Here is a 41,901-nt window from a genome sequence, read left to right as displayed (position 1 = left end):
AGGACCTTGCCGAGCTCGACGCCCCACTGGTCGAAGGAGTCGATGTTCCAGATCGCGCCCTGCACGAACACCTTGTGCTCGTAGAGGGCGATCAGCTGGCCGAGGACCGAGGGGGTCAACTCGGCGGCCAGGACGGTCGTGGTGGGGTGGTTGCCGCGGAACGTGCGGTGCGGCACCTGCTCCTCGGGAACCCCCTCCGCCCGCACCTCGTCGGCGGTCCTGCCGAACGCGAGAGCCTGGCCCTGGGCGAAGAGGTTCGCCATCAACAGGTCGTGCTGGGCTGCGAGTTCGGGACCCAGGTCGTCGACCGGGTTGACGAAGCCGATCAGGTCGGCCGGGATCGTCTTCGTGCCCTGGTGGAGCAACTGGTAGTAGGCGTGCTGCCCGTTGGTGCCGGGCGTGCCCCACACCACCGGGCCGGTCTGCCATTCCACCGGGTGCCCGTCGCGGTCCACGGACTTGCCGTTGGACTCCATGTCGAGCTGCTGGAGGTACGCGGTGAACTTCGACAGGTAGTGCGAGTACGGCAGCACCGCATGCGCCTGCGCGCCGAAGAAGTCGCCGTACCAGACGCCCAACAGGCCGAGTAGCAAAGGCGCGTTGGCCTCGGCGGGTGCGGACCTGAAGTGCTCGTCGACGATCCTGAAACCGTCGAGCATCTCCCGGAAGCGGTCCGGGCCGATCGCGATCATCAGGGACAGGCCGATGGCGGAGTCGTACGAGTAGCGGCCGCCGACCCAGTCCCAGAACTCGAACATGTTGGCCGTGTCGATGCCGAAGTCCGCGACCTTCCGGGCGTTCGTCGACAGCGCCACGAAGTGCTTGGCCACGGCGTGCGGGTCGCCGCCGAGCCCGGCGAGCAGCCAGGTCCGTGCCGAGGTCGCGTTGGTGATGGTCTCGATGGTGGTGAAGGTCTTCGAGGCGACGACGAACAGCGTCTCGGCCGGATCCAGGTCGCGCACGGCCTCGTGCAGGTCGGCCCCGTCGACGTTCGACACGAAGCGGACCGTCAGATCGCGGTCGGTGAAGGCGCGCAGTGCCTCGTAGGCCATGGCCGGGCCCAGGTCGGAGCCGCCGATGCCGATGTTGACGACAGTGCGGATGCGCCTGCCGGTGTGCCCGGTCCACTTGCCGGAGCGGACCTGTTCGGAGAAGTCGGCCATCCTGTCGAGGACCGCGTGCACCTTCGGCACGACGTTCTCGCCGTCGACCTCGACGACCGCGTCACGCGGGGCGCGCAGCGCGGTGTGCAGGACCGCCCGCTGCTCGGTGACGTTGATCCGCTCACCGCGGAACATCGCGTCACGCAGGCCGAACACGTCGGTGGCGGTGGCGAGTTCCTGGAGCAGCGCGAGTGTCTCGTCGGTGATCAGGTGCTTCGAGTAGTCGATGAGCAGGTCGCCCACACGCACGGTGTAACGCCCGGCGCGCTCCGGGTCCGCGGCGAACAGCTCGCGCAGCCGTGGATGGAGGAGCGGGCCGGCGCGGTGGTCCTCCAGCGCGGTCCACTCGGGCCGGCGGGTGAGCTTCGGTGTGTCAGGCACGGCTCTCCCTCTCGGATTCGTCGCCGCGCAGGGCGACGGCGTACATCTCGTCCGCGTCGAGGCGGCGCAGTTCCTCGGCGATCAGCTCGGAGGTGCTGCGGACCTTCAGCGCGAGGGTGCGCGAGGGCTGGCCGGGCAGGGAGAGCGTCGCGAGCGGGCCCTCGGGCCGGTCGATGACGATCTCGCCGTTCGCGGTGCCGAGCCGGACGGCGGTGACCACGGGCCCGGCGGTGACGACCCGCTCGACCGAGACGCCCAGGCGGGCCTCCAGCCAGCGGGCCAGCAACTCGGCGCTCGGGTTCTCCGCCTCGCTCTCGACCGCGGCCGAGGTGATGTCCGTACGGGCCTGGTCGAGGGCGGCGGCCAGCATGGAGCGCCACGGGGTCAGCCGGGTCCAGGCCAGGTCGGTGTCGCCCGGCGCGTACGCGGCGGCGCGCGCCTCCAGGGCCGCCAGCGGGGTCTCCACGGCGTACATGTCGGTGATCCGGCGCTGGGCGAGCGCGCCGAGGGGGTCCTTGGCCGGAACCTCGGGCGCGTCCACCGGCCACCAGACGACGACCGGCGCGTCCGCCAGCAGCAGCGGCAGGACCACCGAGTCGGCGTGGTCGGACACCTCGCCGTACAGCCTCAGGATGACCGTCTCACCGGTACCGGCGTCGGCGCCCACCCGCACCTCGGCGTCGAGGCGCGAGTTCGTCCGGTCGCGCGGGGTGCGGGCGTGCCGCTTGATGACGACCAGGGTGCGCGCGGGGTGCTCGTGCGAGGCCTCCTCGGCCGCCTTGATCGAGTCGTACGCGTTCTCCTCGTCCGTCACGATGACCATCGTCAGGACCATGCCCACGGCTGGCGTGCCGATGGCGCGGCGGCCTTCCACGAGGGCCTTGTTGATCTTGCTTGCCGTGGTGTCGGTCAGGTCGATCTTCATGGCCTGCGCCAGCTCCGTCCGTCTCGTGCGAGCATCTCGTCGGCTTCCTCGGGACCCCAGCTGCCCGAGGCGTACTGCGCCGGCCTGCCGTGCGTGTCCCAGTAGCCCTCGATCGGGTCGAGGATCTTCCAGGACTCTTCCACCTCCTGGTGACGGGGGAAGAGATTGGCGTCGCCGAGCAGCACATCCAGGATCAGGCGTTCGTACGCCTCCGGGCTGGACTCGGTGAACGACTCGCCGTACGCGAAGTCCATCGACACGTCCCGGATCTCCATCGACGTACCCGGCACCTTCGATCCGAAGCGCACCGTCATGCCCTCGTCGGGCTGGACACGGATGACGATCGCGTTGGCGCCGAGTTCCTCGGTGGCGGTGGAGTCGAACGGGGAGTGCGGGGCCCGCTGGAAGACGACGGCGATCTCGGTGACGCGGCGGCCCAGGCGCTTGCCGGTGCGCAGGTAGAAGGGGACGCCCGCCCAGCGGCGGTTGTCGACCTCCAGCTTGACCGCCGCGTACGTGTCGGTCGTCGACTCGGGGTCGATGCCGTCCTCCTCGAGGTAGCCGCACACCTTCGCGCCGCCCTGCCAGCCGGTCGCGTACTGGCCGCGCACGGTGTGCTCGCCCAGGTTCTCCGGGAGCTTCACGGACTTGAGGACCTTGAGCTTCTCGGTGAGCAGCGAGTCGGCGTCGAAGGCGATGGGCTCCTCCATCGCGGTCAGCGCCATCAGCTGGAGCAGGTGGTTCTGGATGACGTCACGGGCCGACCCGATGCCGTCGTAGTAGCCCGCGCGGCCGCCGATGCCGATGTCCTCGGCCATCGTGATCTGTACGTGGTCGACGTACGACCGGTGCCAGATGGGCTCGTACATCTGGTTGGCGAAGCGGAGCGCCAGGATGTTCTGGACGGTCTCCTTGCCGAGGTAGTGGTCGATGCGGAAGACCTGCTCGGGGTCGAACACGTCGTGCAGGACCTTGTTCAGTTCCCGCGCGCTCCTGAGGTCGTGGCCGAACGGCTTCTCGATGACGGCCCGCCGCCAGGAACCCTCCGGCGCGTTCGCCAGCCCGTGCTTCTTGAGCTGCTGGACGACCTTCGGGAAGAACTTGGGCGGTACGGAGAGATAGAAGGCGTAGTTGCCGCTGGTACCCCGGGAGGCGTCCAACTCCTCGACCGCGGACCGCAGTTGCTTGAACGCCTGGTCGTCGTCGAAGTCGCCGGGGATGAACCGCATGCCCTCGGCGAGCTGCTGCCAGACCTCCTCACGGAACTCGGTCCGCGCGTGCTCGCGCACCGAGTCGTGCACGATCTGCGCGAAGTCCTCGTCCTCCCAGTCGCGCCGGGCGAAGCCCACGAGGGAGAAGCCCGGCGGGAGCAGTCCACGGTTGGCCAGGTCGTACACGGCCGGCATGAGCTTCTTGCGCGACAGGTCGCCCGTCACTCCGAAGATGACCAGGCCGGAGGGGCCGGCGATCTTGGGCAGGCGCCGGTCGCGCGGGTCACGGAGGGGGTTGTCCCAGTCGGACGCGAGGTCCAGGACCTCGTGGAGGGACGCGGGCCTCAGGTCGGCCGCGGTCGCGTCCGGGGCGGCGCCGGACGCCGTCGCCGGGGACTCCTCGGGAAGTTTCTCGCTCATTTTCCGTCCACTCCCTTGCTGCTCAGCGAGGCCGCGACCGAGTCCAGCAGCTCGCCCCAGGCGGCCTTGAACTTCGCAACACCCTCGTCCTCCAGCTGCCGCACGACCTCGTCGTACCCGATGCCCTGCTTCTCGACGGCGTCGAGGTCCGCGCGGGCCTGTGCGTAACCGCCGCGCACCGTGTCGCCGCGGATCTCGCCGTGGTCGGCGGTGGCGTTCAGGGTGGCCTCCGGCATCGTGTTGACCGTGCCGGGCGCGACGAGCTCGTCGACGTACAGCGTGTCCTTGTAGGCCGGGTCCTTGACGCCCGTCGAGGCCCACAGCGGGCGCTGCTTGTTGGCGCGGGCCCCGCCGAGGGCGGTCCAGCGGTCGCTCCCGCGTGCCGAACCGTCGGCGGTGCCGAACCGGCTCTCGTACGCCTCGTACGCGAGCCGCGCGTTGGCCAGCGCCGCCCTGCCCCGCAGACCGAGGGCCTCGTCCGTGCCGACCTTCGCCAGCCGCTTGTCGATCTCGCTGTCGACGCGGGAGACGAAGAAGGAGGCGACGGAGTGGATGGTGGCGAGGTCGAGCCCGGTGGCCTGTGCCTTCTCCAGGCCTGCCAGGTAGGCGTCCATGACCTCGCGGTAGCGCTCCAGCGAGAAGATCAGCGTGACGTTGACGCTGATGCCCAGGCCGATGACCTCGGTGATCGCGGGCAGCCCTGCCCGGGTCGCCGGAATCTTGATCATCACGTTCGGGCGGTCGACCAGCCAGGAGAGCTGCTTGGCCTCGGCCACCGTCGCCCTCGTGTCGTCGGCCAGGCGCGGGTCGACCTCGATGGAGACCCGGCCGTCCCGGCCGCCCGTCGCGTCGTACACCGGACGCAGGAGGTCGGCGGCGGCGCGCACATCGGCCGTGGTCATCATCCGTACGGCCTCGTCGACCGTGACGCGGCGGGCGGCGAGGTCGGCGAGCTGCTCCTCGTACCCTTCGCCGGACCCGATCGCGGCCTGGAAGATGGAGGGGTTGGTGGTCACGCCGACGACGTGCCGGGTCCCGACGAGCTCGGCGAGGTTGCCGGACGTGATGCGCTCGCGGGACAGGTCGTCCAGCCAGATGGACACGCCCTCGTGGGAGAGGGCCTTGAGGGTTTCCGCGGTTGCGGTTGCTTCGGTCACAGTGATCATCTTCCTTCGTGCGGTCGGATCAACCGCGGAGGGCCGCGAGGGATTCCCGCGCTGCCGCGGCCACGTTCTCGGCCGTGAAGCCGTACTCCGCGAACAGCGTCCCGGCATCCGCGGAGGCGCCGAAGTGCTCCAGTGAGACGACGCGTCCGTGGTCACCGACGTACCGGTACCAGGTGAGACCGATGCCGGCCTCGACCGCCACGCGGGCCTTCACGGATGCCGGCAGGACGCTCTCCCGGTACTCGGCGGACTGCTCCTCGAACCACTCCACGGACGGCATCGACACCACTCGGGTGCCCACTGACCCGGCTTCCAACTGCTCGCGCGCGGCGACGGCGAGCTGCACCTCGGAACCCGTGGCGATCAGGATCACGTCGGGCGTCCCGGTGGAGGCCTCGCGCAGGACGTATCCGCCCTTCGCCGCGTTCTCGTTGGCTTCGTACGTCGGTACGCCCTGACGGGTGAGGGCCAGGCCGTGCGGCGCCGGGTTCGTGGCGTGCCGCCGGGTGATCTCCGCCCAGGCGGTCGCGGTCTCGTTGGCGTCCGCCGGGCGCACGATGTTCAGGCCCGGGATGGCGCGCAGGGAGGCGAGGTGTTCGACCGGCTGGTGCGTCGGGCCGTCCTCGCCGAGTCCGACGGAGTCGTGCGTCCACACGTAGGTCACCGGGAGCTGCATGAGGGCGGACAGGCGTACGGCGTTGCGCATGTAGTCGGAGAACACCAGGAAGGTGCCGCCGTAGATGCGGGTGTTGCCGTGCAGTGCGATGCCGTTCATCTCCGCGGCCATGGAGTGCTCGCGGATGCCGAAGTGGATGGTGCGGCCGTACGGGTCCGCCTCCGGCAGCGGGTTGCCCTTCGGGAGGAACGAACTCGTCTTGTCGATGGTCGTGTTGTTCGAGCCCGCGAGGTCGGCCGAACCGCCCCACAGCTCGGGAAGCACACCGCCGAGAGCCTGGAGGACCTTGCCGGACGCCGCGCGGGTCGCCACCGACGTGCCGGCCTCGAACGTCGGCAGCGCGGCCTCCCAGTCCTCGGGCAGCTGTCCCGCCACGATCCGGTCGAAGAGCTTCGAGCGTTCGGGCCGAGCGGTGCGCCACTCGGCGAGCCGCTTGTTCCAGTCGGCGTGCGCCTCGGCGCCGCGGTCGAGGGCGCGCCGGGCGTGGCGCAGGACCTCGTCGGGGACCTCGAAGGTCCGCTCGGGGTCGAAGCCCAGCAGGCGCTTGGTGGCCGCGATCTCGTCCGCGCCGAGCGCCGAACCGTGCGAGGCCTCGGTGTTCTGCGCGTTCGGGGCGGGCCAGGCGATGATCGTGCGCATCGCGACGATCGAGGGGCGGCCGGTCTCGGCCCTGGCGGCGGTGAGGGCCTCGTGCAGCGCGGGCACGTCGATGTCGCCGCCCAGGGCGGGCTCGATCCGCTGCACGTGCCAGCCGTACGCCTCGTACCGCTTCAGCACGTCCTCGGAGAACGCCGTGGCGGTGTCGCCCTCGATCGAGATGTGGTTGTCGTCGTAGAGGAAGACGAGGTTGCCGAGCTTCTGGTGGCCCGCGAGGGAGGACGCCTCGGCGGAGATGCCCTCCTCCAGGTCGCCGTCGGAGACGATCGCCCAGATCGTGTGGTCGAAGGGCGACTCGCCCTCGGGCGCGTCCGGGTCGAACAGGCCACGCTCGTAGCGGGCGGCCATCGCCATGCCCACCGCGTTGGCGGCGCCCTGGCCCAGCGGGCCCGTGGTGGTCTCGACCCCGGCCGTGTGGCCGTACTCGGGGTGCCCCGGCGTCTTCGAACCGTGGGTGCGGAACGCCTTCAGGTCGTCCAGTTCCAGCTCGTAGCCGGAGAGGAAGAGCTGGGTGTAGAGGGTCAGGGAGGTGTGGCCGGGGGAGAGGACGAAGCGGTCACGGCCGGTCCACTCGGGGTCCGCGGGGTCGTGACGCATCACCTTCTGAAAGAGGGTGTACGCGGCCGGGGCCAGCGCCATCGCGGTGCCGGGATGGCCGTTGCCGACCTTCTGCACGGCGTCCGCCGCCAGCAGACGGGCCGTGTCGACGGCTCGCCGGTCCAGCTCGGTCCACTCGAAGCTGTCAGGTGCCTGCGCGCTCATCTTCAAGAAATCCTTACTGCTGGCCCGGTAACTGCTCTCGTGCGTTCAACCTTAAAAGTCTGACTTTTACCGGGGAAGGTCCTCCTGTGCCAGCCTTTGGTGAAAGTGGGACAACGACTGCGGGACCGAGTCGACACGAGAAGGACATGACGGACACAAGCACCCCGTACGACGACGGCCGGGCCGTCATCAGAACCTTTCCCTTCCCCGTCGACCTGAGCGTTCTCGGCGTGGGCATGCAGGTGGGCCCGATGGAGCCGGGCGGCGGCTGGCATCCGGGCGAGCGGATCGAGAGCGTCCACCGCATCGACTTCCATGTGGTCCTGCTCTTCCGGGGCGGTGCTCCCGTCAGGCACATGGTCGACTTCGACGAGTACGAGGCCGGGGACGGCGAGGTCCTGTGGATCCGGCCCGGTCAGGTGCACCGCTTCTTCTCGGCGGCCGACTACCGGGGCACGGCCCTGATCATGCAGCCGGGCTTCCTGCCCCGCGCCACCGTCGAAGCGACCGGCCTCTACCGCTACGACCTGCCCCCGCTGCTGCGCCCCGACCCGGCGCAACTCGCCGCGCTGGAGAACTCCCTGGCCCAGCTGGAGCGCGAGTACGTCGACACGGGCACCCTGCCGCTCAGCCTGCACACCGCGGTACTGCGGCACACCCTGACCGCGTTCCTGCTGCGTCTGGCCCATCTCGCGGCCGGTGCCGCCGGCACCGCGCACGGGCAGACGGACAGCACCTTCACCCGATTCCGCGAGGCCGTGGAGAAGGGCTTCGCCACCAACCACAGCGTCAGCGCCTACGCCGACGCCCTCGGATACTCCCGGCGCACCCTCGTCCGTGCGGTCCGTGCCGCGACGGGCGAGACCCCCAAGGGTTTCATCGACAAGCGGGTCGTCCTGGAGGCGAAGCGGCTGCTGGCCCACACGGACCTGCCGATCGGCCGGATCGGTGTCGTCGTCGGCTTTCCCGACGCGGCGAACTTCTCCAAGTTCTTCACCCAGCACACGGGGACGACGCCGGTGGCGTTCCGGGCGGAGCTGCGCTGAGACGCCCGTGGAGGGGCGGCCCCGACGGCCCGCCCCTCCACGTCCGAACCTGCTGCCTCAACCTCCTTCTCAGCGAGCGAAGCTGAACCAGTTCACGTTCACGAAGTCCGCGGGCTGGCCGCTCGTGAAGGTCAGATACACGTCGTGCGTGCCGGTGACGTTGCTGATGTTCGTCGGGACGGTCCGCCAGCTCTGCCACCCGCCGGTGTTGGCGAGCGCGAAGGTGCCGACCGGGGCGCTCGTACGGCTGTCGAGGCGGACCTCGACCAGGCCACTGGCGCCGCCCCCGACACCGCTCGCGACCCGGGCGCTGAACTGCCTGGCCGCCGTGGAGCCGAAATTGACGCCCTTGTAGAGGGCCCAGTCGCCGTTCGCGAGGGAGCCGATGTTCTGGCCGCCGCCCGAGTCGGTGGTGGACTCGGTGCTGGTACCGCTCTGGCCGTCGTACGACTCCGCCTGGATCGCGCTGTACGCGTCACGGTTGCCGGTCGGAGGAGGTGTGGTGCCGCCGCCGGACTGCAGCACCTGGACGTAGTCGACCACCAGCGGGTGCCCGGGGACCGTGGCCCCGTCCGGGCCGCCGCCGAAGGCGTCCACGAAACCGCCGCCCATCGCCACGTTCAGGATGATGAAGAAGCCGTGGTTCGTGGCGTTCGACCAGGTCGTCGCGTCGACCTGGTTCGCGCGGACCGTGTGGTAGTTGACGCCGTCGACGTAGAAGCGGATCTCCTCCGGGCTCGTCGACCGGTCCCACTCCATGCCGTACGTGTGGAAGCCGGCCTGACAGGTCGCGCCCGGGCAGGTGGTGGAGCCGCCGAGACCGGTCGTCTCGTTGCACGGGCCGCCCGGGTTCGTGCCGCAGTGCATCGTCGCCCACACGGTGTTCAGGCCCTGGACGTTCTCCAGGATGTCCAGCTCGCCGACGCTCGGCCAGTTGTGGTAGTTGCCGCGGTAGGGCGCGCCCAGCATCCAGAACGCCGGCCAGTAGCCGCGCGCGGCCGCGCCCGTCACGTTCGGCATCTGGATGCGGGACTGGACGCGCAGCTTGCCCCCGGCGGGCGGCTGGAAGTCGGTGCGGTTGGTCTCGATGCGGCCCGAGGTCCAGTTGCCCGCCGCGTCGCGCCGGGGGGTGATGCGGAGGTTGCCGCTGCCGTCCAGGGCCACGTTGTTCGTGCTGGACGTCATGTTCTCGATCTCGCCCGTGCCCCAGTTGGCGGGGCCGCCCGGGTAGCCGTGACCGGTCGCGTACTGCCAGTTCGAGGTGTTGACGCCGGTGCCCGAGGGGCCGTTGAAGTCGTCGACGAAGACCTGTGTCCAGCCGCTGGGCGGCGCGGGCGCGTCCGCCTGCGCCGAGGCCCCGGCCGCCGCGAGGCTCAGGACGCTGACCAGTGCGATGAGTGTGCGTCGGAGTGGACCACGTCTGACAGGTGTGCCTGAAGTTTCCCTCATGGGTGCCTCTTCGGGTACGGAGTGGGGGTGCAGGGGTGGTTGAGAGCGCTCTCATCGCAGCTGCGCGGGCCAATGTGCTCTTCGGCGCCCGGGTCGTCAAGAGGTAAAGCAGAGAAAGCCGTGCAGAGGGCGGGGAGTTCACGCAATGAAGGGGCGGACCGCCGTGTCCCCGTTCGGGTCCTCGACCGGTGGCACGGTCCGGGGCCTGTTCGGTCACGTATCGGAGAAGGGGAGCGGTCCCCGGCCGCGGCCCGGGAAGTGTGGGGGCATGGCTGGACGCGGGGGACGCGCGGGATGTCTGATCAACGGTTGTCTGGGCGTGCTGATGCTCGCGCTCGTGATCGTCGTGGGTGTGATGGTGTCCGTCTGGAACACCGGAAGGGAGGCCAGGGCCGAGGCGCGGGACCAGGTCACCGGGGCCGCCGAGGGCGCGCGGGACCGTCTGGCGAAGGCCGCCGCCGACGGCGTGCTGCTGGACACGGAGATCCAGCGGGCGGTGGTCGGCGTCGAGAAGTCGACGGAGTCGATCGAGCGGCGTGGCGGGCGGGTGACGATCACGACCCGGTTCGTCGGCGTGGTGCCCGGAATGCTGATCGGCGGGGCCCATGACGAAGGCTGCTACCGGTTCGAGGTCGTCCCGGCCGCGAACCCGCCGAAGGTCGAGGTGCGCGAACTGCCGTACGAGGCATGTTCGTTCCCGCCGGGTAAGCCCTCCCCTCCGAGGCCTGCGGACGTGGCCGACGACATCGCCGTCGAGGTGCGCACGGCCCTGGCCGACGGCGGGGTCGAGCGCGTTCGGACCGCCGAGGTCTGGAAGACCCGGGGCGTCGAGGTCCAGGAGACCGAGACCAGCGGCGGTCAGCATGTCGCTCACGTCTGGCTGCGCGGCGGCACAGGGCCGGAGGGCCGGGACTGCTACGAGTTCCGGGCGAGGGAGGATTCCGGCACGGTCGACGTCAAGAAGCTGAAGCCGGACGGCTGTTACCGCCTGGAGCGTGAGCGTTACGCCGCGGAGGAGAAGGCTCATCGTGCCGAACTCGACAAGAGCGCCCGGAAGATCGAGCGTCAACTGGAGAAGGCGGCGGCAGACGGCCGGCTGACCGACGCGGAGCTGCCGCGGGCTCTCTCCCTCCCCGCGAAGGACGACATGAGCGGTGAGTGGGTCACCGGCCCGGACGTCGCGCCCGAGAAGGTGGAGCGCTCGTCCACCGCCGTGGTCGTCGTCGCACGGGTGACCGCGCCGAACGCCTCGTGGTGCTACGAGTTCCGTGCCCGACTCCCCGCAGGGGCGGTCACACGCCACTACCTCAGTGACGGCTGCCCGTTTCAGCCCCAGTAGCCCCAGTAGCCCCAGTAGCCCCAGTAGCCCCAGTAGCCCCAGCCGCAGCAGCTCCAACTCCAGCGACAGCGACAGCGACATCGGCAGCGACATCGGCAGTGATGACGGCGAAGGCCCGGTCCGAGAAGGCCGGGGCCAACGCGCAGTGCCTCAGGGATAGTTCAGCGATGCTCGGCGAGTTCGCGGCGGGGCGCCGGAGCCTCCTCGCTCAGGCCGAACCGGTCGTGCGTCCGCCGCAGCCGCCCCGGTGCCCATTGCTGGAGGGCAGGGTCCTCACCGGTGAGAGGGATGTCCGAGGGCCGGTCCGTGGGGCCACCGGTGGGCCCGGGGCGTCACGACGGCTGCGGCTGCCATCCGAGCGCCCGGGAGATCCCGCGCGCGGCGAGCCGGACGGCGGGGATCAACGCCGGTGTGTGCGCGTCGCGTTCGGGTACCACCACCGAGACGGCCGCGGTCACCGAGCCGTCCGCCCCGCGCACGGGTGCGGCCACCGACAGTGCGTCCTCGGTGATCTGACGACTGCTCACCGCCACGCCGGAGCGCCGGACTTCGGCCAGGACCCGACGGAGCGCGGCCGGGTCCGTGAGGGTGTGCGGCGTGAAACCCGCGAGGGGCCCGCCGCAGTACGCCTCCTGGAACGCCCACTCGCAGTGGGCGAGCAGCGCGAGCCCCACCCCGGTCGCGTGCAGCGGCCAGCGCGCGCCCACCTGGATCTTCACACCGACGGCCGAACGGCCGGAGATCCACTCGATGTAGACGACCTCGGCGCCGTCACGGACGGCCAACTGCACGTTCTCGTGGGTGGCTTCGTAGAGGTCCTCCAGATAGGGCAGCGCGACCTGCCGCAGCGCGAGGCCCCGCGGGGAGAGCGCCGCGATCTCCCACAGCCGCAGGCCCACGTGGTAGATCCCGGTCGTGTCGCGCTCCAGTGCGCCCCAGTCGCTGAGCGCGCCCACGAGCCGGTGCGCGGTGGTGAGCGAGAGCCCGGCGCGGCGGCTGATGTCCGTGAGGGAGAGCGCCGGGTGGTCGTGGTCGAAGGCGGCGAGCACGGCCAGGAGGCGGCCGGGCGCGGACGGCGCGGTCATGAGCCGGGCGGGGTCATGAGTCGAGTTCGGTCTCGGCGACCCGCTGCAGCAGCGAGTGCAGCATGTCCCGCTCGGCGGGGCCGAGGGGCCGGAGCAGGTCGTTCGTCACGCGCAGCCCCGCCTGGTCGGTGTCGCGCAGGAACGCGCGGCCGTCCTCGGTCAGCACCACGGTGCGGCTGCGGCGGTCGTCGGGGGAGGGGCGGCGCTCGGCGAACCCGAGCTTCTCCAGGTCGTCTACCAGGCCGACGATCGCGCTCGGGTCGTAACCGAGCCGCGAGCTCAGCTCCCGCTGGAGCGCGCCCTCGGAGGTGGCGAGGAAGCGCAGCAGGGCGTAGTGCCGCAGCCGCAGGCCCGACTCCTGGAGGAACGTGTTGAACAGCTGCCCGGAGCGCAGGCCGAGCCGGTACAGCAGGTAGCCGGTGTCCGCGTGCAGTGCGCGCATCCACGGCTCCTGGTCGTCGATGGAGGCGGCGGGGCCCACGGCGTGGTCTGGGGCGTGCGGCTGGCGGGCGATGGCGGGCTCCCTGGTCCTGGCCCCGGGAGGGGGCGGTGCTGCGTGCTTCCTCGGACATCCTCCGTACGGCATGGCGCCCGTACGGGACCAGCATGGCGCACAGATCGAACAGCAACAACTATTGACGTCAACAATTATTGTCCTTAGCTTCGATCTCGTAGCCGCAGCTCGGCTCTGGCAGCCGCGCCGACCCAAGCGTTGAAGGGACCCCCTCGTGCCCAGCATCGATCTCACCGGCAAGGTCGCCGTCGTCACGGGCTCCGGCCGTGGCCTCGGCCTGGCCTACGCGCACGCCCTCGCCGCCGCAGGCGCCTCCGTGGTCGTCAACGACGTCGACGAGGCCGTGGCCGAGCAGGCCGTCAAGGCGATCACCGAGGCGGGCGGCACCGCCGTGGCCGAGGTGGTCGCGGTCGGTACCACCGAGGCCGCGGACCGGCTGGTGGGCCGCGCGGTGGAGGAGTTCGGCCGCCTCGACGTCCTGGTCACCAACGCGGGCATCCTCCGCGACAAGGTCCTGTGGAAGATGACCGACGAGGACTTCGACGCGGTGATCACCACGCACCTCAAGGGCACCTTCACCTGCGCCCGCGCCGCCGCCGTACGCATGCGCGAGCAGGGCGAGGGCGGCACGCTGATCCTGGTCGGCTCGCCGGCCGGGCAGCGCGGCAACTTCGGACAGACGAACTACGCCGCCGCCAAGGCCGGCATCGCCGCCATGGCCCGTACGTGGTCGATGGAACTGGGCCGCGCGAGCATCACCGTCAACGCGATCGTGCCGGTCGCCGCGACCGCCATGACCGAAACCATCCCCGCCTTCGCGCCCTACATCGAGGCCATGCGCGGCGGCGAGCCCCTGCCGGACTTCCTCCGCAAGGGTGAGGGCTTCGGCTCCCCCGAGGACTGCGCCGCGCTGGTCCCGTTCCTGGCCTCCGAGGCCGCCCGCGGCGTGAGCGGCCAGGCCATCGGCATCGGCGGCGACAAGGTGACCCTGTGGTCGCACCCTCAGGAGATCAGGGCGGCGTACGCTGACGGTGGCTGGACCCCCGACACCCTCGCCGACGTCTGGCCCACCTCGCTGGGCGCCGAGCCGCAGAGCGTCGGCATCCCCGCGCCGAAGTTCCCGGAGGCGTGAACCATGGCGAACCTCAACGTCGAGGAACTCGTCGCGATCGACGTCCACACCCATGCCGAGGTCTCCTCCAAGGGCGCCTCCTCCCTGGACGACGACCTGCACGAGGCCTCCAGCGCCTACTTCAAGGTCGAGGGCAAGCGGAAGCCCACCCTGGAGGAGACGGCCGCCTACTACCGTGAGCGGAAGATGGCCGCCGTGATCTTCACGGTCGACGCCGAGTCCGCGACCGGCACCGAGCCCGTCCCGAACGAGGAGGTCGCCGAGGCGGCCGCCGCCAACCCGGACGTACTGATCCCCTTCGCGTCCATCGACCCCTTCCGGGGGAAGGCGGGCGTGAAGCGAGCCCGCCGCCTGGTCGAGGAGTACGGGGTGAAGGGCTTCAAGTTCCACCCCAGCATCCAGGGCTTCTTCCCCAACGACAGGTCGGTCGCGTACGACCTGTACGAGGTGATCGAGGAGACCGGCACCATCGCCCTCTTCCACACCGGGCAGACGGGCATCGGCGCGGGTGTCCCCGGCGGCGGCGGGATCAGGCTGAAGTACTCCAACCCGCTGCACGTGGACGACGTCGCCGCGGACTTCCCGCACCTGAAGATCATCCTGGCGCATCCGTCCTTCCCCTGGCAGGACGAGGCCCTCGCGGTCGCCACCCACAAGCCGGGCGTCCACATCGACCTGTCCGGCTGGTCGCCGAAGTACTTTCCGCCGCAGCTCGTGCAGTACGCCAACACCCTGCTCAAGGACAAGGTGCTGTTCGGCTCCGATTACCCGGTCCTCACCCCGGACCGCTGGCTCGCCGACTTCGCGAAACTCCCCATCAAGGACGAGGTCCGGCCGAAGATCCTCAAGGAGAACGCGGCCCGGCTGCTCGGGCTCACCAAGGCATAGGGGCACCCCATGTGCAACGAAGGACAGGGGCACGGACATGCGCAATGAGGGACTGGGGTCGTGGCCGGCCCGCCGGGCCCGCAAGACCCCGCACCGCACCGCCCTGATCCACCACGACACGACGCTCACCTACGGCGGGCTGTACGAGCGCACCACCCGGCTCGCCCACGCCCTGCGCACCTCCGGAGTGCGCCGCGGCGACCGGATCGCCTACCTCGGCACCAACCATCCCTCGTACCTGGAGACCCTGTTCGCGGCCGGCACCCTCGGCGCGGTCTTCGTCCCGCTCAACACCCGCCTCGCGGGGCCCGAGATCGCCTACCAGCTGGGCGACTCCGGCGCCAAGGCCCTCGTGTACGGCCCGTCGTTCGCGGGCCTCGTCGCGGGACTGCCGGGCAACAGCGATGTGCGTACGTACGTCGAAGTGGGCGCCGAGTACGACCGGTTGCTCGCCTCGGCCTCCGACGAGGCGATCGACGAGCCCGTCACCGCCGACGACACCTGCATCATCATGTACACCTCGGGGACCACGGGCCGCCCCAAGGGCGCCATGCTCACCCACGGCAACCTGACGTGGAACTCGGTCAACGTCCTGGTCGACCAGGACGTGATCGCCGACGAGCGCGCCCTGGTGTCCGCGCCGCTGTTCCACACCGCCGGGCTGAACATGCTCACCCTGCCGGTCCTCCTCAAGGGCGGCACCTGCGTCCTCGTCGAGGCCTTCGACCCGGCGGCCACCTTCGACCTGATCGAACGGCACCGGATCACCTTCATGTTCGGGGTGCCCACCATGTTCGAGCAGGTGGCCCGCCATCCGCGCTGGGCCGACGCCGACCTGTCCTCCCTGCGGATGCTCAGCTGCGGCGGCTCGCCCGTGCCGACCCCGCTCATCGCCGCCTACCAGGAGCGGGGCCTCACCTTCCTCCAGGGCTACGGCATGACCGAGGCCTCGCCGGGGGTGCTCTTCCTGGACGCCGAGCACGCGGTCGGCAAGGCGGGGTCGGCGGGCGTGCCGCACTTCTTCAGCGACGTGCGCGTCGTACGGCCCGACCTCACCCCTGCCGACGTCGGCGAGACCGGCGAGGTCGTCGTACGAGGGCCCCACGTCATGCCCGGCTACTGGGGGCTCCCCGACGAGACCGCCGCCGTCTTCAGTGACGGCTGGTTCCGCAGCGGGGACGCAGCCAAGGTCGACGAGGACGGCTACGTCACCATCGTCGACCGCATCAAGGACATGATCATCTCGGGCGGCGAGAACATCTACCCCGCCGAGATCGAGGACCAGCTCCTCGCCCACCCCGACATCGTCGAGTGCGCGGTCATCGGTGTGCCCGACGAGAAGTGGGGAGAGGTGCCGCGCGCGGTCGTCGTACCGCGCGAGGACGTCGAGCTCGACCCCGACGAGGTGCTCGCGTCCCTCGCCGGACGCCTCGCCAAGTACAAGATCCCGAAGTCGGTGGTGCTCGCGGAGGAACTCCCGCGCACCGCCTCCGGGAAGCTCCTCAAGGCCCGTGTCCGCAAGCGGTACGGCACCGACTCCAATAGCTAGGGAAGCCATATGAGCATCACCGTGAACGGCATCGACGAACTCAAGAAGCTCGCGGGCAGCGACCTCGGCACCAGTGAGTGGATCGACGTCACCCAGGAGCGCGTCAACACGTTCGCCGACGCCACGGGCGACCACCAGTGGATCCACGTGGACGAGGAGAAGGCCAAGGAGGGCCCGTTCGGCGCGCCCATCGCCCACGGCTATCTCACCCTCTCCCTCTTCATCCCGCTCTTCACCGAACTGCTGGACGTCCAGGGCGTCACCACGAAGGTCAACTACGGCCTCAACAAGGTGCGTTTCCCCGCGCCCGTGAAGGCCGGCTCCCGCATCCGCCTCGTCGCGAAGCTCACGGACGTCGAGGACGTACCGGGCGGCGTGCAGATCACGGTCGACGGCATGATCGAGATCGAGGGCGCGCCCAAGCCGGCGGCGGTCCTGCAGAGCCTGTCCCGCTTCTACGCCTGATCCCTGACGGGCACCAGGTCGAGAAGCCGTTCCGCCGCCTCCCGCGCGAGCGGGGTCAGCCGGGTGTACACCGTCCGGAACGTCTTCTCGGCCCGCTCGGCCGGCCAGTCGTCCGGCAGGTGCTTGACCGGCAGCCGCGGATCGCGCCGGACGACCTGCAGCCATTCCGTGGACAGCCGCAGCCGCAGCCCGAGAGCCTCGTCGGGCTCGGGCTCCGTCGCCTCCCAGCGCTGCCAGTGGTCGGCGAACATCTCGTAGCGCGTGGCCAGTTCGTCCAGCGACCAGGTCTCCTCGATCATCGCGCCGATGTCCATGCCCGCGTCGGCGTGGGCGCGGAAGATCTTCACATGGGCGGACAGGCCCAGCTCGGCGACGAGCCCCGACACGTCGGCCTCGCCGGGCGCGATCCACAGCCCGCCGAACAGCGGGCCGAAGCCGCTCCACGTCAACTGCGCGCGCAGATCGTGCCGTTGGCGCTGCCAGGACTCGGGCAGCGAGAAGCCGAGCAGCGTCCAGGTGCCGTCCCACCGGCGGTTGACGGCCCCCTCCTCCCAGATCCGGTGCTCGCCGTCCCGCAGCACGGCCTCCGAGCGCTCGGTCAGTCCGAAGTACATGCGGCGCCCCTCGCGCTGGCGCCGCAGCAGACCGCGGCCGACCATGCGCGTCAGCGTCGAGCGGGTCGCGTGCTCGCCGACACCCGCGCGCCCGAAGACGTCGATGACGCTTCCCGAGTACACGCAGACGTCCCGGCCGAGCACCTGGTCGCCCAGGAACGACAGCATGAGGGACTGGGGCCGCAGCGCCTCGTCAGTGGTCACCCGGCTTACGGTACGCCCGTCGATCAGCTCGTGACCAGGTAGTACGGGCGTACCGGCCGCTCGCGCGCCGTCCTCACCGGCCGTCCACCACCTCCACGAACACGGGGTTCGAGTAGAACCACGTGTCGGTCCACGGATCACCGTCGCCCGGCTCGTGCGCGATCGGTCCGTGCGGGTCGACCGAGGCGCCCAGGTACCCGGCGCCGTGCCGGTTGCCGTCGCTGCCGCGCAGCCGCACGTAGAAGGACTCGTCACCGGCGGTCAGCGGGACACGCAGGGTGTACGTGCCCGTGCGGCCCGCCACGTCCACCGTGTGCGTGACCCTCGTGTCGGGTGCGCGCCAGTCGTCCCGGTCGGCGGCGGGGCCGCGCACGGCTCCGCGGATCACGTCGACGTGGGCGAGCTTCGGCAGGATGTCGTGCGGGTTGCGGCGCGAGGCCGTGGTCACGGTGACGTTCAGGGTGAGCCGGTCGCCCCTGCGGACGCGCAGCCGCCCGCCCAGGGTGACGCCCCGGCCGTGGTCGCGGTCCCGCCCGAGCCGTACGTCGAGACCGTCGAGCAGATGCCCGTGGTCGAGCCAGACCCGGCCCGCGCGCAGGCCCGCCATCACCGCGCGGTAGCCGTAGTGGGTCACGCCCACGTGGGTGCGGCTGAACTGGCCGGGCCAGAAGTCGCCGCCCGGCTGCGGTTCGGTGGTGTCGACCGGGTCGGGCAGGCGGCCGGTGTTGTCGAAGTTCTGCCCGGCCGGCCAGTCGCCGTTCTTCCAGGTGTCGAACACCACCCGGTGCACGTCGGAGTTGGTGGTGATCGTGAACAGTCTGCCCTCGGAGAGCATGGCGTCCCACATGCCGCCGACGGTCGCCGTCATCCAGTCGAAGCCGCCGTAGGTGACGTACGCGTCCGCCGGGTAGCCGGGCCAGGAGTCCGCCGAGGGCTTGTTCTCGTACTCGCCGCGCATCGAGGTGGGACCGCGCCAGCCGGGGATGGCGCCGCCCTGGGCGCCGGGCGCGCCCTCCATGCCGATCATGATCTCGGGGGCTGCGTCCCGCCAGCCCCGCATCTCGTGCGGGGAGTCGATCCCCAGCCGCGACGGGTGGTTGGCGAAGACCAGCACGTCGTCCACGTATCCCGAACGGCGCTGCTCGGCGAGCCACTTGATGGCCTTGACGGCGTGTGCCTCGTTGCGCGGGGTGTCGGGGTGGGTGGGGCCGCCGGCCGTGTAGCCGAGCAGCTTTCCGTCGTAGGCCAGCTCGAACCGGGTGAGCAGGTCGACCTCGTGGCGGCCCGGAGCCGCGAAGATGGTGCAGTGCTCGGCGCCCGGGATGTACCACTCCAGGCCCTGGAAGATCAGCTGGCGGGGGTTGGCCGCGCGTGCCTTCAGGATCTCCTTGTGCTCCAGCTTCGCCCCGTACGCGGCGTGCCCGAAGTTGGAGTGCTCGTTGAACACCATCCAGTCGAGGCCGTACTTGGCGCTCGCGCGGGCGAGTTGGGCGAAGGTGTACTTCGCGTCGTGGCTGTAGACGGAGTGCACGTGGTGGTCGCCGACGAGGTAGGCGAGGCGCGGGTCGTTGCCGCCGAGGCCCCGGCTGTGGGCCGCCGCGGGGGCCGCGAGCGGTCCGGCCGTGAAGGCCGCGCCGAACAGGCCCGCGCGGCGCATGAGCCCGCGGCGGGAGACGCCCTGCGCGTCGAGCGAGGCGGGCGGGACGGACGGATCGGCCCAGTCGGGCAGTTGCTGCTCGGTCATGGTCTGGTGAGTCCCTCTGAGTCTGAGGCCGACGTGTCAGTGGTTCATGAACGACGTGACGGGCAGGGCGCGTCCGACGATCCGCACGTCACCGAGCCGGCCGTGCAGGATCTGGTCGATCTTCCCGGCGTACTCGTAGCCGCCGAGCAGCCAGGGCAGTCCGACCGAGGTGATCCCGACGGCCGCCGCCGCCGGGTTGCGCACCACCGGGCAGCCCTGCACGTACAGGGTGGTGTGCCGTCCGTCGTTCACGACGGCGAGGTGCCACCACGTCTCCAGAGGGGTCTCCTGACCCCAGTTGGTCGCGATGGTCTGCTGGTTGAGCGGACGCATGGCCCACTGCGGTTCGCGGTCGTTCGACAGGGACAGCGTGGCCAGGGGCTCGTCCGGGTCGTCGCCGGTCCGGCCCGCGGCCCCACCCGTGCCCGTGCGGCCGAGCAGGCCGGCCCACGCGTGGCGCGCGGGGTCCCAGTCGGCGGGCAGCCGGTAGAAGGCCTCGATGGTGTAACCCGACTTGAACGTGGCCGAGTTGAGAGGCGCACCGTCGACCGTCCGCAGGTAGGCGCCCTTCAGTGGGGGCTTGCCGCCGTGGAAGTCCAGACTGCCGTGCCCCGGCTGGTCGGGGTGGTGGTCCGACGACCAGGTGAGCGTGCCGCCCGCGACCGTGACCACCGAGAGGTCGTTGCCGTGTCCCGAGAGGTCCCGGACCGTGCCGGTCACGGCGGCCCCGTCGTCCCTGCCGTCGAACCGCCAGTAGGCGGCCGTGCCCCGGACCAGCATCTTCGACGCGGGACGCGCCGGGCGCGCGGGCACCGGGGCGAAACCGGAGAACCGCTCCTCGAAGTCGATCCCGACCGAGAACCGGTCGTCGTCACCGCTGAGTTCGCTCTCCTGGCGCTCCAGTTCGTTGAGCCCCTTCGCGGCCCGGCCGAGGATCCACGGGGACACCGTCTCCACGTCCACGGTGTTCCGGTCGAGGTCGAAGCGGTAGAGGCGGATCATCGCCGCGCCGCCGAAGTAGCGGTTCTGATAGTTCGTCAGATGCAGGTGGACGTCATGTCCCGCCGCGTTCTTGCGCGTTGCCCGGGCGGCCGGCCAGTAGTGCCCGTTGAGGGTGAGGAAGATCTGGTCGTGGTCCTCGATCAGCCGGTCCCACAGCTGCTGCCCGTAGGCGGACAGCGAGTCGTCCTCGTCGACCAGTTCGTGCGTCGTGAGGATCACCGGCGTCCTCGGATGCCGGGCGATGACGTCCTCGGCCCACGCGTAGCCCTTCGCCGACAGACGCCAGTCAAGCGCCAGGACCATCCACTGACGTCCGGCGGCGCGGAAGAGGTGGAAGGAGTTGTAGCCGTCGGGGGAGGTCCCGCCGAACGTGGGCCTGCCCTTGAAACGGGCGGGTCCGAAGACGTCCAGGAACGGGGTCGGGCCGCGCTGGTCGTCCGTCGACGACTTCACGTCGTGGTTGCCCGCCAGGACGCTGTAGCCGACGCCCTGCCGGTCGAGCAGCCGGAACGCCTCGCCGATCGCCGCGCACTCCTCCTTCGCGCCGTTCTGCGTCAGGTCGCCCAGATGGGACAGGAACACGATGTTCTCGTCCCGCCCGTGCTCCAGCAGATAGCGCAGGGACGCCTCCACGGGCGCCCTGTCGATGCTCGGCCCGTCGAAGAGGTACTGCGTGTCGGGCATCACGGCGAGGGTGAAACGGCGGCTGTCGGTGTCGGGTCTCCAGCGGGTCCTCGACGCCGGCGCCGCCTGTGCCGTGGCCGTCGGCAGCGCGACCGCCGCGGTGGCCGCGCCGATCAGGGCGGTCGCCCGGAGGAAGTTCCGCCGTCCGGCGCCCGCCTGCCCGGCCTCCGCCGGGGGCTGGTCCTGGTCGTGCTCATGCGAAGTACACACGTCTGCTCCGTGGAAGCGTGAAAACCCGAAGGGGGCTGCGAGGTCTGCGGGACGGTGGTCAGAGAACGCGCAGCGTCCAGGCCCACCGATGGGTGCCCGGCGCGACGAGGTGTCCGGCCGAGGTGTCGGGCCCGCACGACGCTGTGCCGAGGCCCCGGTGCGCGGCGTCGAGGTGCACGACACAGCCGGGCCGCGGGGCCAGCTCGTCGTGGTGCGCGGAGGCCACCAGGTCTTCGGCCCGGTACCGGTTGACGGAGACCTGGCCCGGCGTCCCGAGCTCCACGGTCAGCCCCGTGGCGTCTGGCGCCGACAGCGTGAACCGGCGCACACCGTGCCGGCCACCGCTCTCCTGCGGCCGCAGATACGGAGTGAACAGCCTGTCCACCGCGAGCGAGTGGTGTCCCACGGGCGCGCCCGTGCTCCGGTCCGGGTAGGACTCCCAGGGGCCCTGCCCGTACCAGTCCAGGACGTCGAGCCCGGCGACCGTCTCGAAGACCGTGCCGACCCGCGCCACGTCGTCGAGCCCCTCCGGCAGGTCCGCCGACTCCTCGACGTGGAGGCCCCCGGCGACCGGGGTGAACACCTGCTCGTGACGGACGGGCCCGGCCCCGGTCGCGTACTCGGCGACCACCACGGCCCGGCTGCCCTCGTCGCGCACGTCCACGACCTTGCGGACGAGCGTGTCGAGCCCCCAGTCGCGCCAGCGGGCCGCCATCCCGCCCAGTTCGTCGTTGTCGGTGGGCGCCCGCCACAGGCAGAGCACGGGCGCGGACGTCAGCAGCGGATGGACCAGCAGTGCCGCGTCGTCCAGCGCGACCGCGGGACCGGGCACGGGCTCCGGGTGCGTCTCGGTGGCCGCGGCGCTCAGCCGGACCTGCGGGACGCACATCTCCGTGCCGGCCGGGGCCCACGCCTCGTCGTCCGCGGTCGTGACCCGCAGGGTCAGCCAGGCCTCGCCGGCCGAGGGTCCTGGCAGCGGGAACGGCATCGGCACCGCCGCCGACCTGCCCGGCAGCACGTCGGGCAGCTCGGCCGGGACACGCTCCGTCCCGCCGTCCGCGCGCACGAGAAGCCACTCGGCGGTCAGCCACTCCAGGCCCCGGAAGTGCTGCCGGTTGTGGACCAGGAGCACCCCCTCTTCGTACGTCAGACGGACCGGCGCCGCGATCTCCCGGTGCTCGTACATGACCGGCTTGGGTGTCCGGTCGGGGAACACCACGCCGTCGGCGATGAAGGCCCCGTCGTGGATCGTCTCGTCGAAGTCGCCGCCGTACGCCCAGCGGTGGCCGGGCCCGGCGACGCCGTCGGCGTAGAGGCCGAGGCCACCGCGGCCGGCCGGTCTTCCGTCGTTCACACGCTGGAGGATGCCGTGGTCCCAGAACTCCCAGATGAAGCCGCCCTGAAGACCCGGGGTGGACTCGATGGCGGCCCAGGTGTCGGCCAGCGTGCCGTTGCTGTTGCCCATGGCGTGCGAGTACTCGCACTGGATGAGCGGCCGGGTCTGCTTTCCCGACAGCGCGTGGGCGACGCAGTCCTCGATCGGCGCGTACATGGGGCAGACGATGTCCGAGGCGACGGTGTCGTCGGCCCAGTCGATCTTGGCCGCGCCCTCGTACTGGAGGGGCCGGGTCGGATCGTGGCGCCGTGCCCAGCCCGCCGCGGCGTCGTGGTTCGCGCCGTAGTCGGACTCGTTGCCCAGCGACCAGATGATGACGGACGGATGGTTCTTGTCCCGCAGCACCATGCGGGAGACCCGGTCCACGAACGCCGGCAGGTAGCGGGGGTCGTCGGCGATCTCGTGGGCGTGGTCGTGCGACTCGATGTTCGCCTCGTCCACGACGTAGAAGCCCAGCTCGTCCGCGAGGTCGTACAGCGCCGGATCGTTCGGGTAGTGGGCGGTACGGATCGCGTTGAAGCCGAACCGCTTGAGGAGGACCAGGTCCGCGCGCATGTCGTCGGCCGTGACCGTGCGTCCGGTCAGCGGATGGAAGTCGTGCCGGTTGACTCCCCGGACGTAGACGCGCTCGCCGTTGACCAGCAGGTCCCGGCCGCGTATCTCGACGTCGCGGAAGCCGACCCGGTGGTGCGAGGTGTCGGCGACCGAGCCGTCGGCCCGGTGCAGCCGCACGGTCAGCCCGTAGAGCTCGGGTGTCTCGGCCGTCCACGGCCGTACGTCCCGCACGGCGGCCCGCAGCCGCGCCTCGCCGAGGAAGTCGGACACCCGCATGTCCTCGGCGTTGAAGCGGTCGAACTCGACGTCCTGGGTGAGGAGTTGGCCGTCCAGTGCCCCGGTGACGTACCACCCCTGCGGCAGCGCCCCCGAGGCGTCCCGCACCGTGCAGTCGACCCGCAGCCGGCCGTCCCGCCCCGCCCGTACGGTCACGTCCGCCAGGTGCAGCGGGTCGGTGGCGTACAGCAGCACCGAGCGGGTGATCCCGGCGTGCCACCACTGGTCCTGGTCCTCGATGTGCGAGGCGTCGGACCACTTGACGACGGTGCACCGCACGGTGGCCGGGTCCCCGGGGCGTACGACGTCGGAGAGGTCGAACTCGGCCGCGAGGTGCGAGTCCTTCGAGATGCCGACCGGCCGCCCGTTCACATGGACGAGGAGGACGCTCTCGGCCGCGCCGACCTGGAGCACGATCCGGCGGCCGGCCCACTCGGCGGGGATGTCCACGGACCGCTCGTAGATGCCCGTCGGGTTCGCGGCGGGCGAGTGGGGCGGGAAGTCCCCCCACGGCATCCGGGAGTTGGTGTACTGGGGCAGGTCGTCGGCGCTCTGCACGGTCCATGCGCCGGGCACCTCGACGAGGGTCCACTCGCCCGAGCAGCCGCTCGGGGAGGGCAGCAGCTGGAAGTGCCAGGAGCCGTCGAGGGACAGGGCGCCGGAGCGCCGGTCCACCGCGTTCATCGGCAGCCGCCCCCAGGAGGTCACCTCCGGTGCCTCCCAGGGGCGCAGGGCGATCAGGTGATCGCGTCGCATCAGCGGATGGCCCCCTTGCCGAGGTCCGCGATGATCTGCTTGGCGCCGATGGCGAAGACGATCAGCAGCGGGATCAGGGCCAGCACCGCACCCGTCATGACCATTCCGTAGTCCGTGGTGCCGTGGACTCCGTTGAGCTGGGACAGCGCCACCTGGAGGGTCACGTTGTCCGGGTTGGTGAGGGCGATCAACGGCCAGGCGTAGTCGTTCCACTGGCCCATGAACGTGAAGATGCCGAGGAAGGCCAGCCCGGGGCGGACCACCGGCAGGGCCACGTGCCAGTACTGGCGCATGAAGCTCGCCCCGTCGATCTTCGAGGCGTCGAGCAGCTCGTCGTGGATCGCGCTCTTCATGTACTGCCGCATCCAGAAGATGCCGAAGGCGTTCGCGGCGGCCGGCACGATCAGCGAGGTCATCGAGCCGATCCAGCCCAGCTTCGCCATGATCACGAACTGCGGGATGGCCGCGAGCTGCGCCGGCACCATGAAGATCGCCATCATCATCGCGAACAGCACCCGGCGGCCGGGGAACCTGAACTTGGCGAAGACGAACGCGGCCAGCGAGTCGAAGAAGAGGACGAGGAACGTCACCGAGGTGGCGACGATCAGCGAGTTGAACATCGACCCGAAGAAGTCGATGCTGTCGAACAGCTTGCTGAGGTTGTCGCCGAAGTGCGAGCCGGGCAGCAGCTTCGGCGGGTAGGAGAAGATCTCGGTCGACGTGTGCGTCGACATGATCACGGCCCAGTAGAACGGGAACGCGGACAGCAGCACGCCGACGATCAGCGAGACGTGCAGTGCGATGCCTCTGCGCTGGGTGCCCTGGATGTGCCTGGTCCTGCCGCGCCTGGTCCTGCCGGGCTCGGACTCGGTGGGCTTGACATCGGTGATTGTCATGGTGACGGGCCTCCCTAGTCTTCGCCCCGGCGCTGCACCAGGCGCCAGTTGATGATCGAGAAGATGACGACGACGAGGAAGATGCCCCAGGCCACGGCGGCGCCGTAACCGAAGTCGTTGTTGTCGAAGGTCTGCTGGAAGAAGTAGAGGACCATCGTCCGGCCGGCGTGGTCGGGACCACCCGAGAACGTCGACTCGTTGGCCGTGGTCTGCAACAGCACCTGCGGCTCGGAGAAGCTCTGCAGTCCGGTGACGGTCGAGATGACGAGCACGAACAGCAGCACGGGCCGCATCATCGGCAGGGTGATCCGGAAGAAGGTCTGCACGGGCCCGGCGCCGTCGACGCGCGCGGCCTCGTACAACTCGCCCGGGATCGTCTGGAGTCCGGCGAGGAAGATGATCGCGTTGTAGCCGGTCCACTGCCAGGTCATCAGGGTGGCGATGGCGACCTTGATGCCCCACGGTGTGTTCAGCCAGGCCACCTGGTCCAGGCCCACCGCCTGCAACAGGGCGTTCATCAGGCCGAAGTTGGTGGAGAAGACCGAGCCGAAGATGATCGCGACGGCCACCACCGAGGTGACGTTGGGCAGGAAGTACGCGAAGCGGTACACGTTCTTGAAGCGGACCGCCGAGTTGAGCATCACGGCCGTCACCATCGCCAGGAAGATCATGGGGAAGGTGGCGAGCGCCCAGATGACGAGCGTGTTGCCGATGGAGCTCCAGAAGTCGGTGTCGCTCAGCAGGTAGCGGTACTGCGAGAGTCCGGCGTACTCCATCGACCCGAGGCCGTCCCACCGGTGGAACGACAGGTAGAGCGAGAAGCCGACCGGGATCAGACCGAAGGCGAGGAAGAGGAGATAGAAGGGGGAGATCGCGGCGTACAGCCGCCAGTAGCTCAGGATGCCCTTAGTGGGGTGGGCGGCGGGCGGCTCGGCGACGGGCGCCGGAGGCTTCTCGACCAGGGGTGCGGTGGCCATCAGTGGCTCACCCCCAGGTGGTCCGCGATACGCCGGCACTTGCTCATGGCGTCCCTCCAGGCCTTCTTCGGGTCCTTGCCGAGGACGCCGACGTTCTTGATCTCGTCCCTGATCGGCTGCCCGAGCGCGATGTCGTACGGGCTGTTGAAGGCGACCGGGATCTTCTCGGCGGCCGGACCGTAGACGTCCATCGTGATCTGGTCGCCGAAGAACGGGTCGGGTGCCCGCAGCTTCTTCATGTCGTACGAGGCGGGGGTCGACGGGAAGAGCCCCGCGTCGATGAAGCCCTGGGCCTGGTTGTCCGCGTTGAGCAGCCAGGTGATGATCTCGAAGGCCTTCTCGGGTTCGCGGCACGCCTTGGTGATCGCGAGGAAGGAGCCGCCGACGTTGGAGGGGCCGCCGGGACAGTTGGCCACCCGCCATCTGCCCTTGGTCTTCGGGTACTGGAGCTTGAGGTCGCCCGCGGCCCACGAGGCGTTGAGCTGGCTCGGCAGGGTGCCCTTCTCGGTGGCGGAGATCGAGTCCGGCGTGCCGGCCACGAGATCCGACACGAGTCCGCGCCGCTTGGCCTCCACGGCGCGGTCCCAGCACACGCGTACGTGCTCGTCGCCGCCGATGAAGTGCTTGTCCCTGTCGACGAACCGCTTGGTGCCCTGTCCGATCGACATCTCGAAGACGCTGCCGACGTCGGTCAGGATGAAGGCGCCGCGGACGCGCTTCTTGAGCCGCTCGCCCGCCGCGAAGAACTGGTCCCAGGTGGCCATCTCCTCGGAGACGTCCTCCGGCTCGTACGCGAGCCCGGCCTTCCGGTAGACGGCCGGCTGGTAGTACTGCACGACGGGGCCCACGTCGATGGGGAAGCCGACGAGGCTGCCGTCCGGGGCGACGCCCTGCTGCCACTTCCAGTCCAGGTACTGGCTCTTGAGCTTGTCCGCGCCGAGTGTGCGCAGGTCGACGAACTGGTCGGCGTTCGGCAGGTACGACGCCATGTCCTCGCCCTTGAGTCCCGCGATGTCGGGGACGTGGGACTGACCGGTCATCGTGGTGATGAGCTTGGAGCGGTAGTACCCGCCGATCTGGATCGCGTCCAGGTCGACGGCGCTGTCGTAGCGCGCCTTGGCCTTCTTGACGACGGCGTCGCTCAGGCCGCCGCTCCAGTACCACAGGACCATGTTCCGGCCGGTCGAGCCGGTCGGTACGGCGCAGCCGGACGCCAGGCCGCCGAGCGCCGTGGCGGCCGTACCGGCCAGACCCGCGCGGAGCAGGCCCCTTCGTGAGAGCCGCACAGCTCCCACCGCCTTTCGGATGTGTTCGGTCTTCGCATCAGGGGAGATCGGGAATGCCGTGGGGGGCGGGTGGGGTCACCGGGGCGTGGGGGACCGGCGGTCCGGGGTCCGCGGGCAGACGGTCGGCCAGGAAGCCGTACGTCCGCCGCAGTTCGGGGTTCGTGAGCGAGTGCCACCACTGGTGGACGCCGTACCAGCCCGGCGCGGCCAGCGCCCCGCCGTGCCGCTGTACGGACAGTCCGGCGGCCAGCACCGCGAAGCGCAGCCGCTCCTCGAGGGGCCAGCCGCCGAGCGAGGCCGCGACGAAACTCGCGCCGAAGACGTCTCCGGCACCCGTCGCGTCCAGGACCTCGGCGGCCAGGGCGGGCACGTCCGCGTACTCGCCCGTCGTCTGGTCGACGGCGAGCGCGCCGTCGCCGCCGCGCGTCACCACGGCCACCGGGACCAGCTCGGAGAGCTTGCCCAGTGCGTCGGCCGCGGTGTCGGTGCGGGTGTACGCCATCGCCTCGGTCTCGTTCGGGACGAAGGCATGGCACAGGGCGAGCTGGTCGAGGAGGTCCGAGGACCACTGCCGGGTGGGGTCCCAGCCGACGTCCGCGTAGATCTTCGTACCGTTCGCCGCCGCCTTGGCGAGCCACTCGCGGGGTTCGGCCTCGAGGTGCACGAGGGCCGTGCGCGCGGCGGGCGGGTCGCCCATCAACGCGTCCTGCGAGTAAGGGGGTTCCTGGCCGTGGGTGACCAGGGCCCGGTCGTGGCCGTACGCGATCGAGACGGTGACCGGGGTGTGCCAGCCGTCCGCGGTACGGGAGAGGGAGAGGTCGACGTGCTCCTGTCCCGCGAGGACCTCACGGCAGTACGCGCCGTAGTAGTCGTCGCCGAACACCGTGGCCAGGGAGGTGTCCAGACCGTACCGGGCCGCGGCCACCGCCAGGTTCGCGATCCCGCCCGGGCTCGTGCCCATCCCGCCGGTCCAGATCTCCTCGCCGGGGGTCGGCGGAGTGTCCAGACCGGTCAGGACGAGGTCGTAGAAGAGCAGCCCGGTCAGCAGCACATCGGGCCGCGCGTCGGGCCGTTCGTCGTCCACGAGCGCATCCTCTCGTCAAAACTCTTCACATTCGGTGCACGGGATCGTGTTCGGTGCACAGGATCGTGCGCGCCTCCCGCTCATTTGGCAAGAGTCGAGCAGAATCAAGCATAGAAATGATTGGCAATGACGAGTACTGTTCACCGCGTGCTGGCAGAGAGACGACATCAACTCATCCTGCGGGCCCTGCGCTCCGGGGGTCCCGCGGCCGTCACCGACCTCTCGGAGCAGCTGGGTGTGAGCCCCGCCACAGTCCGGCGCGACCTGCTCAAGCTGGAGGAGGAGGGCCTGCTCACGCGGGTGCACGGCGGGGCGGTCGCCGAGGAGGGCGACCAGCCCTTCGCCGAGGTCGCCGAGGTGCGCGTGGCCGAGAAGGACGCCATAGCGCAGCGCGCGGCGGCACTGGTCGAGGACGGCCAGTCCGTGCTGCTCGACATCGGCACCACCGCGTACCGGCTGGCCCGGCAGCTGCACGGCCGCCGGATCACCGTGATCACCAGCAACCTCGTGGTCTACGAGGAGCTGGTGGACGACGAGGCCATCGAGCTCGTGCTGCTGGGGGGCATGGTCCGCCGCGAGTACCGCTCCCTGGTCGGATTCCTCACCGAGGACAACCTGCGCCAGCTGCATGCGGACTGGCTCTTCCTGGGCACCAGTGGAGTACGGCCGGGCGGACAGGTGATGGACACGACCGTCGTCGAGGTGCCGGTGAAGCGCGCCATGATCAAGGCGGCCGACCGGGTCGTCCTGCTCGCCGACCGTGCCAAGTTCCCGGGGACGGGGATGGCGAAGGTCTGCGGGCCCGAGGAACTGGACGTGGTGGTGACCAACGGACCGGCGGACGCCGGGACGCGGACCGCCCTGGAAGAGGCGGGTGTGCGCGTGGTGCTGACGTGAGCGGCGGGCGCGGGGGCCCGATGACGTCGAGGAACAGCGAAAGGGCAGTTGCGTGAAGCTGACGATTCTGGGCGGCGGCGGATTCCGCGTGCCGCTCGTGTACGGGGCACTCCTCGGAGACCGCGCCGAGGGCCGTGTCACCGACGTCGTGCTGCACGACCTGGACCCGGGCCGGCTCTCCGCCGTCGCCCGCGTCCTCGCCGAGCAGGCCGCCGGCGTCCCCGACGCCCCCTCCGTGACCGCCACCACCGATCTCGACGAGGCACTGCGCGGCGCCGACTTCGTGTTCTCCGCGATCCGCGTGGGCGGCCTGGAGGGCCGCGCGGCCGACGAGCGGGTCGCCCTCGACCAGGGGGTCCTCGGCCAGGAGACGGTCGGCGCCGGGGGCATCGCCTACGGCCTGCGCACGGTGCCCGTCGCCGTCGACATCGCCCGGCGGGTGGCCCGGCTCGCCCCCGACGCGTGGTTGATCAACTTCACCAACCCGGCGGGCCTGGTCACCGAGGCCATGTCCCGCCACCTCGGTGACCGCGTCATCGGCATCTGCGACTCGCCGGTCGGCCTCGGCCGGCGCATCGCCCGGGTGCTCGGCGCGAACCCGCGCGAGGCCTGGATCGACTACGTAGGCCTCAACCACCTCGGCTGGGTCCGCGGACTGCAGGTGGCCGGACGCGACGAACTGCCGAGGCTGCTCGCCGACCCGGATCTCCTCGGCTCCTTCGAGGAGGGCAAGCTCTTCGGCACCGAGTGGCTCCAGTCGCTCGGCGCGATCCCGAACGAGTACCTGCACTACTACTACTTCAACCGCGAGGCCGTCCGCGCCTACAGCGAGGCCGAGAGGACCCGCGGCGCGTTCCTGCGCGACCAGCAGGCCGGCTTCTACGAGGAGATGAGGCGCCCGGACACCGCGGCCCTCACGGCCTGGGACCGCACGCGCGCCGAGCGCGAGGCCACCTACATGTCGGAGAACCGGGAGACGGCCGGCGCGGGCGAACGCGACGCCGACGACCTCTCCGGCGGCTACGAGAAGGTGGCGCTCGCCCTGATGCGGGCCATCGCCCGCGACGAGCGCACCACGCTCATCCTCAACGTCCGCAACCAGGGCACCCTCTCGGTGCTCGACGCGGACGCCGTCATCGAGGTGCCCTGCCTCGTCGACGCCAACGGCGCGCACCCGGTGGCCGTCGCCCCGCTCCCCGACCACGCGACCGGCCTGGTGTGCGCGGTGAAGGCCGTCGAGCGCGAGGTGCTCGCCGCCGCCGCGTCGAGCTCCCGGACGACGGCCGTGAAGGCGTTCGCCCTGCATCCCCTCGTCGACTCCGTGAATGTCGCGCGCAGGCTGGTCGACGGGTACACCGTGGCCCATCCTGGTCTGGCGTACCTTAAGTAAGCGCTTTCCCCGCTATCTGGAGACTTTCATGCACGACGAACGCCGGCGAATCGAGGAGCGCGTCCAGCGCCTTCACGACCAGCGCATCAAGGGCGCGATCTACGCCGCCACCGTGCCCTTCGAGGTCGAGGCCTGGCAGGCGCCGGGGGAGCCCGTCCCCTTCGAGGAGGCCGCGGCCGCCCCCTACGAGCCCTTCGCCATGGACACCCCGTGGGGTCCGCCCTGGGGCACCACCTGGTTCCGGATGCGCGGGCAGGTGCCCGCCGAGTGGGCCGGCAGGCGCGTCGAGGCCGTCATCGACCTCGGCTTCGTCGGCGACTGGCCCGGCAACCAGGCCGAGGCGCTCGTCCACCTCACGGACGGCACCCCGCTGAAGGCGGTCAACCCGCTCAACCAGTACGTGGCGATCGCCAACCCCGCCACCGGCGGCGAGCAGATCGACTACCTGGTCGAGGCGGCCTCCAACCCGGACATCCTCGCCGACAACTTCTCCAGGACCACGCCCATGGGCGACAAGCTCACCGCGGGCGACAAGCCGATCTACACCTTCCAGCGCGCCGACATCGCCGTCCTCGACGAGGAGGTCTGGCACCTCGACCTGGACGTCCAGGTGCTGCGCGAGCTGATGCTGGAGCTGGGGGAGCACGACCCGCGCCGCCACGAGATCGCGCACGCACTGGACCGGGCCCTGGACCTGCTGGACCTCGACGACGTCTCCGGTTCGGCCGCGGACGTACGGGCCGCGCTGAAGCCCGCGCTGTCCAAGCCCGCCAACGCCAGCGCCCACGTCATCTCCGGCGTCGGCCACGCGCACATCGACTCCGCCTGGCTCTGGCCGATCCGCGAGACCAAGCGCAAGACGTCCCGCACCTTCTCGAACGTCACCTCGCTCGCCGACGAGTACGACGACTTCATCTTCGCCTGCTCGCAGGCCCAGCAGTACGAGTGGGTGCGCGACAACTACCCGAAGGTCTGGGCCCGCATCCAGGAGTCCGTCAAGAAGGGCCAGTGGGCGCCGGTCGGCGGCATGTGGGTCGAGGCCGACGGCAACCTCCCCGGCGGCGAGGCCGTCGCCCGCCAGCTCATCCACGGCAAGCGGTTCTTCATCGAGCACTTCGGCGTCGAGACCAAGGGCGTGTGGCTGCCGGACTCCTTCGGCTACACCGCGGCCTACCCGCAGCTCGCCAAGCTCGCCGGCAACGAATGGTTCCTGACCCAGAAGATCTCCTGGAACCAGACCAACAAGTTCCCGCACCACACCTTCTGGTGGGAGGGCATCGACGGCACGCGGATCTTCACGCACTTCCCGCCGGTGGACACCTACAACGCCCGCTTCAGCGGCGAGGAGATGGCCCGCGCCACGCGCAACTACCGGGAGAAGGGTGCCGCCACGCGCTCGCTGGCCCCCTTCGGCTGGGGCGACGGCGGCGGCGGACCCACCCGCGAGATCATGGAACGTGCCCGCAGGCTCGCCGACCTGGAGGGTTCACCGAAGGTCGTCGTCGAGCACCCGGACGACTTCTTCGCCAAGGCGCGCGAGGAGTACCCGGACGCCCCGGTCTGGGTCGGCGAGCTCTACCTGGAGCTGCACCGCGCCACGTACACCTCTCAGGCCCGCACCAAGCAGGGCAACCGCAGGAGCGAACACAGGCTCCGCGAGGCGGAGTTGTGGGCCACCACGGCCGCGCTGCACGCGCCCGGCTACGCCTACCCGCACGAGAGGCTCGACCGGCTCTGGAAGACGGTCCTGCTCCACCAGTTCCACGACATCCTGCCCGGATCGTCGATCGCCTGGGTGCACCGCGAGGCGGAGGCCGAGTACGCGCGCGTCGCGAAGGAGGTCGAGGAGCTGACCGCCGAGGCGGTCACCGCACTGGGCGCCGGCGGCACCCGCGTCTTCAACACGAGCCCGGCCGAGCGCCGGGAGGTCGTACGGACCCCCGACGGCACGCTGGCCCACACCGTCGTTCCCGCGAACGGCAGCGCGCCCCTCGGCGCCGGTGAGCCGCCCCGGCCGGTGACGGCCGACGGCCGCGTCCTCGACAACGGCCTGGTCCGCGTCGAGGTCGCCGAGGACGGCACCCTGGCCTCCGTACGCGACCTGCGCGCCGGCGGCCGCGAGGTCCTCGCCGGCCAGGGCAACCTGCTCCGTCTGCACACCGACCTCCCGAACTACTGGGACGCCTGGGACGTCGACAAGCACTACAAGAACCGCTACACGGACCTGCTGGACGCCGAGTCCGTGACCGTGGTCGAGGCGGACCCGCTGCTGGGGGCGATCCGGGTGGAGCGCTCCTTCGGCAACGGCTCGCGCATCACGCAGACGATCAGTGTCCGTGCCGGCAGCCCCCGGATCGACTTCGAGACGGACATCGACTGGCACGAGGCCGAGAAGTTCCTCAAGGCCGGCTTCCCGGTGGACATCCGCGCGGCCCACTCGTCCGCCGAGATCGCGTTCGGTCACATCCAGCGGCCCACGCACACCAACACCAGCTGGGAGTCGGCCCGCTTCGAGGTCTCCGGCCACCGCTGGGTCCACCTCGGCGAACCGGGCTACGGCGTCGCTGTCATCAACGACTCCACGTACGGCCACGACGTCTCCCGTACGGTTCGCGAGGACGGCGGTACGACGACCACGGTCCGGCTCAGCCTGGTCCGTGCCCCGCGCATCCCGGACCCGGAGGCCGACCAGGGCAGGCACCGTTTCACGTACGCCCTGCTGCCGGGCGCCACGATCGAGGACGCGGTCGCCGAGGGCTACGCGCTCAACCTGCCGCTGCGGGTGGCGGACTCGGCGGGTACCCCGGAGCCGGTCGTGTCCGTCGACGGCGAGGGCGTGACCATCGAGGCGGTCAAGATCGCCGACGACACGTCGGGCGATGTCGTCGTACGCGTCTACGAGTCCCGGGGCGGCCGGGCACAGGGCACCCTGCGCACGAGCTTCCCGCTCGCCGGCGCGCAGATCACCGACCTCCTGGAGCGGCCGCTGACGACGGCCGGCACGGACGGGAACAGCGTCTCCGTCACCCTGCGCCCCTTCGAGATCCAGACGCTGCGGCTGGCCGTGGGGAAGGAGTAGCCCGGGGGTCCGTTCGCGAATTGACCCATGATTTCGCGCAGGAAATGCCACCTGTCACCGGTCGCACTGCTGCGTAGGGTCATAGTCATGACGACGAACAAGTACGCAGAGACCCTGCACACCGCGGACTTCCGGCCGGTTCTCACCCGTGCCGCCGAGGCCGAGACGACGAGCGATCCCAGCAGTGTGATGACGCTCTTCGCGGACTCCGGCGACACGGGCGGCCGGCTGACCAGCTACCGGTCGACGTTCGCGGAGGGCGCCATCGGCGCGCCCGCCCACCTGCACACCAGGGCGTCCGAGCTGTTCTTCGTGATCGGCGGATCGCTGCAGGTGCTGCTGGGCGAGGAGATCACCGTCCTCGAAGCCGGTGACCTGCTGGTCGTGCCGCCGAACACCCCGCACGCCTTCGCCGCCGCGCCCGGCGCGACGGCGGACGTGCTGTTCGTGTTCACACCCGGCGCCGCGCGCTTCGACTACCTGCGGCTGCTCGGCCGGGTCATGCGCGGTGAGGCCGACCCGCAGGAGATCAAGGACTCCTCGGAGCGGTTCGACAACCACTACGTCGACAGCCCCGTATGGCGCGAGGCGCTCGCGGCCAGGAACTGACACACGCGGGCCCCGGCACCTTCGAGGTGCCGGGGCCCGCGCGGACCGGTGGACCGGTCAGACCGTCAAAGGGCTGTCCGAAGGCTGTGCGGCGTGGGCGGTCCGCGGCTCCTGGGCCGCCTGCGGACCGACGGCGGTGTCCGGCGCGGGCACGGGGAGATCCAGGTCGGCGCGCTGCGGCGGCACCGACACGGGACGCACCGCACGCGGTCCGGAGACCACCGCGTAGTCCTGGCCGAGGAACGGCGGGACGAGATCGCCGGGCTCCTCGCCCAGCGCCAGCCGCACGGCGGCCCACGGAGCGTTGATCCCGCACTGCGAGAGCTGGTGCAGACCGCCCGCGGGGCGGGTGTTGACGTCCATGAGGACCGGCTCGTCACCGAACATCCGGAACTGGATGTTCGTCAGGTAGTGCAGCCCGAACGCCTCAGCGAGGACCCGCGACGGCTCGATCCACGCCGGGTCCAGTGTGAAGCCGCGCCGCCGTCCGTTCTTGGTCCGGCCCACGGCCATCCGCACCCGCCCGTCCGGACCGGTGAGGCAGTCCACCGAGACCTCCGGCTCTCCCAGCTGCGGCATGACCAGCCAGTCCACGGGCTCGTCGGCCCCCCGCAGCGCCTCCACGACCAGGTCCAGCGGCATGTACGGGCTGGGAAAGCCGTTGAGGTGCATGAGGGAGAAGGGGGTGCGCGTGATGATGCGGAAGCCCACGCCGCCCGCCCCCGAGGCCGGCTTGAAGCACGCCTTGTGGCCTGCCGCCTCCAGCGCGTCGACGGCCGTGACCAGCTCGTCCGCGGTGCGCACCCGCCACCACGGAGGCACCGGCACACCGAGCTCCCTGACCGCCTCGTACGCGACGACCTTGTCCTGGAAGGTCTGCACGGCCTCGACGGGCGGCGCGAGCAGCGCCGTACCGACCGCGGCGAACTCCTCGCGGTGCCCGGCCAGGGCCGCCTGGTGCAGGACCGGCACGAACACGTCGATGGAGTGCCGGGCGCACTGGTCGAGCGCGTACTCGACGTAGGCGGCCGGGGACAGCCCCTCCGGCTCCAGCGCGGCGGTGTCCGCGGCGGCCAGGATGGGGGAGTCGGGGTCACCGTGGGTCGCGTGGATCTCGACCGCGCGGCCACACGGATTTCGCCTCAGCTGATCCATGAAGAACACGTTCTCCGCGTACGTGCGGTTGAGCCAGACGCGTACGCGAGAGACCATGCAGGCCGCCTTTCGGGGTGTGCGGGCACGGCGAAGCAGGCCGAGCCCGGCCAAAATGAATGGTGGGTACACAAAACCGCCGTTCGAAAACGGTAGTTCGTGGCGGTTGTGTAGGGCCGATCATAGGGGGTCCGAAGACCCTCTGCTGCTACGGGCGTGTTACGGAATGGCCGTAGGGGTTCCGCCGCGCCTCCCGCTGCACGTCAGGGCCCCTGCGTCCCGTCCGCCATGCCCGGCACGGCGCTCACTTCTGTCGTCGCCGGCACGGTCGCGGCCCCGCACGGCGAGGGTGCGAAGTCGAACGCGGGGTCGCACACGAATCCGTGCGGCGGCCCGCAGCGCGGACCGGTCCTCCCCTCGCGGAAGTGCGCCCAACGCTCCACGTGCCCCGCTCGGGCGCCGTACGCGCGGGCGTACCGCCGCGCGACGTGGAGCGCGGCCGGCCCGACACCTCGGGACAACGCCCGGCGGCGGAGCGGGAAACGGGCGGCGCGACCCCGCCCGAGCCGACCTTGTGCCGTGCCTCGGCCATGTGTTCTTGTGTTCCCATCCGGGCGGCCGCGGGGCGTCCCGGCCGCGGAGGGGGCGAGGGTGACGACGGCTGACCGCCGGGGCCGGCTGCTGGCCATCAGCGACCTGCACATCGGATACGCCGAGAACCGTGCCCTCGTCGAGGCGATGCGCCCGGAGACCGACGACGACTGGCTCCTCGTGGCCGGTGACGTCGCGGAGACGGTGGCCGACATCCGCTGGGCCCTCGAAACCCTCACCGGCCGCTTCCGCAAGGTGATCTGGGCGCCCGGCAACCACGAGCTGTGGACCCATCCCAAGGACACCGTCACCCTGCGCGGCACGGCCCGTTACGACCATCTCGTGGAGCTCTGCCGCGAGTTGGGCGTGAGCACCCCTCAGGACCCGTACCCCGTGTGGGAAGGTCCCGGCGGACCCGTCGCCGTGGCTCCCCTGTTCCTCCTCTACGACTACTCGTTCCTGCCCGCGGGCTGCACGACCAAGGAGGAGGGGCTTGCGTACGCCCACGGGACCGGCATCGTCTGCACGGACGAGTACCTGCTGCACCCCGACCCGTACCCCAGCCGCGAGGCCTGGTGCCGGGCCCGGGTCGCCGAGACCGAGCGCAGGCTCGCGGAGATCCCCGCCGAACTGCCCACGGTGCTCGTCAACCACTACCCCCTGGACCGGCACCCGACGGAAGTCCTCTGGCATCCCGAGTTCGCCATGTGGTGCGGCACCCGGCTCACCGCGGACTGGCACCGCACCCACCGCGTGGCCGCCATGGTCTACGGCCACCTGCACATCCCCCGCACCACCTGGCTCGACGGCGTCCGCTTCGAGGAGGTGTCGGTGGGATACCCCCGCGAGTGGCGCAGTCGGCCGGAGCCGCCGGGCAGACTGCGCCGCATCCTGCCGATGGAGGTCTGAGCCGGTGATCGAGGAACTGCTCCCGGAGTCCGTCGTGGCCGTGGAGGCGCACACGGACGAGCCCACCGAGGGCACGACGTCGGCCCCCGGGCTGTACCCCGAGGAAGAGGCGCTGATCGCGCGCGCCGTCGAGAAACGGCGCCGTGAGTTCACCGTGGTACGCGGTTGCGCGCGGCGCGCCATGGAGAAGCTCGGCGTGCCCCCGCAGGCCGTCCTGCCCGGCGACCGGGGAGCCCCGCGCTGGCCCGACGGGCTGGTCGGCAGCATGACGCACTGCGAGGGCTACGCCGCCGCCGCGCTGGCCCGCGCCACCGACCTGGCCTCGCTCGGCATCGACGCGGAGCCCCATCTGCCGCTCCCGGACGACGTGCTGTCGTCGGTGGCGCTGCCCGACGAGGGCCTGCGGCTGAGCGCTCTCGCCGGGGAGCACCCCGCGATCCACTGGGACCGCCTCCTGTTCAGCGCCAAGGAGTCGGTCTACAAGGCGTGGTTCCCCCTCACCGGGAAGTGGCTCGACTTCACCGAGGCGGACATCGAAGTCTTCGTGGATTCCGGACGCACCACGTCAGGCGGCTTCCGCGCCGCGCTGCTCGTCCCCGGTCCGGTGGTCGACGGCCGTCGCGTCGGCCGCTTCGAAGGGCGCTGGACAGTGGGCCGGGGACTCGTCGCGACCTCGGTGAGTGTGCCGCACGAGAGGGGCTGAACGCGGCTCCGGACGGCAGGCGAAGGGCGGGGCCCGCCGCCACGGCGGCGGGCCGTGGCGGCGCCCCGGCCCCGGCGAAGGACTGACGGCCGGTCATCACGCCTCCGGGCACCACGTGTGCAGCAGACGGAAGAACGCCTCCTCGTTGCCCGCGAGGCCCGCCGCGGCCAGTGCGCTCTCCGCCTCCGCGAGGGCGGACGGCGGCACGAGGGGTGGTCGGCCCGTGCCGGGCGGACTGTCCATCGCGGCCCGTACGGTCTGCAGCAGGCGCAGATAGGCCTGCACGGCGGTGCGTTCGTGGTCGGTGAGTACGGCGGTCGGCATCGGACGGCTCTCCCGGTTCGGCTCGGCTTCGGCTCGTTTGTCGTTCACCACGCCGCCGCACAGCGGTGGCGCTGGGTCCAGCTTGCCGTCCGCCACTGACAATGCCCTTTCCGTACGCGTTCGTTCGCCCGGTCAGCGGAAGCAAATCGTCACCGAAACGCCTGGTCGGACAACGGATCCAGGCTGGAACGCAGTGTCGGAGCCGCACCGCCGGCGGCTCGGCGAGGGGCGGGTGGGCCGATGACCGGCGCCCCTCGGAGGCGTTCGCGGAGCGCGGTCGAGTGGGGGCATGATGCGCGCCGGCCCCAAGGGGCGCGGGGAACTGCGCGACCAGCGACTACGGGCCTGCAGCCGAGGAACCGCACGTCCGGCGGAGCGCTCAGCGGGCCCGCTCGGGGAACTCGCTCCGCGGCCTGCACGCCGACCGGTTCCGGGCCGCCGCGACGACGGGGGACCGGCGCAGGGCGAGGGACATCCGCACGAGGTCACGCGGTCCCTCGGTGGGTGCGGCGGGGGAAGCCGTAGGGGGCGCGGAGGACGGGGACCCGGTGGGCGCGGCCGGCTCGGCGGAGTCGATGACCCTGCCCTCCGGGTCCGCGGCCCGGGCCCGCACCGCTGCCGTCACCATCGCCGCGTCGGCCTCGGCCCGGGCCTGGCCGGGGTCGGAACCCGCCGCGAGCGCCGCGTCGTGGGCGCGTGCCCGCAACTCGGCGTCGAAGTAGGGGTACAGGCTGAGCATGCCGTCGTGGATGTCCGACTCCCGCTGGGTGACGCGGAGTTCGACGGGGGACCACCAGGTCATCCGCACCGCGCGGCCTGCCTGCGGCGAGACCGGGGCCAGCTCGCGCCACAGCGGCCCCAGACGGCGGTACGTCGACCAGGTCGACCAGGCGTCACCGGCCCGCTGACAGGCCAGCGGGACACAGAAGCCGACCGCGGTGATCTGCGCTCCGACCGAGGCGAGCCCGGGGGCCACGTCGGTGCTGAGGTAGTCGAGGTCGCCGCCGTTCCAGCGGGCGACCACGGCGGTGAACTTGGCGCTCAGGTAGGCGATGTTGCACACATAGCCGGCCACGATGATCAGCAGTCCGGCCCGCAGCCGGCCCTGCACCTGAAGGGCCCAGCGGCCGCACATCACGTTCATCGCGACGCCCGCCACGGCCAGCGCGCCCAGGTAGAGCACGATCATCTCGCGGACGAACGGCTCGTCGGCGTAGTACGTGTCGAAGTCCCGCAGCCGCTCGACGGGCGCGTCCCCGAGGGCGAACAGCACGACCAGCGCCACGATCACGACGCCGTACCCGGTGATCCAGCGCCGTGACGTCCGGCGGGTCGACTCCGGCGGTCCGCCGCGCCAGTTCACGATCAGCACCAGGCAGGCGGCGCTGAACGCGCTCAGCAGGCAGTAGACGAGCGGCGCCGAGGCGTTGGTGACGCCGAGGAGGTCGTTCACCTCGGCGATGGTCGGCGGGGCCGCGAAGAAGAACACCAGCCCGGTCAGTGCCATCAGCGAGCACACGGACCGCAACAGGGGATCGCGCCAGGAACGCAGCAGCGAGGGGCCCTTGACGGCGAGCGCGGCCGCCATGGCGACAGCGGGAACGTAGTAGGTGGTCCCGTCCACGGTGCGCGGGCGCCTTCAGCCCTGCGGCCCGCGATAGCCCAGGGACGCCTCGATCCGGCCGGCGAGCCCCTCACGCCGTACGGGCCCGCGCAGCGCCGAACCGGGCAGCCACACCCGGCACTTGCTGGCCAGCAACAGGCCGAAACTCTCGGCGTCCTTCTCGTCGGCCAGGTCGAACCGGGTGCGCGCCGCGACCTTCAGGACGGTCGCCCGCAGGTCGGCGTCGTCCGACAGCAGGCGGGCGGCGACGGCCGCGCCCTCCACGTGGTGGCCGCAGTGGCCCGCCTTCATGTGCCACAGCTCGTGGCCGAGTATCACCAACTGGTGATCGGGCGCGGTGCGTTCCTCGATGACCACGAGGTCCTGCTCCGCCATGTCGAGCCACAGTCCGCTGGCGGTCCCCGGCGGGAAGGCGGCCGTACGGAACCGCACGGGACGGCCGCGCCGCCTGCTCATCGCCTCGCACAGCGCCGTGTAGAGGTCCGCGGGTTCCGCCGGCGCCGGGAGCGAGAGCTCGTCGACCAACTCGCCGCACAGACGGCGCATTTCCCTTCCGATGCCCACCGCTGTCCCCCGGATCACGACTCGGGCCGCTTGACGCTCTCCAGGAGCATGTCCAGCCACTCGGCGACCTTGTCCCGGTGCTGGTCGGTGGGCAGTTGCGCGGCCCGCCAGGCGATGCCACGGACCCCGTGGTCCTGCAGCAGTCTCTCCAGCGGGTCCTCGGCGGCGGCCGGGTTGGCGCGGCGCTCCCGGTCGGCGAGCCGCTGGAGCAGGTCCTGTTCGGTGCGCTGGAGGGCACCGGCGAGGGCCTCGGGGTCCTCGGCGGTGAGGAAGCCGGCGTGTACGCGGAAGAAGCGCTGGATGGCGTCGCAGTGCTCCATCGTCGGGCGCCGGTCGCCGTTGATGAGCGCACCCGCCTGCTGGCGCGACATGCCCGCGCCGTCGGCGATCTCCTGCTGGGTGTACCGGCGGCCGTTGGGCTTCAGGCGGGTACGGCGGAGCAGGTCGAGGCGTTGCAGGAAACGGGCCTGGAGATCGGGCTCGCCCGCGGGCCGCCCGTTCAGCAGGGACCGGACCACCACTTCCGGGACACCCGACGCGACGGACAGGCGGCGGACGTCGAACACCTCGTTGTGCGGTGCGCCGAGCCGCTCGGCCAGCCCGGCGACTCTGGCCACGACGGCCGGCAGCAGACCCGTCGCCGTGGCGCCCGGAACCTCGAAGCCATCCGTCACCGACAGTTCTCCTACGTCTCTCTCGACCGCTGGTGGGGGAACCGGATCCCTCGGACGTGAAGTCCCTGTGCGGATCCGCGCTGTGCAGCGTGAACTGCCCGAAGACCGGAGAGTAGCTCTTTGGTCGAACTCACATCCAGGTCTCGCCACAACTGTGGCGGGATTCAGCCGTCAACGGGCGGCAAATGCCACGATAGTTGACACCACTCCGGCCGGGGTAGCAGGATCACGACGCCGCGTGAAGGCCGCATAGGCAAGAGGGGTGGACCTCCCGATGGCGTTACCAGGCAGGAGGGTCCCGGCCACAGCCGCGACCCGTCCCCGAGAGTCTTGAGGCCCAGGCGTATCTCCAGGACTACGCAGCACTCCTGGATGCCGTTCCCTTCCCGTCCGTCGTCGTCGACCACCGCTGGGACGTCGTCCTGGCGAACGGTGCGTTCGAGACACTTTTCCGTGAGGTCGGCCCGCATCCCACCGCCATGCCGGGCGACAACTTCCTCCGGTTCGTCCTGTTCCATCCGGACGCGGCCACGGTCCTCGCCGAGCACGAGTCGAGCTGGTGCCTGCCGATGCTGGCGCACTTCGCCGCGACCGTGGAGCGGCACGGCCACGATCACGTGCTGCAGTCGATCCTGCGGGACATCGCCCAGGACCCCATCATGGACGCCGCCTACCGGCACGGCCTGCCGCACTGGATCCGCTCGGTCGGTCCGCACGCCGTGGAGCACGACGGCGCGGTGCGGCCGCTGCTGCACCCCGACCCGAGGTGGGGGCGTACGGAGTGCCGGATCGTCGGCGAGACCCCCAAGTCCCTTCATGACATGGGGTACACGCGGCTGACGCTGGTCCTGCGCGAGGCCCGCCGGCCGGCGG

Annotated in this window: 33 protein-coding genes and 1 pseudogene; 13 read left to right on the top strand and 21 right to left on the bottom strand. The window is 70.9% G+C overall.

The window, feature by feature from the left end:
• The 5 genes from pgi to tkt all read right to left on the bottom strand — a co-directional run.
• On the bottom strand, positions 1-1,544 hold a 1,544-nt coding region (gene pgi, locus KUF83_RS31830), incomplete at its 3' end, for a glucose-6-phosphate isomerase (RefSeq protein ID WP_217458468.1).
• Positions 1,537-2,469, bottom strand: a complete 933-nt coding sequence (gene opcA, locus KUF83_RS31825; RefSeq protein WP_217458467.1) for a glucose-6-phosphate dehydrogenase assembly protein OpcA — start codon at positions 2,467-2,469, stop codon at positions 1,537-1,539. The genes opcA and pgi, both read right to left, overlap by 8 nt.
• A complete protein-coding gene (gene zwf / locus KUF83_RS31820; protein WP_217458466.1) occupies positions 2,466-4,100 on the bottom strand; it encodes a glucose-6-phosphate dehydrogenase in 1,635 nt (544 codons plus the stop codon). The genes opcA and zwf overlap by 4 nt, the downstream gene beginning before the upstream one ends.
• Positions 4,097-5,266, bottom strand: a complete 1,170-nt coding sequence (gene tal / locus KUF83_RS31815) for a transaldolase (RefSeq protein ID WP_217458465.1) — start codon at positions 5,264-5,266, stop codon at positions 4,097-4,099. The genes zwf and tal overlap by 4 nt, the downstream gene beginning before the upstream one ends.
• A gap of 19 nt (positions 5,267-5,285) precedes the next feature.
• Positions 5,286-7,361, bottom strand: a complete 2,076-nt coding sequence (tkt, locus tag KUF83_RS31810) for a transketolase (RefSeq protein ID WP_217458464.1) — start codon at positions 7,359-7,361, stop codon at positions 5,286-5,288.
• A 146-nt stretch (positions 7,362-7,507) separates the two neighbouring features.
• Between tkt and KUF83_RS31805 the strand changes: the two genes are divergently transcribed.
• On the top strand, positions 7,508-8,407 hold the full coding sequence (locus KUF83_RS31805) for an AraC family transcriptional regulator (RefSeq protein ID WP_217458463.1): 900 nt from the start codon (positions 7,508-7,510) through the stop codon (positions 8,405-8,407).
• A 69-nt stretch (positions 8,408-8,476) separates the two neighbouring features.
• Here KUF83_RS31805 and KUF83_RS31800 read toward each other — a convergent pair whose 3' ends face one another.
• Positions 8,477-9,856: a glycoside hydrolase family 16 protein gene (locus tag KUF83_RS31800; RefSeq protein ID WP_217458462.1), complete on the bottom strand. Its 1,380-nt coding sequence runs from the start codon at positions 9,854-9,856 to the stop codon at positions 8,477-8,479.
• Positions 9,857-10,124: 268 nt separating this feature from the next.
• Between KUF83_RS31800 and KUF83_RS31795 the strand changes: the two genes are divergently transcribed.
• Entirely contained in the window at positions 10,125-11,195 is a 1,071-nt protein-coding gene (locus KUF83_RS31795; protein WP_217458461.1) for a hypothetical protein, read from the top strand.
• 332 nt (positions 11,196-11,527) lie between these two features.
• Here KUF83_RS31795 and KUF83_RS31790 read toward each other — a convergent pair whose 3' ends face one another.
• Entirely contained in the window at positions 11,528-12,280 is a 753-nt protein-coding gene (locus KUF83_RS31790) for an IclR family transcriptional regulator (protein WP_217458460.1), read from the bottom strand.
• A gap of 13 nt (positions 12,281-12,293) precedes the next feature.
• On the bottom strand, positions 12,294-12,722 hold the full coding sequence (locus KUF83_RS31785) for a MarR family transcriptional regulator (protein WP_217458459.1): 429 nt from the start codon (positions 12,720-12,722) through the stop codon (positions 12,294-12,296).
• 286 nt (positions 12,723-13,008) lie between these two features.
• Between KUF83_RS31785 and KUF83_RS31780 the strand changes: the two genes are divergently transcribed.
• The 4 genes from KUF83_RS31780 to KUF83_RS31765 are packed head-to-tail and all read left to right on the top strand — an operon-like array spanning position 13,009 to position 16,828.
• Positions 13,009-13,926 (top strand): SDR family NAD(P)-dependent oxidoreductase, encoded by a 918-nt coding sequence (locus tag KUF83_RS31780; RefSeq protein ID WP_217458458.1) that lies wholly within the window; start codon positions 13,009-13,011, stop codon positions 13,924-13,926.
• 3 nt (positions 13,927-13,929) lie between these two features.
• Entirely contained in the window at positions 13,930-14,814 is an 885-nt protein-coding gene (locus tag KUF83_RS31775) for an amidohydrolase family protein (protein ID WP_217458457.1), read from the top strand.
• A 37-nt stretch (positions 14,815-14,851) separates the two neighbouring features.
• On the top strand, positions 14,852-16,363 hold the full coding sequence (locus KUF83_RS31770; RefSeq protein WP_217458456.1) for a long-chain fatty acid--CoA ligase: 1,512 nt from the start codon (positions 14,852-14,854) through the stop codon (positions 16,361-16,363).
• Positions 16,364-16,372: 9 nt separating this feature from the next.
• Positions 16,373-16,828, top strand: a complete 456-nt coding sequence (locus KUF83_RS31765; protein WP_217458455.1) for a MaoC family dehydratase — start codon at positions 16,373-16,375, stop codon at positions 16,826-16,828.
• On the opposite strand, the gene KUF83_RS31760 is transcribed toward KUF83_RS31765, so the two are convergent.
• The 8 genes from KUF83_RS31760 to KUF83_RS31725 all read right to left on the bottom strand — a co-directional run bounded on the left by KUF83_RS31760 (position 16,819) and on the right by KUF83_RS31725 (position 28,512).
• A complete protein-coding gene (locus KUF83_RS31760) occupies positions 16,819-17,646 on the bottom strand; it encodes a PaaX family transcriptional regulator C-terminal domain-containing protein (RefSeq protein WP_308403219.1) in 828 nt (275 codons plus the stop codon). The two genes, KUF83_RS31765 and KUF83_RS31760, sit on opposite strands and share 10 nt — an antisense overlap.
• 73 nt (positions 17,647-17,719) lie before the next feature.
• Positions 17,720-19,390 carry a histidinol-phosphatase gene (locus tag KUF83_RS31755; RefSeq protein WP_217458454.1) on the bottom strand — a complete coding sequence of 557 codons (1,671 nt, stop codon included), beginning with the start codon at positions 19,388-19,390 and terminating at the stop codon, positions 17,720-17,722.
• A gap of 36 nt (positions 19,391-19,426) precedes the next feature.
• Complete coding sequence (locus KUF83_RS31750; protein WP_217458453.1) at positions 19,427-21,286, bottom strand: LamG-like jellyroll fold domain-containing protein; 1,860 nt, start codon at positions 21,284-21,286, stop codon at positions 19,427-19,429.
• Between the two features lie 58 nt (positions 21,287-21,344).
• The gene (locus tag KUF83_RS31745; protein WP_217458452.1) at positions 21,345-24,269 is read right to left on the bottom strand and encodes a glycoside hydrolase family 2 TIM barrel-domain containing protein; all 2,925 of its coding nucleotides are present in this window, start codon (positions 24,267-24,269) and stop codon (positions 21,345-21,347) included.
• Complete coding sequence (locus KUF83_RS31740; protein WP_217458451.1) at positions 24,269-25,165, bottom strand: carbohydrate ABC transporter permease; 897 nt, start codon at positions 25,163-25,165, stop codon at positions 24,269-24,271. The genes KUF83_RS31745 and KUF83_RS31740 overlap by 1 nt, the downstream gene beginning before the upstream one ends.
• A 14-nt stretch (positions 25,166-25,179) precedes the next feature.
• Positions 25,180-26,142 (bottom strand): carbohydrate ABC transporter permease, encoded by a 963-nt coding sequence (locus tag KUF83_RS31735; protein WP_217458450.1) that lies wholly within the window; start codon positions 26,140-26,142, stop codon positions 25,180-25,182.
• Positions 26,142-27,428: an extracellular solute-binding protein gene (locus KUF83_RS31730; protein ID WP_217458449.1), complete on the bottom strand. Its 1,287-nt coding sequence runs from the start codon at positions 27,426-27,428 to the stop codon at positions 26,142-26,144. Before KUF83_RS31730 ends, KUF83_RS31735 begins: the two co-directional genes overlap by 1 nt.
• A gap of 37 nt (positions 27,429-27,465) precedes the next feature.
• Positions 27,466-28,512, bottom strand: a complete 1,047-nt coding sequence (locus tag KUF83_RS31725) for a carbohydrate kinase family protein (protein WP_217458448.1) — start codon at positions 28,510-28,512, stop codon at positions 27,466-27,468.
• Positions 28,513-28,659: 147 nt separating this feature from the next.
• On the opposite strand from KUF83_RS31725, the gene KUF83_RS31720 reads away from it, so the two are divergent.
• The 4 genes from KUF83_RS31720 (at position 28,660) to KUF83_RS31705 (ending at position 34,487) form a co-directional block, all read left to right on the top strand.
• Positions 28,660-29,409: a DeoR/GlpR family DNA-binding transcription regulator gene (locus tag KUF83_RS31720; RefSeq protein ID WP_217458447.1), complete on the top strand. Its 750-nt coding sequence runs from the start codon at positions 28,660-28,662 to the stop codon at positions 29,407-29,409.
• 52 nt (positions 29,410-29,461) lie between these two features.
• Positions 29,462-30,799 carry a 6-phospho-beta-glucosidase gene (locus KUF83_RS31715; RefSeq protein WP_217458446.1) on the top strand — a complete coding sequence of 446 codons (1,338 nt, stop codon included), beginning with the start codon at positions 29,462-29,464 and terminating at the stop codon, positions 30,797-30,799.
• A gap of 28 nt (positions 30,800-30,827) precedes the next feature.
• Positions 30,828-33,878 (top strand): glycoside hydrolase family 38 C-terminal domain-containing protein, encoded by a 3,051-nt coding sequence (locus KUF83_RS31710; protein ID WP_217458445.1) that lies wholly within the window; start codon positions 30,828-30,830, stop codon positions 33,876-33,878.
• 87 nt (positions 33,879-33,965) lie between these two features.
• A complete protein-coding gene (locus KUF83_RS31705; protein ID WP_217458444.1) occupies positions 33,966-34,487 on the top strand; it encodes a cupin domain-containing protein in 522 nt (173 codons plus the stop codon).
• Between the two features lie 57 nt (positions 34,488-34,544).
• Here KUF83_RS31705 and KUF83_RS31700 read toward each other — a convergent pair whose 3' ends face one another.
• Positions 34,545-35,699, bottom strand: coding sequence for an ATP-grasp domain-containing protein (locus KUF83_RS31700; RefSeq protein WP_217458443.1), 1,155 nt, complete (start codon positions 35,697-35,699; stop codon positions 34,545-34,547).
• Positions 35,700-36,290: 591 nt separating this feature from the next.
• Between KUF83_RS31700 and KUF83_RS31695 the strand changes: the two genes are divergently transcribed.
• Both KUF83_RS31695 and KUF83_RS31690 read left to right on the top strand, forming a co-directional pair.
• A complete protein-coding gene (locus KUF83_RS31695; protein ID WP_217458442.1) occupies positions 36,291-37,139 on the top strand; it encodes a metallophosphoesterase in 849 nt (282 codons plus the stop codon).
• 4 nt (positions 37,140-37,143) lie between these two features.
• Positions 37,144-37,842, top strand: coding sequence for a 4'-phosphopantetheinyl transferase superfamily protein (locus KUF83_RS31690; protein ID WP_217458441.1), 699 nt, complete (start codon positions 37,144-37,146; stop codon positions 37,840-37,842).
• A 96-nt stretch (positions 37,843-37,938) separates the two neighbouring features.
• Here the strand turns inward: KUF83_RS31690 and KUF83_RS31685 are convergent, their stop codons facing one another.
• The 4 genes from KUF83_RS31685 to KUF83_RS31670 all read right to left on the bottom strand — a co-directional run bounded on the left by KUF83_RS31685 (position 37,939) and on the right by KUF83_RS31670 (position 41,028).
• Complete coding sequence (locus KUF83_RS31685; RefSeq protein WP_217458469.1) at positions 37,939-38,166, bottom strand: hypothetical protein; 228 nt, start codon at positions 38,164-38,166, stop codon at positions 37,939-37,941.
• Between the two features lie 379 nt (positions 38,167-38,545).
• Positions 38,546-39,790, bottom strand: a complete 1,245-nt coding sequence (locus KUF83_RS31680) for an MAB_1171c family putative transporter (protein ID WP_217458440.1) — start codon at positions 39,788-39,790, stop codon at positions 38,546-38,548.
• A gap of 15 nt (positions 39,791-39,805) precedes the next feature.
• Entirely contained in the window at positions 39,806-40,336 is a 531-nt protein-coding gene (locus tag KUF83_RS31675) for a toxin-antitoxin system, toxin component (RefSeq protein WP_217458439.1), read from the bottom strand.
• Between the two features lie 32 nt (positions 40,337-40,368).
• On the bottom strand, positions 40,369-41,028 hold the full coding sequence (locus KUF83_RS31670; protein ID WP_217458438.1) for a helix-turn-helix transcriptional regulator: 660 nt from the start codon (positions 41,026-41,028) through the stop codon (positions 40,369-40,371).
• A 281-nt stretch (positions 41,029-41,309) separates the two neighbouring features.
• On the opposite strand from KUF83_RS31670, the pseudogene KUF83_RS31665 reads away from it, so the two are divergent.
• Positions 41,310-41,901 (top strand): annotated as a pseudogene (locus tag KUF83_RS31665) (hypothetical protein); the annotation flags it as partial.

Source organism: Streptomyces sp. BV286, assembly GCF_019090165.1.
In the GTDB taxonomy this organism is placed as follows: Bacteria; Actinomycetota; Actinomycetes; order Streptomycetales; family Streptomycetaceae; genus Streptomyces.
This window is presented reverse-complemented; position numbering and strand designations above follow the sequence as displayed.

What these genes read in the sequence shown, in the direction of transcription:
- opcA (WP_217458467.1), bottom strand. Translation starts at nt 2,469, where the DNA reads ATGAAGATCGACCTGACCGACACCACGGCAAGCAAGATCAACAAGGCC.
- zwf (WP_217458466.1), bottom strand. Translation starts at nt 4,100, where the DNA reads ATGAGCGAGAAACTTCCCGAGGAGTCCCCGGCGACGGCGTCCGGCGCC.
- tal (WP_217458465.1), bottom strand. Translation starts at nt 5,266, where the DNA reads ATGATCACTGTGACCGAAGCAACCGCAACCGCGGAAACCCTCAAGGCC.
- tkt (WP_217458464.1), bottom strand. Translation starts at nt 7,361, where the DNA reads ATGAGCGCGCAGGCACCTGACAGCTTCGAGTGGACCGAGCTGGACCGG.
- KUF83_RS31805 (WP_217458463.1), top strand. Translation starts at nt 7,508, where the DNA reads ATGACGGACACAAGCACCCCGTACGACGACGGCCGGGCCGTCATCAGA.
- KUF83_RS31800 (WP_217458462.1), bottom strand. Translation starts at nt 9,856, where the DNA reads ATGAGGGAAACTTCAGGCACACCTGTCAGACGTGGTCCACTCCGACGC.
- KUF83_RS31795 (WP_217458461.1), top strand. Translation starts at nt 10,125, where the DNA reads ATGGCTGGACGCGGGGGACGCGCGGGATGTCTGATCAACGGTTGTCTG.
- KUF83_RS31790 (WP_217458460.1), bottom strand. Translation starts at nt 12,280, where the DNA reads ATGACCGCGCCGTCCGCGCCCGGCCGCCTCCTGGCCGTGCTCGCCGCC.
- KUF83_RS31785 (WP_217458459.1), bottom strand. Translation starts at nt 12,722, where the DNA reads ATGCGCGCACTGCACGCGGACACCGGCTACCTGCTGTACCGGCTCGGC.
- KUF83_RS31775 (WP_217458457.1), top strand. Translation starts at nt 13,930, where the DNA reads ATGGCGAACCTCAACGTCGAGGAACTCGTCGCGATCGACGTCCACACC.
- KUF83_RS31770 (WP_217458456.1), top strand. Translation starts at nt 14,852, where the DNA reads ATGCGCAATGAGGGACTGGGGTCGTGGCCGGCCCGCCGGGCCCGCAAG.
- KUF83_RS31765 (WP_217458455.1), top strand. Translation starts at nt 16,373, where the DNA reads ATGAGCATCACCGTGAACGGCATCGACGAACTCAAGAAGCTCGCGGGC.
- KUF83_RS31755 (WP_217458454.1), bottom strand. Translation starts at nt 19,390, where the DNA reads ATGACCGAGCAGCAACTGCCCGACTGGGCCGATCCGTCCGTCCCGCCC.
- KUF83_RS31745 (WP_217458452.1), bottom strand. Translation starts at nt 24,269, where the DNA reads ATGCGACGCGATCACCTGATCGCCCTGCGCCCCTGGGAGGCACCGGAG.
- KUF83_RS31740 (WP_217458451.1), bottom strand. Translation starts at nt 25,165, where the DNA reads ATGACAATCACCGATGTCAAGCCCACCGAGTCCGAGCCCGGCAGGACC.
- KUF83_RS31735 (WP_217458450.1), bottom strand. Translation starts at nt 26,142, where the DNA reads ATGGCCACCGCACCCCTGGTCGAGAAGCCTCCGGCGCCCGTCGCCGAG.
- KUF83_RS31710 (WP_217458445.1), top strand. Translation starts at nt 30,828, where the DNA reads ATGCACGACGAACGCCGGCGAATCGAGGAGCGCGTCCAGCGCCTTCAC.
- KUF83_RS31705 (WP_217458444.1), top strand. Translation starts at nt 33,966, where the DNA reads ATGACGACGAACAAGTACGCAGAGACCCTGCACACCGCGGACTTCCGG.
- KUF83_RS31700 (WP_217458443.1), bottom strand. Translation starts at nt 35,699, where the DNA reads ATGGTCTCTCGCGTACGCGTCTGGCTCAACCGCACGTACGCGGAGAAC.
- KUF83_RS31685 (WP_217458469.1), bottom strand. Translation starts at nt 38,166, where the DNA reads ATGCCGACCGCCGTACTCACCGACCACGAACGCACCGCCGTGCAGGCC.
- KUF83_RS31675 (WP_217458439.1), bottom strand. Translation starts at nt 40,336, where the DNA reads ATGCGCCGTCTGTGCGGCGAGTTGGTCGACGAGCTCTCGCTCCCGGCG.